The sequence below is a fragment of the Pseudomonas sp. SDO5271_S396 genome, assembly GCF_054071795.1.
The window spans coordinates 1-57,671 of the sequence record NZ_JBSVWB010000004.1; the positions used below are offsets into that span (position 1 = coordinate 1).

General features: G+C 61.6%; 46 protein-coding genes and 1 pseudogene. 23 read left to right on the top strand and 24 right to left on the bottom strand.

Going from position 1 to position 57,671, the window contains the following annotated elements; genetic code table 11:
* A partial coding sequence (locus ACW9IN_RS04515; protein WP_235369420.1) for a hypothetical protein occupies positions 1-119 on the top strand: 119 nt, incomplete at its 5' end.
* Between the two features lie 66 nt (positions 120-185).
* Here the strand turns inward: ACW9IN_RS04515 and ACW9IN_RS04520 are convergent.
* The 6 genes from ACW9IN_RS04520 to ACW9IN_RS04545 all read right to left on the bottom strand — a co-directional run bounded on the left by ACW9IN_RS04520 (position 186) and on the right by ACW9IN_RS04545 (position 8,588).
* Positions 186-1,649, bottom strand: coding sequence for an MFS transporter (locus ACW9IN_RS04520; protein WP_457364750.1), 1,464 nt, complete (start codon positions 1,647-1,649; stop codon positions 186-188).
* A 53-nt stretch (positions 1,650-1,702) separates the two neighbouring features.
* Positions 1,703-2,503, bottom strand: coding sequence for a hypothetical protein (locus tag ACW9IN_RS04525; protein ID WP_457364751.1), 801 nt, complete (start codon positions 2,501-2,503; stop codon positions 1,703-1,705).
* Positions 2,504-2,517: 14 nt separating this feature from the next.
* Entirely contained in the window at positions 2,518-3,666 is a 1,149-nt protein-coding gene (locus ACW9IN_RS04530; RefSeq protein ID WP_457364752.1) for an MFS transporter, read from the bottom strand.
* Between the two features lie 88 nt (positions 3,667-3,754).
* Entirely contained in the window at positions 3,755-4,552 is a 798-nt protein-coding gene (locus tag ACW9IN_RS04535; protein ID WP_457364753.1) for a hypothetical protein, read from the bottom strand.
* Positions 4,552-6,000 carry a radical SAM protein gene (locus ACW9IN_RS04540; RefSeq protein WP_457364754.1) on the bottom strand — a complete coding sequence of 483 codons (1,449 nt, stop codon included), beginning with the start codon at positions 5,998-6,000 and terminating at the stop codon, positions 4,552-4,554. Before ACW9IN_RS04540 ends, ACW9IN_RS04535 begins: the two co-directional genes overlap by 1 nt.
* Positions 6,000-8,588, bottom strand: a complete 2,589-nt coding sequence (locus ACW9IN_RS04545; protein ID WP_457364755.1) for a glycosyltransferase — start codon at positions 8,586-8,588, stop codon at positions 6,000-6,002. Before ACW9IN_RS04545 ends, ACW9IN_RS04540 begins: the two co-directional genes overlap by 1 nt.
* Before the next feature lie 730 nt (positions 8,589-9,318).
* On the opposite strand from ACW9IN_RS04545, the gene ACW9IN_RS04550 reads away from it, so the two are divergent.
* A complete protein-coding gene (locus tag ACW9IN_RS04550) occupies positions 9,319-9,807 on the top strand; it encodes a DUF1289 domain-containing protein (protein ID WP_457364756.1) in 489 nt (162 codons plus the stop codon).
* A 125-nt stretch (positions 9,808-9,932) separates the two neighbouring features.
* Here ACW9IN_RS04550 and mdeB read toward each other — a convergent pair whose 3' ends face one another.
* Positions 9,933-12,611: an alpha-ketoglutarate dehydrogenase gene (gene mdeB / locus ACW9IN_RS04555; protein WP_457364757.1), complete on the bottom strand. Its 2,679-nt coding sequence runs from the start codon at positions 12,609-12,611 to the stop codon at positions 9,933-9,935.
* A gap of 192 nt (positions 12,612-12,803) precedes the next feature.
* Here mdeB and ACW9IN_RS04560 point away from each other — a divergent pair, with 192 nt between their 5' ends.
* The 3 genes from ACW9IN_RS04560 (at position 12,804) to ACW9IN_RS04570 (ending at position 15,497) form a co-directional block, all read left to right on the top strand.
* The gene (locus tag ACW9IN_RS04560) at positions 12,804-13,718 is read left to right on the top strand and encodes a class I SAM-dependent methyltransferase (RefSeq protein WP_457364758.1); all 915 of its coding nucleotides are present in this window, start codon (positions 12,804-12,806) and stop codon (positions 13,716-13,718) included.
* Between the two features lie 149 nt (positions 13,719-13,867).
* Positions 13,868-14,587 (top strand): phosphatidylcholine synthase, encoded by a 720-nt coding sequence (pcsA, locus tag ACW9IN_RS04565; RefSeq protein ID WP_457364759.1) that lies wholly within the window; start codon positions 13,868-13,870, stop codon positions 14,585-14,587.
* A gap of 130 nt (positions 14,588-14,717) precedes the next feature.
* Entirely contained in the window at positions 14,718-15,497 is a 780-nt protein-coding gene (locus ACW9IN_RS04570) for a TSUP family transporter (RefSeq protein ID WP_457364760.1), read from the top strand.
* Here ACW9IN_RS04570 and nudC read toward each other — a convergent pair.
* Together nudC and ACW9IN_RS04580 are read right to left on the bottom strand one after the other, a co-directional pair.
* Positions 15,465-16,298, bottom strand: coding sequence for an NAD(+) diphosphatase (gene nudC / locus ACW9IN_RS04575; protein ID WP_457364761.1), 834 nt, complete (start codon positions 16,296-16,298; stop codon positions 15,465-15,467). The genes ACW9IN_RS04570 and nudC overlap by 33 nt on opposite strands.
* 5 nt (positions 16,299-16,303) lie before the next feature.
* Complete coding sequence (locus tag ACW9IN_RS04580; protein ID WP_457364762.1) at positions 16,304-17,116, bottom strand: crotonase/enoyl-CoA hydratase family protein; 813 nt, start codon at positions 17,114-17,116, stop codon at positions 16,304-16,306.
* A 193-nt stretch (positions 17,117-17,309) separates the two neighbouring features.
* On the opposite strand from ACW9IN_RS04580, the gene ACW9IN_RS04585 reads away from it, so the two are divergent.
* The 4 genes from ACW9IN_RS04585 to ACW9IN_RS04600 all read left to right on the top strand — a co-directional run bounded on the left by ACW9IN_RS04585 (position 17,310) and on the right by ACW9IN_RS04600 (position 21,082).
* Entirely contained in the window at positions 17,310-18,566 is a 1,257-nt protein-coding gene (locus ACW9IN_RS04585) for a chloride channel protein (RefSeq protein ID WP_457364763.1), read from the top strand.
* Between the two features lie 74 nt (positions 18,567-18,640).
* The gene (locus ACW9IN_RS04590) at positions 18,641-19,195 is read left to right on the top strand and encodes a UPF0149 family protein (protein ID WP_457364764.1); all 555 of its coding nucleotides are present in this window, start codon (positions 18,641-18,643) and stop codon (positions 19,193-19,195) included.
* A 208-nt stretch (positions 19,196-19,403) separates the two neighbouring features.
* Complete coding sequence (gene aroA / locus ACW9IN_RS04595) at positions 19,404-20,660, top strand: 3-phosphoshikimate 1-carboxyvinyltransferase (RefSeq protein ID WP_457364765.1); 1,257 nt, start codon at positions 19,404-19,406, stop codon at positions 20,658-20,660.
* A gap of 32 nt (positions 20,661-20,692) precedes the next feature.
* Positions 20,693-21,082, top strand: coding sequence for a hypothetical protein (locus ACW9IN_RS04600; protein WP_457364766.1), 390 nt, complete (start codon positions 20,693-20,695; stop codon positions 21,080-21,082).
* Position 21,083: 1 nt separating this feature from the next.
* Here ACW9IN_RS04600 and ACW9IN_RS04605 read toward each other — a convergent pair whose 3' ends face one another.
* Positions 21,084-21,683, bottom strand: coding sequence for an NAD(P)H-dependent oxidoreductase (locus tag ACW9IN_RS04605; protein WP_457364767.1), 600 nt, complete (start codon positions 21,681-21,683; stop codon positions 21,084-21,086).
* Positions 21,684-21,766: 83 nt separating this feature from the next.
* Between ACW9IN_RS04605 and ACW9IN_RS04610 the strand changes: the two genes are divergently transcribed.
* Together ACW9IN_RS04610 and ACW9IN_RS04615 are read left to right on the top strand one after the other, a co-directional pair.
* Entirely contained in the window at positions 21,767-22,369 is a 603-nt protein-coding gene (locus ACW9IN_RS04610) for a TetR/AcrR family transcriptional regulator (RefSeq protein ID WP_457364768.1), read from the top strand.
* A gap of 112 nt (positions 22,370-22,481) precedes the next feature.
* Complete coding sequence (locus ACW9IN_RS04615; protein WP_457364769.1) at positions 22,482-22,859, top strand: COG4315 family predicted lipoprotein; 378 nt, start codon at positions 22,482-22,484, stop codon at positions 22,857-22,859.
* Between the two features lie 76 nt (positions 22,860-22,935).
* On the opposite strand, the gene ACW9IN_RS04620 is transcribed toward ACW9IN_RS04615, so the two are convergent.
* Together ACW9IN_RS04620 and ACW9IN_RS04625 are read right to left on the bottom strand one after the other, a co-directional pair.
* Positions 22,936-23,613, bottom strand: coding sequence for a GNAT family N-acetyltransferase (locus ACW9IN_RS04620; RefSeq protein ID WP_457364770.1), 678 nt, complete (start codon positions 23,611-23,613; stop codon positions 22,936-22,938).
* 56 nt (positions 23,614-23,669) lie between these two features.
* Positions 23,670-24,554, bottom strand: coding sequence for a LysR family transcriptional regulator (locus ACW9IN_RS04625; RefSeq protein WP_457364771.1), 885 nt, complete (start codon positions 24,552-24,554; stop codon positions 23,670-23,672).
* Between the two features lie 114 nt (positions 24,555-24,668).
* Between ACW9IN_RS04625 and ACW9IN_RS04630 the strand changes: the two genes are divergently transcribed.
* From ACW9IN_RS04630 to ACW9IN_RS04640, 3 genes are all read left to right on the top strand, one after another.
* Positions 24,669-25,883, top strand: coding sequence for an MFS transporter (locus ACW9IN_RS04630; RefSeq protein ID WP_457364772.1), 1,215 nt, complete (start codon positions 24,669-24,671; stop codon positions 25,881-25,883).
* An 81-nt stretch (positions 25,884-25,964) separates the two neighbouring features.
* Positions 25,965-26,816 (top strand): CAP domain-containing protein, encoded by an 852-nt coding sequence (locus tag ACW9IN_RS04635; RefSeq protein ID WP_457364773.1) that lies wholly within the window; start codon positions 25,965-25,967, stop codon positions 26,814-26,816.
* A gap of 141 nt (positions 26,817-26,957) precedes the next feature.
* The gene (locus ACW9IN_RS04640; protein WP_457364774.1) at positions 26,958-29,144 is read left to right on the top strand and encodes a GAF domain-containing protein; all 2,187 of its coding nucleotides are present in this window, start codon (positions 26,958-26,960) and stop codon (positions 29,142-29,144) included.
* 8 nt (positions 29,145-29,152) lie between these two features.
* Here ACW9IN_RS04640 and ACW9IN_RS04645 read toward each other — a convergent pair whose 3' ends face one another.
* The 5 genes from ACW9IN_RS04645 to ACW9IN_RS04665 form a co-directional block, all read right to left on the bottom strand.
* Positions 29,153-30,319 (bottom strand): diguanylate cyclase, encoded by a 1,167-nt coding sequence (locus tag ACW9IN_RS04645; RefSeq protein WP_457364775.1) that lies wholly within the window; start codon positions 30,317-30,319, stop codon positions 29,153-29,155.
* Between the two features lie 103 nt (positions 30,320-30,422).
* Complete coding sequence (locus ACW9IN_RS04650) at positions 30,423-34,583, bottom strand: hypothetical protein (protein ID WP_457364776.1); 4,161 nt, start codon at positions 34,581-34,583, stop codon at positions 30,423-30,425.
* 225 nt (positions 34,584-34,808) lie between these two features.
* Positions 34,809-37,040 (bottom strand): 1,4-alpha-glucan branching protein GlgB, encoded by a 2,232-nt coding sequence (gene glgB, locus ACW9IN_RS04655; RefSeq protein ID WP_457364777.1) that lies wholly within the window; start codon positions 37,038-37,040, stop codon positions 34,809-34,811.
* Positions 37,037-40,384 (bottom strand): maltose alpha-D-glucosyltransferase, encoded by a 3,348-nt coding sequence (gene treS, locus ACW9IN_RS04660; RefSeq protein ID WP_457364778.1) that lies wholly within the window; start codon positions 40,382-40,384, stop codon positions 37,037-37,039. Before treS ends, glgB begins: the two co-directional genes overlap by 4 nt.
* A 164-nt stretch (positions 40,385-40,548) precedes the next feature.
* Entirely contained in the window at positions 40,549-42,537 is a 1,989-nt protein-coding gene (locus ACW9IN_RS04665) for an alpha-1,4-glucan--maltose-1-phosphate maltosyltransferase (protein WP_457364779.1), read from the bottom strand.
* 203 nt (positions 42,538-42,740) lie between these two features.
* Between ACW9IN_RS04665 and ACW9IN_RS04670 the strand changes: the two genes are divergently transcribed.
* Complete coding sequence (locus tag ACW9IN_RS04670) at positions 42,741-42,899, top strand: hypothetical protein (protein ID WP_457364780.1); 159 nt, start codon at positions 42,741-42,743, stop codon at positions 42,897-42,899.
* Positions 42,900-43,221: 322 nt separating this feature from the next.
* Entirely contained in the window at positions 43,222-44,064 is an 843-nt protein-coding gene (locus ACW9IN_RS04675; RefSeq protein ID WP_457364781.1) for a M10 family metallopeptidase C-terminal domain-containing protein, read from the top strand.
* Here ACW9IN_RS04675 and ACW9IN_RS04680 read toward each other — a convergent pair whose 3' ends face one another.
* Positions 44,065-44,559: an MgtC/SapB family protein gene (locus tag ACW9IN_RS04680; RefSeq protein ID WP_457364782.1), complete on the bottom strand. Its 495-nt coding sequence runs from the start codon at positions 44,557-44,559 to the stop codon at positions 44,065-44,067.
* Positions 44,560-44,683: 124 nt separating this feature from the next.
* On the opposite strand from ACW9IN_RS04680, the gene ACW9IN_RS04685 reads away from it, so the two are divergent.
* From ACW9IN_RS04685 to ACW9IN_RS04700, 4 genes are all read left to right on the top strand, one after another.
* Positions 44,684-44,923: a DUF3203 family protein gene (locus ACW9IN_RS04685; RefSeq protein WP_457364783.1), complete on the top strand. Its 240-nt coding sequence runs from the start codon at positions 44,684-44,686 to the stop codon at positions 44,921-44,923.
* A gap of 184 nt (positions 44,924-45,107) precedes the next feature.
* Positions 45,108-46,523: a cytochrome c oxidase accessory protein CcoG gene (gene ccoG, locus ACW9IN_RS04690; protein WP_457364784.1), complete on the top strand. Its 1,416-nt coding sequence runs from the start codon at positions 45,108-45,110 to the stop codon at positions 46,521-46,523.
* 159 nt (positions 46,524-46,682) lie between these two features.
* Positions 46,683-48,092, top strand: coding sequence for a GntR family transcriptional regulator MpaR (mapR, locus tag ACW9IN_RS04695; RefSeq protein ID WP_457364785.1), 1,410 nt, complete (start codon positions 46,683-46,685; stop codon positions 48,090-48,092).
* A gap of 74 nt (positions 48,093-48,166) precedes the next feature.
* Positions 48,167-48,607 carry a hypothetical protein gene (locus ACW9IN_RS04700; protein WP_457364786.1) on the top strand — a complete coding sequence of 147 codons (441 nt, stop codon included), beginning with the start codon at positions 48,167-48,169 and terminating at the stop codon, positions 48,605-48,607.
* Between the two features lie 11 nt (positions 48,608-48,618).
* Here the strand turns inward: ACW9IN_RS04700 and ACW9IN_RS04705 are convergent, their stop codons facing one another.
* The 4 genes from ACW9IN_RS04705 to ACW9IN_RS04720 all read right to left on the bottom strand — a co-directional run bounded on the left by ACW9IN_RS04705 (position 48,619) and on the right by ACW9IN_RS04720 (position 53,218).
* The gene (locus tag ACW9IN_RS04705; RefSeq protein WP_457364787.1) at positions 48,619-49,365 is read right to left on the bottom strand and encodes an SDR family oxidoreductase; all 747 of its coding nucleotides are present in this window, start codon (positions 49,363-49,365) and stop codon (positions 48,619-48,621) included.
* Positions 49,366-49,419: 54 nt separating this feature from the next.
* Entirely contained in the window at positions 49,420-51,516 is a 2,097-nt protein-coding gene (locus tag ACW9IN_RS04710; protein ID WP_457364788.1) for a putative bifunctional diguanylate cyclase/phosphodiesterase, read from the bottom strand.
* A gap of 248 nt (positions 51,517-51,764) precedes the next feature.
* Complete coding sequence (gene ubiA / locus ACW9IN_RS04715) at positions 51,765-52,655, bottom strand: 4-hydroxybenzoate octaprenyltransferase (protein WP_457364789.1); 891 nt, start codon at positions 52,653-52,655, stop codon at positions 51,765-51,767.
* Positions 52,655-53,218, bottom strand: a complete 564-nt coding sequence (locus tag ACW9IN_RS04720; protein WP_457364790.1) for a chorismate--pyruvate lyase family protein — start codon at positions 53,216-53,218, stop codon at positions 52,655-52,657. Before ACW9IN_RS04720 ends, ubiA begins: the two co-directional genes overlap by 1 nt.
* Before the next feature lie 196 nt (positions 53,219-53,414).
* On the opposite strand from ACW9IN_RS04720, the gene ACW9IN_RS04725 reads away from it, so the two are divergent.
* The 3 genes from ACW9IN_RS04725 to ACW9IN_RS04735 all read left to right on the top strand — a co-directional run bounded on the left by ACW9IN_RS04725 (position 53,415) and on the right by ACW9IN_RS04735 (position 55,235).
* Positions 53,415-53,582: a rubredoxin gene (locus ACW9IN_RS04725; RefSeq protein WP_457364791.1), complete on the top strand. Its 168-nt coding sequence runs from the start codon at positions 53,415-53,417 to the stop codon at positions 53,580-53,582.
* Between the two features lie 37 nt (positions 53,583-53,619).
* Positions 53,620-54,768 (top strand): NAD(P)/FAD-dependent oxidoreductase, encoded by a 1,149-nt coding sequence (locus tag ACW9IN_RS04730; RefSeq protein ID WP_457364792.1) that lies wholly within the window; start codon positions 53,620-53,622, stop codon positions 54,766-54,768.
* Positions 54,769-54,959: 191 nt separating this feature from the next.
* On the top strand, positions 54,960-55,235 hold the full coding sequence (locus ACW9IN_RS04735; protein WP_003213368.1) for an HU family DNA-binding protein: 276 nt from the start codon (positions 54,960-54,962) through the stop codon (positions 55,233-55,235).
* A 118-nt stretch (positions 55,236-55,353) separates the two neighbouring features.
* Here ACW9IN_RS04735 and ACW9IN_RS04740 read toward each other — a convergent pair whose 3' ends face one another.
* Both ACW9IN_RS04740 and ACW9IN_RS04745 read right to left on the bottom strand, forming a co-directional pair.
* Positions 55,354-55,830 carry a hypothetical protein gene (locus tag ACW9IN_RS04740; RefSeq protein ID WP_457364793.1) on the bottom strand — a complete coding sequence of 159 codons (477 nt, stop codon included), beginning with the start codon at positions 55,828-55,830 and terminating at the stop codon, positions 55,354-55,356.
* A gap of 310 nt (positions 55,831-56,140) precedes the next feature.
* Positions 56,141-56,964 (bottom strand): annotated as a pseudogene (locus ACW9IN_RS04745) (RHS repeat domain-containing protein); the annotation flags it as partial.
* Between the last annotated feature and the right edge of the window lie 707 nt (positions 56,965-57,671).

The window sequence follows — 57,671 nt, forward strand, 5'->3', positions numbered from 1 at the left end:
CAGGGACCACCAACCCGTTCCCGTGGATGAGCGAGATCATGGACTTGAAGAAAGAAAAGAACTTCTTCGAAACCCGTGTGATCGAGTACCAGACCGGTGGTGCGCTGAGCTGGGATTGATTCCTGAGCGACGCAACATAAAAAAAGCCCCGACACGTTCGGGGCTTTTTTTGCATCAACGTCGGCTCACGCCGTATCGGCGGCCTGGGACAGCGGCCTGGCCACATGTTCCAGCGACTTGCCCTCCGCTGCGACGCCCCAGATCGCTTGCACCACCGCCGCCACGACCATCATCGCCGCGCCGATCAGGTAGCCGATGAACAGGCTGCTGCGCTCCTGGCTCTGGATCAATTGGCCGAACAGGGTCGGGCCGATGATGCCACCCAGGCCGGTCCCCAGGGCGTAGAACACCGCGATGGCCAGCGCGCGGATTTCCAGCGGGAAAGTCTCCGCCACCGTCAGGTAAGCGGAGCTGGCGGCGGCGGAGGCGAAGAAGAAAATCACCATCCACGACGCCGCCTGCTGAGTGACGCTCAGCCAGCCTTGCTCGAAAGCATACCCGCTGATCACCAGCAGCACCCCGGAGATCGCATAGGTGGCGCTGATCATGATGCGCCGCCCGACCACGTCGAACAGGCGCCCCAGCAAGAGCGGGCCGCAAAAATTGCCCAGGGCCAGCGGCAACACATACCAGCCAACGCTTTCGGAGGGCACGTCATAGAAGTCGGTCAGCACCAACGCGTAAGTGAAGAAAATCGCGTTGTAGAAAAAAGCCTGGGCGGTCAGGAGGGTCATGCCGACCAGGGCGCGACGGCGGAAACTGACGAACAGGGTGTGAAAGATTTCCCCCAGCGGCGTGTGATCCCGCGCGTGCAGGCGCAGCGGCTTGCCGGTCACCGCCGAAAGCGTGTGCCCTTGCTGGCGCAGCTTCTCTTCGATGCCTTCGACGATACGCCGCGCCTCGTCATGCCGCCCATGGATCAACAGCCAGCGCGGGCTCTCCGGCAGCCACAGGCGCATCACCAGAATCACCAGGCCCAGTGCGGCGCCGATGCCGAAACACACACGCCAGCCGAGGTCGCCGCCCAGTACGTCCGGGTCCAGCAACACAATCGCCCCGCCCGCCCCCAGCGCCGCGCCAAGCCAGAACGTGCCGTTGATGGTCAGGTCGACCCAGCCGCGATAGCGGGCCGGGGTGAATTCCTGGATGGTCGAATTGATCGCCGTGTATTCGCCACCGATGCCCATGCCGGTCAGGAAGCGAAACAGCAGGAATGATTCGAGATTGAAGGAAAACCCCGTGGCCGCCGTGGCACCGATGTACAGCCACAGGGTGATGAAGAACAGCTTGCGACGCCCCAGGCGGTCGGTCAGCCAGCCGAACAGCAAGGCGCCGATCACCGCGCCTGCAATGTACACGCCGCCGGCCAGGCCAATGTCGAAGTTGCTCATGTGCAGCTCAGGGCTGCTCTTGAGCGCGCCGGACACCGAGCCGGCCAGGGTGACTTCCAGGCCATCGAGCAGCCAGGTAATGCCCAGCGCGAACACCATCAAGGAGTGGAAACGGCCCCACGGTAATCGATCCAGGCGTGCCGGCAGATCGGTTTCAAACACTTCTGCGCGTACGCGGTCATGCCCTTGGAGCGTCATCGGCACATCCTTTTCGGAACATCGTGACAGGCCCCCTACAAGGGCCCGAGAAGTTACTCCCCGCTTCCTGCAATGGTGATGTAGTCGGTGTAGATCTGCGGTGCACCGGAAAACGACGCCAGCTCGCGCCATTCTGCGTACATGCGCTCGCTTTCCTGGTGCTCGCGCACGAACGTCAGGGCTTTCAGGGTCGACACATCCAGCTCGGGGTGGAACGAGTTCAACGACTCCAGGCTTTCGATTTCCAGCATGACTGCGTACTGGTCCAGGCGGCTGCCGCCCAGGCCCTTGAGCATGTGGAATTTCCAGCCCGGGTAATCGTCTATGCGGTGGACATTGTCAGTGATGAAGCGTTCAAAGGTTTCCGGGGCCACACCCGAACGCAGCGCCAGGTTGTGGATCCCCACCAGCCGCGCCACGGGCACTTGGCCCGGCGCCGCGGCCCGGTAGTTGGGGCCTTCGGGCAAGGAGCTGCGGGTGTTTTCGGCGACCAGGCCGTAGTACGAATAAATCGTTGGACGCTCGGCATAGGTCGAGTAAGTCTTCCATTCTTCGATCAGCGCCTGGGCCTGCTGGTGCTCGTGCCAGAACACCTGGGCGTGGGCGGTCGGGTCGCCGTTGTGATCGATGTAGCGTGCGTAATCTTCGGCACTGGGCGCTTCGAACAGCATGAGGTATTGGTCCACCCGTTCACCGCGCAGGCCCTTGAGCAAGGTCCACTGCCACCCCGGGTACGCCGGAATGCCCACGCCTTTTTCACGCACGAAGTTTTCGAAGTCTTGGGCTGTCACGCCTTTTTTCAAGTTGAGGCCAATGTAGTTCAGGCTGAACACCGGACCGGATAATTGACTCATAAAAACTCCTTGGGTTAAGCGCCGTAACGCGCAATGCGTCGGGCGCAGGAAGCCACCAGCAACATGATCACCACACCGGCGCCAAACACGGCGGTGAGGCTTGAGTGATGCGCGATGAAGCCGATCAGCGCCGGCCCGCTCAGCAGGCCGGTGTAGCCAATCAGCGTGACCGCCGGCAGGGAGAAATTCGACGGCACACCGGGCTGATTGCCGGCGGCGGTAAACAGGATCGGCACGATGTTGGACAAACCCGCCCCTGCCAGGATGAACCCGCCGAGCGCCACGCCCGTGTGGTCGACACTGACCAGCAACAGCACGCCGGCCGCCGCGCACAGGCTGCCGAGCACCAGCACGCGTTGGCGGCCCACGGCGTTGACCAGGCGATCGCCATACAAGCGGCCCAGCGCGACGGCAATGGAATACAACGTGAAGCCGAACCCGGCATGGCTCTTGTCCATGCTGCGTTCGGTGTGCAGGAACACGGCGGACCAGTCGAGCATTGCGCCTTCGATCATGAAGATGAAAAAACACAACGCGGCCAGAAACAGCACGCCCGGATGGGCCAGGGCCTGGAGCGTACCGCCCGACTCACCGGGCTCCACCGGCCGCTTGGCCAATAAATGCGGCGCGGCCCGGGACACCACCAGCGCGATCAACAACGCCACCAGTGAAATCGCCGGCAACGGCATCAAGCCCGCCCACAGCAACACGCTCACGCCCCCTGCCCCGGCCACGCCGCCGATGCTGTAGAAGCCGTGAAAACCGGACATCCGTGCCTGCCCGCTTTCGCGTTCGACAATCACCGCCTGGGCATTCATCGACACGTCCAGCAGCCCATTCACCGCGCCGAACACCAGCAAGGCTGCGCCAATCGCCAGGGGAGACGTGGCGTACATCATGAACGGCAGCACCAGGCAGAACACCACCGAGCAGGCCAGGATCAGCGCCCTGCAACCGAACCGGGCAATGGCGCGACCGGTAAACGGCATGACCAGCATCGATCCGGCGGCAATGCAAAACAGCAGCAGCCCGAGGGTGCCGTCGTTCACGTCGAGCCGGGTTTTGACAAACGGAATCAGCGGCGCCCAGGACGCCATGCCCAGCCCCGCGATGAAAAAAATGCTGCGTGTGGCACGTTGCTGGCGGACATTTGAATCAAGCACTACGGCAGAAACATTCACAGAGCGTTCACCTTCTTGAGCACAGACCTCAGGGACCGACGCGCCGTGCGGGCCGCGCCGGTACACCGGGTCAGTTCAGACTTTGCGCCACCGCCAGATAGTCGGTGTAGATCTGCGGCGAGCCGGAAAACGACGCCAGTTGTTTCCACTCTTCGTACATCTGCTTGGTGTCGCGGTGCGCCCGGGCAAAAATCGCTGCCTGGTCGGTGGCGATGTCCGGCTCGGGATAAAACACATCCAGCGCAGCCTGGCTCGCGATCTCCATGAACACCACGTATTGGTCCAGACGGTTGCCCCGCTCGCCCTTGAGCAAGCGAAACTTCCAGTCCGGGTAATCCTCGATGCGGTGGTGGTTTTGCGCGATGAAGGTTTCGAAGGTGTGCGGCTGCACATCGGCGCGCAGCGCGAGGTTGTGCAGGCCGATCACCCGCGCCACCGGCTCCTTGCCGGGCCGGTCTTCATAACGTGGGCCGTAAGGCACGGTGCTTTTGGTGTTCTCGGCGAGCAACCGGTAGTCGGTGAACAGCGTGGGCAGTTCGCTGTAAGTGCCGTAGCGTTTCCACTCGCCAAGGATATCCAGCGCCTCGGGATGGTCACGCCAGAACTGGCGAGCCAGTTCGGTCTTGTTGCCGTCGGCGCCCACGTAGCGGTCCCGCTGCTCGGCGCTGTCGATCTCGAACAGCATCAGAAACTGCCCGGCCCGCTCGCCACGCAAGCCGCGCAGCAATGTCCAGCGCCAGCCGGGATAGCACGGAATGTGCACGCCTTTGTGCCGCACGAACTGCTCGAATTGTTCCGGCGTCACCCCGGCTTCATGGTCGATGGCCACGTAGTGCAGGCTGAACACCGGGGCTGTGGATGGGCTCATCAGTGGCCTCCAGCGGCTTGGGTATCGAACTGGGTGTTGATCACCGCTTCCACCAACGTCACCCCATTGGTGGTCAGGCGCACGAGATCGCCCTCGACGGTCACCAGTGCTTTCTCCACCAGCTTGTCGAGCGTACGGCTGATCACCGGGTTGTCGAAAAAGCTGTTGCCGCCAAAGCGCTGCTTGAACACTGCGTCATCCACGGGAACCAGGGTGGACAAGGCCATCTTGAACGCGTTGACTTCCCGCGCCAGCGCCGACATGCCCCGGCTGTTATCGATGGGCAGGCGGTTTTCGTCCAGCGCCTGCTTGTACTTGGCGTAGCCGGTGATGTTGATCGCTTCGGCGCGGGTGCACTTGGAACTGCCGCCCAGGCCAATCGCAACTTCCGGGTACTGTTTGTCGAGGTCGGTGATCAGGCCTTTCCACTTCTCCGCCTCCCGCCCGTTCTGGTGGAAGTACATGGTGGGGTGTTCGCCGTACTCGGCGTTCAGGTGCTGCTCCACCACTTCGCGCATCTGGTACTGCTTGCCCAGGCCCGGGAAGGTCATGTTGTTGATGTTGATCAGGCCCTTGCGCTGCCAGTGGCTCTGTTTCTCGCCCGACACGCCGGTGCGGCTTTTCATGAACTCTTCCATGTGCAGCTTGGCGATCACCACGTGGGACAGTTCCAGCTCCAGGGTGCGCTGCATGTCGTATTTCACGTCATCCACACTCTGGCCGAGCATGCCGTAGATGAGGTCGACACTGACCCAGTCCAGGCCCAGTTCGCGGGCGTAATAGATGGTATCCACGCACTCTTCAGCCGAGTGCATGCGCCCGCAGGCGGTGATGATGCGGTCATCGAACGACTGGGCGCCAAAGCTGATCTTGGTGAACCCCAGCTCCTTGAGCAGCAGCAGGTATTCCTTGTTCAAGGTGCCCGGCTCACCCTCGAAGCGCATGGTGGCGACGGAAAAGTTGAAGTGGCTGCGGTAGAACGCCATCAGCCGGCGCAACTCGGGGTCCGGCAGCAGCGAAGGTGTGCCGCCGAAGATGTTGAACTCGCCGACCTCGGCCTGCGCCAGGCTCGGGACTTTTTCGAGCCACATCGTGGCTTCCTTGATGTTGTAATCCACCAGGTCCTTGAACACCACCTGGGACGACGCGGCCTTGGGATTCAGGATCACCGTGGGGTATTGGCAGAAATGGCAGCGATAACGGCAGGTGGGAATATAGGCCCACAGGTGAATCTGCCTGGCTTGGCGGATCTCGCTGTCCATGTCCTGGAAAAACGACGGCAGCGGGTAATCGGGAATATCGCCGGGAAATACGTGGCAGCCGAACGGGTCGTTGTACACGTACTCCAGGAACGCGCTGTTGTCCGGATCCGCAAGGAACTCATAGACCCGCGGCGTCGGGTAGTTCGGGTCGATGTCATTGAGTGATACAAGCGCTTCGCTGGTCATCAGAACACCCCGCCGTTGGCAAAATAGTTGTGGGCTTCACCCGACTCGCGGTCTTCGGCGAAGTAGTACACAAAGCGCTCGAAGTCCTCGGGCTTGACGGTCTCGAAGCACTCGGGCAACGGCGGCGGGAAGCCGATGTCTTCACCCACGGCGCGGCGCAAGGCGCTGAAGATCTCTTCGCGGAACTCGAAGTACAGGCGGTAGCTGGGGGTCTTGTAGGCATGGATCGGCTTGAAGTCGATCACCCGCGAGCTGTGCTTGATTTCATGAATGCGCTGGTACATGCGGTCAGCCACCGGGCCGCCGAAGAAGTCCCGCACCGCCGGGTTTTCCAGCAGGATCTGCGGGTTGAGCAGTGCCGGCAGCGCGATGTTTTTCGGCACGAAATCCTTGATCGAGTAATGCCAGGCCTGTACCGACTGCGCCGGCGTGGTGTCGCTCAGGGTGGGGATCTGTTGCTCCACGTCCGGGCGCACGTCCTTCATGATGATGATGCCGTCCTGGCCGTAGGCATTGCCGGTGATCACCTCGTCGAGAATGGTGTCCACGCGGCGGCTGTTGATCTCGATACGCGATTTGTGGGCGTAGACCGGTTTACCGCCCCAGGCGATTACACGGATGCCAAAGTCCCAGTCGTCGGACAAATGCTCGACGAAACGGCCCTTGTCCAACTGGTAGAAAATCTCGATCCCACCGACCTTGTCGTACAAGCCGCGCTCCACCGCGAAGCCCTTGCCGTCCGGAAAACCGCCGAACAGCGAGAAGGACACTTCACGGCAGCGCAGGGTTTTCTGGATTTCGTTGTACAGGTTCGGACGCTTTTCGAAGGCGGCTTCGTTGTAGTAGTAATTGCAGGTGCCGAGGTCGCCGTCCTCTTCGATCATTTTCAGGATCAAGGCATGCAGCCAGTACGGGTCGACGGTGCAGTCGGCATCCGCCGAAACGATGTAGTGCTTGTTCTCTTCGCCAATGCGGATATCGCGGTTCCTGGACCGCACGGAGGCGTAATCCATGCCGCGTTTACGTGCCGATGAAACGCCTTGGGTGGTTTCTTCGATCACATAAATATCAAGCGAGGGGTTATTGGCCTTGAACGCATTGATTTTCTTGATGGAATCGTCTGTCGAGTTATTGTCGACAAAGATCAGTTCATAGGTGGCGTGGGTAATCAGCCCCCCTTCTGTTTTCTGATTGAACAAAGAGTCCAGAACGCTATCAATGCGGTCGCTTTCGTTATAAAGCGGCAGCACCACCGAGACAAATACGGAATCACGCATACTTTCTCCAGAAGAATTCAAGTCCAACATGCTCATTACGTTATTGGCGAGTGCCCGCCGCCCAATCGAGAAGTTGCGTCGAGCCACCCTCTCCATCTGCAGCCGGTTATTCAACAGCTGGTAAACCTCATTAATGAATGCCTCGTCCGGCAGCCCGTCCTGCTCTTCGGTAATCGCCATGACGGGGGCTTCGAATCCGTGCTGGCCATACACCTCTTGATAATATTCATAGCTCGTTGCGATATAGCAGCGCCGACTGCTGATGGCTTCGCCCACCGGGTTGCCATAACTGTCGTAACCCCATGAGGTTAAAAAAGAAACCAGATCGCAGGAGTAATACAGGTCTTCAATACTGATGTCCGACTTGTTCGAACGCATCACGTCATGGGACAACGAGCCAATGAACTTTACATAGGCTTCAACTTGCAACTCCTTGACCAGATTATTCAGCGTATTGAAAAACCCGGGATGTTCTTGCGGATCGCCCGCTACCGCCAGGTACACCCGGCGCGGGCTGCCGCTGTCGGCGAACCGCTGGTTCAATTGCTGCACCAGGTAGATATCGCGGTCCTGGCGTTTTTGCGGAATGATCCGGGTGGTCCGGGCAATCAGAATGTCGGTATCACGAATGTCCAGACGCTCCTTGATGTTGGCGTACTGGCTTTGCCCGCTGAAATCGTAAGTGTTTTTACGTACCTTGACCTCGACCTCGTGGTTGCACCACGCCTCCAGCCGGTTTTTCAGGTCGTTGTTCAGGGTCACATAGGAAATATGCCGCGAGCGCACGGGTTTGACCGCGTGGGTGTAGGGCTCTGGCCCGTACTTCATCGCGCTTTTTTCGCTGCTCCACATCAGGTCGTGGTCACGCCAGATCACGAAATTACCCAGGTCGTGCTGGTTGCCGTAAGCCTCGATCGCCAGGTAAAGCGCCTGGGTGTAGATGATGTTTTCGGGCAGCGTGCCGTTTTCGACGATAACGTAGCGGATGTTCAATGCGTCCCACTGCTGGACGATGCGCTGGGCCAAGGCCTGGGCCGACACCTGAACGGCACTGACAAGGCGGCCTTTTTCCTCGGGGGATGCCGGTATTTTCTCGGCGATCAGGACCCCATGGGAGTGTTCGATGAAGTCGACGTTGTAATGGGGGATGGTGTCGATAGCGTCGACGCGCACCAAGGTGAAGATATCTTTGTAGAGATGGGTTTCATAACTATAAGGTTTGTTGAAGTTGCCCTTGTCGACCTTGATGTCATAGCCCAGGTCCAGATAAAGCTTGACGCCCTTTTGATCGAAACCCTTGGCGATCTTCAAGGCCTCAACAGTGATTCCCGATACCGCGACGGCATCAAATGATATAAATATCGCTCCGGCAGGCATAGCAATACTCTCCAAACCAATAAAGATGCATGGATGATTACGTACTCATAACGACTATTTGGAATAACGCTGGAGCTTTAACTGAACATGACACTGTTAAAAAAGCATCGACGCCCCGCACTTTCGCACGGAAATTTATACTTTTTTTGCAGATGAAGACGCGCAAGCATGTACTTACGTATCAGATTAAAAGAAGGCACCTGGCCAGTCTTTCAACTTCATACTGTCATGTGGCGATGGATGCGTTTGATCTTTTCATAATTATTGTTAGAAGCTTCCTGCGTAATATGCTGTAGGAAAAAATACTCGTCTGTACGAGTGAAATCAAGGCTCTTGTAGGACAAGTTTTTATTTTTTTTGGGGATCCAATTTTAAGGGCGGCATTTGCGACAGTTCCTGCACTTATGCCCTTAACTTGGTAGCTACAGGCCATTAATGGCATAGCGCCTTACATCGTGACCGATATACATAAAGTGCGGCTTCCAGCCACGCCGGTGTTCTCCGCGCGCCTCATACCTGTCAAGCATTCTTTCTGTACAAAATCATGCGCATACGGGTGACACGGGGGTCCAAAAAACCTCAGACTATGCGCCGCGGGAAATCGTTAATGCCTGCGAAACGCCCTCTGCCGAGGCCGTGCTGTTTCACCTGACGACGTTTTTTTATGCCCAATCACACCATCAAGACCCCCTGCATCGGCCTGTGCTCCACCGTCTACGGTGACCTGGTCTGCCGGGGTTGCAAGCGCTATCACCACGAAGTGATCCAGTGGAACGGCTACAGCTTTGAGGAGAAACAGGCGGTGTGGCTGCGCCTGGAGCAATTGTTGGTGCAAGTGATGGCCAGCAAGCTGGAAGTGTTCGACGCACAGTTGCTGCGCCAGCAACTGGAAAACCGCAAGATCCGCTTCATGCCGCACCAGTCGCCCTACTGCTGGGCGTATCAGTTGATTGCTCGGGGCGCGCGGGTGATTTCCAAGCTGGAGGCCTATGGGCTGGGGTTGTTGCCGGAGTTCCGCGAACGCAGCCTGGCGGACTTGCGCGACGCGGTCGACCGCGAGTTTTTCCTGCTGTCCGAGGCGCATTACGAGCGGTATATCGCCCCGGGCTTTCTGCAGGAAGCCTTTGGGCCGGCGCTGATCGCCACCCTCTAAACCCATCGCAAAACCGATGTGGGAGCGGGCTTGCTCGCGAAGGCAGTGTGTCAGTCAACACATTCGTCAACTGTCAGACCGTATTCGCGGGCAAGCCCGCTCCCACATTTTTTGATTTGCGCCCGTCAAGAGATCCAGGACGCGGCACGCTCCGATTGCATGCCATACCGCTCGATCGCCTGCTGACACACACTCGCGGCCAGTTCCCCCTGCACCACCAACGCCGTCAGTGCAGCCAGCACAAGGTGATGGCGGTCCACTTCGAAGAAATCGCGCAACGCCGCCCGGGTATCACTGCGCCCGAACCCGTCAGTGCCCAGAACCGTGTAAGGAGAGTCCATATAGGAACCGATCATCTGCGGCACCGCCCGTACATAGTCGGACACCGCAATCACTGGCGCGCCTTTGGGCAGGCAGGCGCTCACATGGCTCACTCGCGCTACGGCCTGCGGGTGCAAGCGATTCCAGCGTTCCACCTCCCGCGCATCCCGCGCCAGCTCGCTGAAGCTGGTCACGCTGAATACCTCGCTAGCCACTTGCCAGTCGTCGGCCAATAACTGCGCTGCGGCCTGGGCCTCGCGCACCAGTGTGCCGGCGCCGAGCAGGCGCACCCGGGCGTTCGGCGCGCCTTCGAGACGGTACATGCCCTTGATGATCGCCGCTTCCACCCCTTGTGGGAGACTGGGCTGCGGGTAGTTTTCATTCATCAGGGTCACGTAGTAGAACTCGTCCACCGCCTGTTCCAGCATCTGGCGCATGCCGTGGTCGAGAATCACCGCGAACTCCCCGGCAAACGCCGGATCGTAGGCACGGCAGTTCGGCACGGTGGCGGCGGTGAGGTGGCTGCTGCCGTCCTGGTGTTGCAGACCTTCACCGCCCAAGGTGGTGCGCCCGGCGGTGGCGCCGAGCAAAAAGCCCCGGGCGCGCTGGTCGGCGGCGGCCCAGATCAGGTCGCCGATGCGCTGGAAGCCGAACATCGAGTAATAGATGTAGAACGGCAACATGCGCAAACCGTGCACCGAGTAACTGGTGGCCGCCGCGACCCAGGAACTGATGGCGCTGGCCTCGCTGATGCCCTCCTCCAGAATCTGCCCATCGGTGGCCTCGCGATAGCTGAGGATCGAGCCGATGTCTTCCGGCTCGTAGCGCTGGCCGACGCTGGAATAGATGCCGATCTGCTTGAACAGGTTGGCCATGCCGAAGGTGCGCGCCTCGTCCGCGACGATGGGCACGATGCGCGGGCCGAGGGCCTTGTCCTTGAGCAGGTTGCTGAGCATGCGCACGAAGGCCATGGTGGTGGACATTTCCTTGCCTTCGGCCAGGGTGGCAAAACCGGCATAGCCTGCAATCGGCGGCACCTCGACGGTGGGTGCAATCTGGCTGCGGCTCGGCACAAAACCGCCGAGGGCGTTGCGCCGTTGGTGCAGGTAACGCAATTCCAGGCTGTCCTCGCCCGGTTTGAAGAAGCTCAGGGATTCGGTTTGTTCGTCGGTCAGGGGCAACTGGAAGCGATTGCGGAAGGCGATCAGCGCGTCGCGATCAAGCTTCTTCTGCTGGTGGGTGGTCATCTTGCCTTGCCCCGCCTCGCCCATGCCGAAACCTTTCTTGGTCTGGGCGAGAATCACCGTGGGCTTGCCCTTGACCCGTCGCGCCGCAGAATAGGCGGCGTGAATCTTGACCATGTCATGGCCGCCACGCTTGAGGCGGTCGATCTGTTCGTCGCTCATACCGGCAACCAGCGCTTTAAGGGCGTCGCTCTGGCCAAAGAAGTGTTCGCGGTTGTAGGCACCGTCCTTGGCGGCAAAGGTCTGGAACTGCCCATCGACGGTGGTGGACAAGGTGTTGACCAGAGAGCCATCGGCATCCTTGGCGAGCAAGGCGTCCCAGTCCGAGCCCCACACCAGCTTGATCACGTTCCAGCCGGCGCCGGCGAACAAGCCTTCGAGCTCATCGATGATCCGGCCATTGCCGCGCACTGGCCCGTCGAGGCGTTGCAGGTTGCAGTTGACCACCCAGGTCAGGTTGTCCAGGCCTTCGCGGGCCGCCAGGGTCAGGGCCGACATGCTTTCCGGCTCATCCATTTCTCCATCGCCGAACACGCCCCATACATGGCGGTCGGTGGTGTCCTGTAAGCCGCGATGGTGCAGGTAACGCATGAACCGCGCCTGGAAAATCGAACTGATAGGGCCGATGCCCATGGAGCCGGTGGGAAACTGCCAGAAGTCCGGCATCAACCATGGATGCGGATAGCTCGACAACCCGCGCGCACCGGCCTGGGGGCCGCCGATTTCCTGGCGATAGTGGGCCAGGTCGCTTTCGCTCAGGCGCCCTTCCAGAAAGGCCCGGGCATAAATGCCGGGCGCGGAATGGGGTTGGTAGAACACCAGGTCACCGCCAAAGCGGTCGTTGCGCGCACGAAAAAAATGGTTGAAGCCCACTTCGAACAAATCCGCCGCACTGGCGTAACTGGCGATATGGCCGCCCAGTTCGCCATAGGCCTGGTTGGCCCGCACCACCATGGCCAAAGCGTTCCAGCGCACCAGGGAAGCCAGGCGCTCTTCGGTGGCGAGGTCGCCGGGGAATGCCGGCTGCTGCTCCACGCTGATGCTGTTGACGTAAGGCGTGCCGTGGCGCGGTTTCCAGTCGATGTGCGGGGCACTGGCATCGCCGGCCAGCAGGTCGAGGATCTGCCGCGCCCGCGCCGGGCCGGCATTGGCCACCAGAGACGCCAGAGCGTCGCGCCATTCGTCCAGCTCTTGCTGGTCCATTGCTGTGTCGTTCACTGCATTTGCGAAACCGTTCATGGGCACCTCCAGGCGTTTTTTTCCAGTTTATGGCGGCGCCAAAGGATTTTTTGCCTGTTATCAGGCGCACTTTTCAATATTTTGAGCATGATTCACTGCCAATCAAGGTTTTCCCAGCACGATATGCTCAAGCACCCCAAGACCTCGCAATTATGTTTAAAATGCCGCCCGCTCAACGACCGACGCTCAACGATGACCCCAGACGCACTCGCCACCCTGCACACTCACCTGCTCAACGCCCTGGCCACTCCGCCGGCGGAAACCCGTCGTCTGTTCCATGGCCGGGGCCGGTGCTGGCCGGGCCTGGAGCAACTGACCGTGGACTGGCTGCAGGGCGTGATACTGGTCGCGTTGTTCAAGGAGCCTGAAGCTGCGCAGCTGGAGGCCCTGAAACAGCTGCTACGCGCGCAACTCAGTGCATACACCGTGGCCCTGCAACATCGCTACCTGCCGCAAAGCACCACCGAATGGCTGGTGGGCAACCCGGTCGACGAGCTGACCATCACCGAAGGCGGGCTGCGCTACCTGATCGACCTGGGCAAAAAGCAGAATAGCGGGCTGTTCCTCGACATGCGCTACGGCCGCAACTGGGTGCGCGAACAAGCCAAGGGCCAGCGCGTGCTTAACCTGTTTGCCTATACCTGCGGGTTTTCCGTGGCGGCCATCGAAGGCGGCGCTGACCACGTGGTGAACCTGGACATGGCCCGTGGTGCCCTGAGCCGTGGGCGTGACAACCACCGCCTGAACGGGCATGACCTGAACAAAGTGAGCTTCCTGGGCCACGACCTGTTCAAATCCTGGGCCAAGGTCACCAACAGCGGGCCCTATGACTTGGTGATCATCGATCCGCCGTCGTTCCAGAAAGGCAGTTTTCTGCTGACCAAGGACTACCAGCGTGTGCTGCGACGCCTGCCGGATCTGCTCACGCCCGACGGCACGGTGCTGGCGTGCATGAACGACCCGGCCTTTGGCGAAGACTTCCTGATCGATGGCGTCACGCGCGAGGCGCCGGGCCTGCGCTTTATCGAACGGCTGCAAAACCCGCCGGAATTTCCTGATATTGATGCCCAAAGCGGCCTCAAGGCGCTGGTGTTCCGCCAGGGCTGATGCCGAAATGCCGGACCCTTGCTACGCTAAGTGATACGCCGGGGCGGTGAACCTTATCCCCCCCTTCCCGGTCGATACCTGCATTCCCTGGCCAGACTCGACGGCGTCGCGCTGTCGGCTGCCCCGTTTCACCTTTCGGAGAACCGCCCGTGATATCGACCCTGCATGTAGCCAGACTCAAAGCCTGGGGCGCCCACGGCTTTACCGCCACCGGTGTGGTACTGGCCTTTCTGGCCACCCTGGCGCTGCTGGAAAACTCACCGAAGGCCTGTTTGCTGTGGCTGGGCCTGGCGCTGGTGGTCGATGGCGTCGACGGCTCCCTGGCGCGACGGGTCAATGTGAGTACGGTACTGCCCAGCTTCGACGGCTCGGTCCTGGACCTGGTGATCGATTACCTGACCTATGTGTTCATCCCGGCGTTGTTCATCTACCGCTACATCGACCTGCCGGACTTCACCCACCTGTTCACCGTGTCGGTGATCCTGGTGTCGTCGCTGTTCTGCTTCTGCAACGTGAACATGAAGAGCAAGGACAACTACTTCGTCGGTTTCCCCGCCGCCTGGAACGTGGTGGCGCTGTGCGTCTATATCATTCAGCCGGAAGCCTGGGTGACCCTCGCGACCGTGATCGGCCTGGCGCTGTTGACCGTGACGCCGATGAAATTCCTGCACCCGTTCCGCGTCAAGCGCTTCATGCCGATCAATATCGCCGTGACCACGATCTGGTTGCTGTGCAGCTTCTTGATGGTGGTGGACTACCCCAACACCAACCCGTGGACGTTTGGGCTGTGGTCGCTGATGTCGGCGTATTTCCTGGGGATTTGTGTGTGGCGTACGGCGCTGGAGTGGCTCGAAACACACAGGTCCTAAGCGGGCACCGTAAAAATGTGGGAACTGGCTTGCCTGCTCCCACATTGGAACTCCCTACATCCGGCAGGTAAGATGCAGGCCTTTGGCGCAGCCCCTTCGCTGCGCACCCTGCCAGCCATAAGCCCTGCCCATGCCCTTCGAACTCAGCGTTGACCTCACCACCCTCGCCATCCTGGCGCTTGTCGCCTTTATCGCCGGTTTCATCGATGCGATCGCCGGCGGCGGCGGCCTGCTTACCACGCCCGCCTTGCTCACAGCCGGCATGCCGCCGCACCTGGTGCTGGGCACCAACAAGCTCAGTTCCACCTTCGGCTCGGCCACCGCCAGCTTCACCTTCTACCGCCGCAAGCTGTTCCACCCGCGCCAGTGGGTACATGCCATCGTCGGCACGCTGGTCGGGGCGCTCAGCGGCGCGGTGGTTGCGCACTACCTGCCTGCCGAAACCCTGAACAAAATGCTGCCGGTGATTGTGTTCGCCTGCGGCGTGTACCTGCTGTTCGGCGGCACGCCCAAGGCGCCGCTGGACGCCGATGCGCCGATCAAGAAGAAATGGCAATCCACCCAGGGCTTCGGTCTGGGCTTCTACGACGGCGTGGCCGGCCCGGGTACCGGGGCGTTCTGGACCGTGAGCACTATGCTGTTGCACCCCATCGACCTGGTGAAAGCCAGCGGCGTGGCGCGCAGCATGAACTTTGTCAGCAACGCAGGCGCGCTGACGGTGTTTATCATCAATGGGTCGGTGGACTGGATCGTTGGCCTGGCCATGGGCGTTTCGGTGATGTGTGGCGCGTTCTTTGGCGCCCGCAGTGCCATCAGCGGCGGCGCCAAATTCATTCGCCCGGTGTTCATCACCGTGGTCCTCGGCCTGACGGTACGCCTAGCCTGGCAGCACTGGTTCAGCGTGACCTAAACGGCGGGCCAGGTAGAGGTCGATGAGGTAACGCGCAATCGAACGCGACGCCGGCAATGGCGGCAGGTCGTGGATATTGAACCATTGCGCGTCCTCGATTTCGTCGGCCTGGGGCACGATATCGCCGCCGGCGTACTCGGCATGGAAACCCAGCATCATCGAGTGCGGGAACGGCCAGCATTGGCTGCCCATGTACTGGATGTTCTTGACCTCCACCTGCACTTCTTCGCGCACTTCGCGGATCAGGCAGTCTTCGGCCGACTCCCCGGGCTCGGCGAACCCGGCCAGGGTGCTGTAGACCCCGGTCACAAAGCGCGGCGAACGCGCCAGCAGGATCTCGTCGCCACGGGTCACCAGCACGATCATGCTCGGAGAAATCCGTGGGTAGCTGCGCAGGTCGCAGGCCGCACAATGCATCGCCCGCTCCCGCGGCACCTGGACCATGGCCTGGCCGCAACTGCCGCAAAACCGGTGCTCCCGCGCCCAGGTGCCGATCTGCGCGGCGTAGCCCAGTACTTTGTACAGGGTGTGATCGCCTTGCAGCATGAAGCCGCGCAGCCCTTGCCAACTGCAACCTGGCACCTCACCGGCAGCGTCCAGCTCCAGCAGGTACACCGGTTCGCCGTCGAGGTGGCCGATGCCGTGTTCGGCGAACACGGCCAGGTCCTGGCGCTTGAGCCATTCCCGGGGGAACAGCGGACCGTTGGTGTCATGCAAAAAGCCGTCGCGGCTGCGGGCGACGGCCCAGCCGCCAGGGGTGTCGTTATCCAGCAGCGTTGTGGTAATCCAGCCTGGGGTCATGTCAGTCAATCCACGAATTCGGGTTTCTGCTTACTCATGTGGGCCGCGATGGCCACGCGCAGGTCGTTGGATTGCAACATAGCCGAGTTCCAGGTGGCAACGTATTCCAGGCCATCATTGACCGCGTGGTCACGCATGTAGCTGATCATCGCCTTGGTGCCGGCCACGGCAATCGGCGACTTGGCGGCGATTTCATGGGCAATCTCCATCACCCCGGCCAACAGGCTGTCCTGATCGGGATAGACCCGATTGACCAGGCCGATGCTGCGCGCTTCCTCGGCGCCGAACTGACGCCCCGTGTAGGCCAGCTCACGCAACATGCCGTCGCCGATGATGCGCGGCAGGCGTTGCAGGGTGCCGACATCGGCGGCCATGCCGATGTCGATTTCCTTGATCGAGAACTGCGCGCCTTCGGCGGCGTAGCGCATGTCGCAGGCGCTGATCAGGTCGATCGCGCCACCGATGCAATAACCCTGGATCGCCGCCAGCACCGGCTTGCGGCAGTTGTCGACAGCGTTGAACGAGGCTTGCAGCTCCAGGATCTTGCGGCGCAGTAGACGCGCGTTGCGGCCCACGTCCTTGCCGAACTCGTTGGCCACCGAGGCCAGCATCATCAGATCGATACCCGATGAAAAATGTTTGCCGGCACCGCTGAGCACCACGGCGCGCACGGCGTCGGTGTCTTCGACCCACTGGAAGATATCGATGATTTCGCTCCAGAACGCGGCGTTCATCGCATTGATCTTTTCCGGGCGGTTGATCTGCACATGGGCAACGTTGCCGGTGAGTTCGACGACGAAAGCTTGGTATTCGGACATGGCAGTGATCCCTGACTGGCGAGTGATAAGGCCCGAACTATAACAAGGCTGCAGGACGGCGCATCTGCCAAAAACGGGACGGCAAAACGTAATGGAATGTTGTGGATGCAGGCCTGCATGCGCCACCGATACATTTCACCCGGGGCCATCGATTTATCGGCTATACAATCAGGGCCACTGCCCGGAGCCGCCCATGCCGACGACCTTTCGCTCATCCTTGATCCTCGCCCTGGTGGTGGTACTGACCGGAATCGGCGCCGGATTGGGCGGGATGTTGCTGGCCCTGTTGCTACACGGTATCCAGCACCTGGCCTACGGCTACAGCCTCGACAACCTGGTCAGCCACGAAACCTTTCTATGGGGCGTGACCACCGCCACGCCCGAACGACGCTTGAGCGTGTTGGTGATCTGCGGGCTGGTCGCGGGGTTCGGCTGGTGGGCGGTGTACCGCTATGGCCGCCCATTGGTGAGCATCAAGCAGGCCGTCTCGGAACAGATGCCGGACATGCCGCCCAAAACCACCCTCGCCCACGCAGTGCTGCAAATCATCACCGTGGCCCTGGGCTCGCCGCTGGGGCGCGAAGTAGCGCCGCGCGAAGTCGGCGCCCTGGCCGGTAGTTGGTTGTCGCGGAGGGCGCGCCTGGCGCCGCAGCTGCATCGGCTGATCGTTGCCTGCGGCGCCGGTGCCGGCCTGGCTGCGGTGTACAACGTGCCCTTGGGTGGCGCGGTGTTTGTGCTGGAAGTGCTGGTGGGCGCCTTCAGTTGGCCGGCAGCGATCATTGCGCTGGCCACCTCGGCGATTGGCGCGGCGGTGGCCTGGATCGGGCTGGGGGCGGAGTCGCAGTATGTCGTGCCGCACTTTGCATTGAGCCCAGCGTTGATCAGCTGGGCCGTGGTGTGCGGGCCGGTGTTCGGCCTGGCGGCATACGGCTTCACCCGCCTGACCGGCACGGCACGGGCCCATGCCGCCCGTGGCTGGCGCCTGCCGGTATTGGCATTGCTCAACTTCACGATCATCGGCGTGCTGGCCATGTGGCTGCCTCACATCCTCGGCAACGGCAAAGGCCCGGCACAACTGGGTTTCGACAATGAGCTGAGCATCGGCCTGGCCTCGCTGTTGCTGCTGGTCAAGGTGCTGATCACCACCAGCAGTCTGCGCGCCGGCGCCGAAGGCGGCCTGCTCACGCCGGGCCTGGCCAATGGCGCGCTGCTGGCGATCATCCTCGGCGGCGCCTGGAGCCTGGCGTGGCCCGGCGTGCCCTTGGGCGCCTTCGCGATCATCGGCGCGGCCGCCTTCCTGGCCGCCAGCATGAACATGCCGCTGACGGCGATTGTGCTGGTGGCGGAATTCACCCGCATCGACCATGACTTTCTGGTGCCGATCATCCTCGCTGTGGTGGGCTCGGTGTGCGTGAGCAAGCTGTGCCAACGTCTGGAAAACGCTGGATAAATGCCGACGCACAGGCCATCCTTCGCGCTTTGAGCCGCCTCGCGCGCGGCGTTCGACGTTGAAAGGATATGCCCATGCACGCCCAACCCCTCACCCACGCCGAATTCGAAGCCCTCGAAGAGACCCTGCTCAAGTACGGCGACGACCACTCGGTGCTGAACCTGGCCGAACTCGACGGCTACTTCACCGCCCTGGTGTCCGGCCCGACACCGGTGGACGTGAGCGAATGGTTCCCGGCGATCTGGGGTGGCGAGAACCCCGACTGGGAAAGCGTCGAAGAAGCCCAGCACTTCCTGGCACTGTGCGTGCGCCACCTCAACACCCTGGCCGAACAACTGGCAACCGACGCCAGCGCCTTCAACGCCCGCTTCGACGACACCGAGCATCAGGGCCACACCGTGACACTCGCCGAGGAATGGTGCTTCGGCTACATCCGCGGCGCCGCCATCGGCAACTGGCCGGAACTGCCAGCCGCCCAGGCAGCCGAGTTGGAAAAGATCTCCTGGTGCGCCGAACAGGACAACTTCGAACTGCCGGCGGACCTGGACGTAACCGCCCACCAGCAACGTGTCAGCGAAATCGAACCCGCTGCGCGGGCGCTGCATGATTACTGGCTGGCCAAGCGATAAGGTGAAAGCCGGCTTGTCGAGCCGGAGAAGACGGCGGCACTGCCAATGGAGCGGCAGCCTGACCCACCGCTTTCGCAGGCGAGCCAGCTCCCGCGGGAATTGATGCACACCCGGTAAATACCTGCACCCAAGCTCGACAACCACCGCCCCAATACCCGATTATTCGACTCCGCCCGCCGCCCTTGCCTTGAAACAGGAGCCCTGTACCTTGAGTTCGCAGAAAACCGTGACCGTGACACCGCCCGATTTCCCCCTCACTGGCAAGGTCGCACCCCCCGGCTCCAAATCCATCACCAACCGCGCCCTGCTGCTGGCGGCGCTGGCCAAGGGCACCAGCCGCCTGAGCGGCGCACTCAAAAGCGACGACACCCGCCATATGTCGGTGGCCCTGCGCCAGATGGGCGTGACCATCGACGAACCGGACGACACCACCTTCGTCGTCACCAGTACCGGCAAACTGCAATTGCCCGCCCAACCCTTGTTCCTCGGCAACGCCGGCACCGCGATGCGCTTTCTCACCGCCGCCGTGGCCACCGTCGAGGGCACAGTCGTGCTGGACGGCGACGAGTACATGCAAAAACGCCCGATTGGCCCCCTGCTGGCCACCCTCGGCCAAAACGGTATCCGCGTTGACAGCCCCACCGGCTGCCCGCCGGTCACCGTGCACGGCGTGGGCAACGTGCAGGCCAAGCGCTTCGAGATCGACGGCGGCCTGTCCAGCCAGTACGTGTCGGCACTGCTGATGCTGGCAGCCTGCGGCGAAGCGCCGATTGAAGTCGCCCTCACCGGCAAGGACATCGGTGCCCGTGGTTATGTGGACCTGACCCTGGACTGCATGCGTGCCTTTGGTGCGCAAGTGAGCGAAGTCAACGACACCACCTGGCGCGTCGCGCCTACCGGCTACACCGCCCACGATTACTTGATCGAACCCGACGCCTCCGCCGCGACCTACCTGTGGGCTGCCGAGGTACTGACCGGCGGGCGCATCGATATCGGTGTGGCCGCCCAAGACTTCACCCAGCCGGACGCCAAGGCCCAGGCCGTGATCGCCCAGTTCCCGAACATGCAGGCCACCGTGGTCGGCTCGCAGATGCAGGACGCCATCCCGACCCTCGCCGTGCTGGCCGCGTTCAACAACACACCGGTGCGCTTCACCGAGCTGGCCAATTTGCGCGTCAAGGAATGTGACCGCGTGCAGGCGCTGCATGACGGCCTCAACGAAATTCGCCCGGGCCTGGCAACCATCGAGGGCGACGACCTGCTGGTGGCCAGCGATCCGGCCCTGGCCGGAACCTCGTGCCAGGCCTTGATCGACACCCACGCCGACCATCGCATCGCCATGTGCTTTGCCCTGGCCGGCTTGAAGGTCGCGGGCATTCGCATCCAGGACCCGGACTGCGTCGGCAAGACCTATCCTGAGTACTGGAAGGCCCTGGGCAGCCTCGGGGTTCAACTGAGCTATTAAGAGGTTCGCGTCGGAATGGGGAGGCAATGCACATGACAATTCGCCAGCCCTGCCCACCCGGCGCCTGCGTGTGTGACCGCGAACAGTTGCTGGATGCCCCGGGCGCCGACCTGCGTATCCTGCAACTGACACGCCAGCAGGAAAAAATCCTGCTCGACCGCCTCGAAGATCTCAAGAGCCTGCAAGACCTGGAGCGCATGCAACAGCTGATGTACCAGCAACTGGGCATCCGCGTGCATGTCGCGCCGGGGCATACCGAGGTCAAGAGCATGCGCGGCATTCAGATCGAGATCGACGAACTCCCGGGGCTGTGCCGCAAAACCCGGCAATCGATTCCCGCCGCCATTCGCCGGGGCATGGAAAAACGCCCGGAAATCGCCTACCGCCTGCTCGACGCCAACGACCTGTTTCGCGACCTGTGAGTCAGCCGGCGACGGCCTCGGTTTCGAACAGCGCTTGACCCAGCGCCCGGGCTTTCTTCAGATGCAGCTGCGCCCCGCCACTTTCCGAATCCAGCAACAGCGCGGACGTCACCACCCTCGCCCCGCAGTAATCGAAAATCCCGTAGTCGATCTGGGTGCGCATCGCCTTGGCATAGCCGTGTCGATCGAACGCGTCGTCATCCGCCGCGCCCAACGCCAACAGATGCACCTGCAGATGCCGCAGTTTTTTCACCACCGGGGTATCCGGCCCGTAGTCGATAGCCCAACCGTTGACGAATACCCGGTCGATCCAGCCCTTGAGCAAGCCGGGCATGGACCACCAGTAGATGGGGAATGCCAGCACCAACGCGTCGGCGCGGTCGATGCGCGCCTGCTCGGCCAGCACATCGGCGGGTGGCGTGGCGCGGGTGCGGTGTACGCGGTGGTCGGCGGCGCTGTAGCGCGGGTCGAAGCCTTCGGCGGCAAGATCGGCGACTTCACTGCTGTGACCGCAGGCGGCCAGGCCGGCGGCGACCTCGGCCGCTAGGCTGTGGGTGAGGGATTGCGGGTCGTGATGGGCAACAACGATCAGTGCGTGCATGACATTGACTCCCTTTCGGTTTAGGCTGGGAACAAGCTACTTTTGGTAAGTTAACGCGATCAAGTTACTTTTGGTATATAAGCATGTCAAGTGTTGAATCCCCTGCGCCACGTCGTCGCCTGCCCCGCGAGGAGCGCCTGCGCCAATTACTGGAAGTGGCCTGGCAACTGGTGCGCGATGAAGGCACCGAGGCCCTGACGCTGGGCCGTCTAGCGGAACTGGCGGGCGTCACCAAACCGGTGGTCTATGACCATTTCGTCACCCGGGCCGGGTTGCTGGCGGCGCTGTATGTAGACTTCGACGGGCGCCAGGACCAGGTGTTCAGCCAGGCCATCGAGGCCAGCAACGCGACCCTGGAGGACCGGGCCTGGGTGATCGCCTCGTCCTATGTCGACTGTGTGTTGTTGCAGGGTCGGGAAATTCCGGGGGTGATCGCCGCGCTGAGCAGCTCGCCGCAACTGGAAACCCTCAAGCGCCAGTACGAGGCGGTCTTCCTCGACAAGTGCCGCGCGGCCCTGGCGCCCTTCGCCCCGGACGGCACGCTGGCCCAGGCAGGCTTACGCGCCATGCTGGGAGCGGCGGAAGCCTTGTCCCACGCCGCCGCCAGCGGTGAAATCAGCCGTGAAGACGCGCAGCAGGAGTTGCTGGCAACCATCCTGGCGATGGTCCGGCGCAGTCGCGGTTAAATAATTATTCAGCAGGGAGGAATAAAGCGGCGTGACGGGTGTTTACCTGAGTACGGCTTGTGAATACAGCACAAGGCCAGTACCCCAACTAGAAAAGACCCAGGAGTTTGTCATGCTGAAAAAATTCTCCCTCGCTGCTGCTGTGATGCTCGCGTGTGCTTCCTCCATGGCCTTCGCCGCCCCCGCCAAAGTCGCGGACAGCGCCAAAGGCAAAGTGCTGGTGGACAGCAAAGGCATGACCCTCTACACCTTCGCCAAAGACACCGCCGGCAAATCGGTGTGCAGCGGCCAGTGCCTGGCGAACTGGCCAGCCTTCACCGCGTCGGCCACCGCGAAAGACGCCGACGGCTACACCGTGATCACCCGTGACGATGGCAGCAAGCAATGGGCCTACAAGGGCCAGGCGCTGTACACCTGGGTCAAGGACAGCAAGCCGGGCGACATCACCGGTGACGGCGTTGGCGGCAACTGGAACCTGGCCAAGCCATAAGACACGCGCTGGCAGCGGTAGTGGGGGGGGGGGGGGGGGGGGGGGGTGTTTTTCCCCCCCCCACCCCAAGCCTGCTTCAGCGCTGCTCATTCACAAAGCGTTGCACCTTGCGCGCCAGCTGGTCCAGATGCCGATCACGCTGTTTCTCCGCGTCCACCATCGCGCGCTTGCCGTGCTTTTGCAGCAGGTAGGTATGGATCTGGCGCACCTCCAGCGAGCGGTAGATCGCGTCCACCTCCAGTACGCCCATCAAGCCTTCCGTGCCGTAATCACGTGTGTTCATCAGCACCTGGGTTGCGCGCGCACCGCGCACTTGAAAGCCCAGGGCCTCGAATGCCGGTACTTTTTCCACCGCACACGCCAGTTCGGCGTGGGGATAGCGCCCGAGCACTTCGCCCATCATGGCGCGCGCCACGCCCTGGCGACGAAAGCCCGCCTGCACGGCCATGAAGGGGATGCCGCAGGCGTCGGAGTCGTCCTTCACCGGCAGGCACAATAGAAAGCCGATGACCTTGTCCGGGTCTTGCGCCTCTGTTGCCACGATCAGTTCGACCGCAATCCCCTTCGCCCCATTCAGCGCCTCCAGGTACAGGTGCACCTCGAAGCCAATCGCATATTGATAGATGTTGTACAGCAGGTTGCTCGGCGGCAGCGCCACGCTGCTGATGTCGGTGAGGTTGTCCACCACCAGTTGCAGGATCTGGCCATTGATAGGCTCGGGGCACGGCGTGGTGTAACGGGTAAGGCTGAACATGCAGATTCCTGGGGTTTCACGTCAAGGCAGCGGCGATTGTACCTGTTGCGGCCCCGTCAGTACCCGCACACCTCGCGCAGGCAGCTGCGCAACCAGCGATGGGCCAGGTCAGCATCCAATCGGGGGTGCCAGAGCATGGCCACGGTGAACGTCGGCAGCGTGACGGGCAGCGCAAAGCAATGCAGCCCATTGCGTTGGTGCGCGGTGTAGCGCTCGGGCACGCTGGCGATCAGGTCGGTATCGCGGGCCAGGGCGATGGCCGTGGCAAAGCCGGCAACGATGGTTGTGATGTGACGGCTGAGGCCCTGGGCCTCGAGGGCGTCATCGATCTGGCCACGATCCTGCCCTCGCCGCGACACATACACATGCTGCCCCTCGGCAAAACGCCGAACACTCACCTCACCCCGGCTCAAAGGGTGGCCGCTGCGCACCACGCCGATCAAGCGGTCGCGAAACAGCGCCTGGGTCAGCACTTCCGGGCTGGCGGTGGGGTCGACCACGCCGGTTTCCAGGTCGACACTGCCTTCACGCAGCAACGCACTGTCCTTGTCGGTCTTGTGCACGAAGCGCAGGCGCACGCCAGGGGCTTCCCGGGCGATGCGTGCCAGCAGCGCCGGGCCGAAATTCTCGACGAACTCTTCGCTGGCACGCAGGGTGAAGGTGCGCTTGACCTCGGCCATGTCCAGCGCTTGCGCCGGACGCAGCACCGCTTGGGCATCCTGTACCAGGCGGCTGACCTGTTCGCGTAACTCGACCGCACGGGGGGTCGGCACCAGGCCACGCCCTGCACGTACCAGTAACGGGTCGCCTGTGGTTTCACGCAGGCGCGCCAGGGCACGGCTCATGGCGGACGGGCTCAGGCGCAGGCGCTGGGCGGCACGGGCGACACTGCCTTCGGCGAGCAATACGTCCAGGGTGATCAATAAATTCAGGTCAGGCATCGGCACTCCTCACATGGCGTCATATGCAGCTATTTATTGCAAACCATGCGTCTTCCGCCATGTTAGGCCAGGCCGTAGATTTGTGACAGTTGCGTTCACTCAAGGAGTCGTCCCATGCGCCCGTCCTCTCGCGGCAGTCTCGTCAGTCTGTCCCTGTCCATCTTGCTGGCCTCCCTGGGTACCAGCATCGCCAATGTCGGCCTGCCCAGCCTGGCGCAGGCGTTCGACGCGTCCTTTGCTGCGGTGCAATGGGTGGTCCTGGCGTATCTGCTGGCCATCACCGCCGTGATCGTCACCGCCGGTCGTCTCGGGGATCGACTGGGACGCCGCCGTTTGCTGCTCGCCGGTTTGCTGCTGTTCGCGTTTGCCTGTGCCCTGTGTGGCGCGGCCTCATCCCTGGCATGGCTGGTGGGCGCGCGCGCCCTTCAGGGCCTAGGCGCGGCGAGCATGATGGCCATGGCCCTCGGCATGGTCGGCGACACCGTCACCAAAGAGCGCACCGGTCGCGCAATGGGCCTGCTCGCGACCATGTCGGCCATGGGCACCGCCATGGGTCCCAGCGTCGGGGGATTGTTGCTGGGGCTGTGGGGTTGGCGGGCGCTGTTTCTGGTCGGTGCGCCCCTGGGCGTGCTCACCGCCCTCTTCGCCTGGCGCTGCTTGCCGGTGGATCGTCGCCCTGCAGCGCCCACGGCGGCTACGACCTTTGCCCAAGCCTTGCAGGACGGATCACTGCGCGCCGGGCTGGCGATGAGCGCGCTGGTATCAGCGGTGATCACGGCTACCTTCGTGGTGGGTCCCTTCTATCTGTCCCGTGGCTTGGGCCTGAGCCCCGAGTGGATGGGCCTGACTATGGCCGTCGGGCCTTGTGTCGCGGCCCTTGCCGGCGTGCCCGCTGGCCGGCTCACCGAGCGCTTGGGCAGCCGGCGCACCACGCTGGCAGGGCTCGGCGTTTTGCTGTGCGGCGCGCTGCTGTTGTCGCAAGCCTCGGGACTGATCGCCTATCTCGGCGCGCTGGTCATACTCACCCTTGGCTACAGCCTGTTCCAGGCTGCCAACAACACCGCCGTGATGAGGGATGTCGAGCCCGCGCGCCGTGGCACGATCTCGGGCCTGCTCAACCTGTCGCGCAACCTGGGCCTGCTGTTCGGTGCCTCGGCCCTCGGCGCGGTATTTGCCTGGGCCGCACCCGATGTGACCCGGGCAGCGCCGCAGACCGTAGCAAATGGCCTGCACGCCACCTTCACAGTGGCACTTGGCCTCATCCTTCTGGCCGGGTTGTTTGCCTGGGGCCGTCATGGCGCCGTGAATGCGTTGCGAAACGCCCGTTAAGGCAAAAAAACAAAAAAGGCGTTGCGCCAGACCGGGTTACATCGCGCATCATGGGCACTTTCAAGCTCAAGGGTAACGTCCATGCGCGTTCTGTCATTGATGATGGGTCTTACGACGCTGGCCGCCAACATGGCGTTCTGCGCCAGCGCGTTGGCGAATGAAGAAAGTCAGTTGGTGCAACAGATCAACCAGTATCGCAGCCAGGTGCAACGCTGCGGCGACCAGGGTTCCCAGGAACTGCCGCCATTGGCCAGCGACACGCGCCTGGTGCTGCCGGCCACCAATGTCGGCGACTTGCAACAGGCCCTGGCCCGCGCCGCCTACCCCATGGTGAATGTGCAAGCCATCAGTCTGTCCGGTCCCCGGGATGCCCAGGCCGCGATGAAGGCGGTGCGCGAGAGTTTCTGTCGTGTAGTGCTGGACCCGCAATTCGTCGACATCGGTGTGAGCAACAGTGGCCAGGACTGGCGCATCGTGCTTGCGCGCCCGTTGCTGTCCAGTGGCCTGGGCGACTGGCAGACCGAAGGCAAGCAACTGCTGAGCCTGATCAACACCGCCCGTCAACAGCCACGCCAGTGCGGCACCCAGGCGTTTGCCGCGACCACGCCCCTGTCGTGGAACGATGACCTGGCGGGCGCCGCCAACAGTCACACCCGCAACATGGCCAACGGCAACTTCTTCGACCATCTGGACCACGACGGCCGCACCCCGGGCGACCGTGCCGAACTGGCCGGGTACATCGCGAAGAACATCGGCGAAAACATCGCCGCCGGCCTGGACACTCCACGCAAAGTGGTGGACGGCTGGCTCGCCAGCCCAGGGCATTGCGCCAACCTGATGAACCCGCAATTTCGCGACCTGGGTGCAGCCTATGCCATGGACCCGAAGAGCGATGCGGGCATTTACTGGACCGGGGTTTTCGGTTCCCAATAGTCGACAGGCTGGCCGGGGTCGATGACGAGAGCATCAAATTGCCACCTGTTGCGAACTGGCGCCGGCTCTGCCGGTCTAGTAGCGTGATAGCCTGATCTTCCAGGTGACTGAGACGAGCGTGGCCAACAAGGTGTTCTCCCAATGATGAATTGGCTGCAAAGCAGCAGCGACATGGCCGAACGGGTTCGTCAGCATGATTGGTCCAACACGCCCCTCGGGCCGCTGGAACAATGGCCCGATGTACTCAAGACCACCGTGGCCCTGTGCTTTGCCTCGAGCTTCCCCCAATCCATCGTCTGGGGGCCGCAACTGACCATGCTGTACAACGACGCGTTCATTCCGATCCTGGGCGATAAACCTTATGCCCTGGGCCGCCCCTTCAGCGAAGTGTGGCGTGAGGTCTGGGCCGACGTCAGCCCCATTGCCCAGGCCGCGTTCGAAGGGCATGCCACCTATATCGAGAACTTTCCGCTGCTGATCGAGCGCGGTGCCGGTCCCGAGCAGGCGTACTTCACCTTCTGCTACAGCCCGATCCGCGACCCCCAGGGCAAGGTCGTGGGCATGCTGGACACCGTCACCGAAACCACCGCCACCGTGTTCCTCGCGCGCCGCCTGGCGGTGCTCGACGCCGTCGGCAGCGCGGTGGCCAACGCCACCGACGCCGAAGCCATCATGACCACCACCACCCGGTTGCTGGCCGAGCACCTGCAGGTGTCCAACTGTGCCTATGCCGATATGGATGCCGATGAAGATGGCTTCACCATTCGCGGCAATTGGGCCGCGCCAGGTTCGCCGAGCATCGTGGGACGCTACAGCCTGGCCTCGTTCGGCGCGCGGGCGGTGCAACGCCTGAACGACGGCGAGCCGCTGGTGGTGCAGGACAACCGGATCGAGTTTGCGCCGGAAGAAGCCGCCAGCTATCAAGCCCTCGGCGCCCTTGCCACGGTCTGTTTCCCGCTGATCAAGGATGGCCGCCTGACGGCGCTGATGGCGGTGCATCACAAGGCGGCGCGGGTCTGGTCGCCCTACGACCTGGCGCTGGTGGGGGAAGTCACCGAGCGCTCCTGGGCGCATATCGAGCGGGTTCGCGCCGATGCCGCCGTGCGCGAGGGCCTGGCGGCCTTTACCGAATTGAACGCGACGCTGGAACAACGGGTGGAAGAACGCACCACCGCACTGACCCAGGCCGAAGCCGCGCTGCACCAGTCGCAGAAGCTGGAGGCCATCGGCCAATTGACCGGCGGTGTGGCCCATGACTTCAACAACCTGCTGACCATCATTCGTTCCTCCGTGGACTTCCTGCGCCAACCGGGCCTGTCCGAAGAGCGGCGTCAGCGCTATATGGGCGCGGTTTCCGACACGGTGGAGCGCGCCAGCAAACTCACCAGCCAATTGCTCGCGTTCGCGCGACGCCAGCCGCTGAACCCGGAAGTCTTCGATGTGGGGCAGCGGGTACGCAACATCGGCGAAATGCTCGAAAGCCTGACCGGCACACACATTCGCGTACAACTGGAGTTACCCGAAGATCCCTGCCATGTGCATGCCGACTCCAGCCAGTTCGAAACCGCACTGATCAACATGGCGCTCAACGCCCGGGATGCCATGGACGGCCAGGGTACCTTGACCCTGCGTGTGGCCAAGGTGCCGGTGCTGCCACGCATCCGGGGCGATGCCGACACGCCCCGGCCCTTTGTCAGCGTGGCCCTGACCGACACCGGCAGCGGCATTCCCGATGGCACCTTCGAGCGCATTTTCGAGCCCTTCTTCACCACCAAGGCCGTCGGCAAGGGCACCGGGCTGGGGCTGTCTCAGGTGTTCGGCTTTGCCAAGCAGTCCGGCGGCAATGTCGATGTGGTCAGCACCCTGGGCCAAGGCAGCGTGTTTACCCTGTATTTGCCCGAAGTGGCCCCGGCAAACACCCCGAGCGTCGCCGTTCAGCCCCCCCAGACGGCCATACCCGACCCCGCCCTGCGCCACATTCTGATCGTTGAGGACAACCTGGAGGTCGGCCGCTTCGCCAATCAGATCCTCCAGGACCTGGGCTACCAGACCACCTGGGCCACCGATGCCGAACAGGCGCTGGCGCTGGCCGGACCGGAGGCCATGGCCTTCGACGGGATCTTCTCGGATGTGGTGATGCCGGGCATCACCGGCGTGGCCATGGCCAAAGTACTGCGACAACGCCGACCGGACCTGCCGGTGGTGCTCACCTCGGGCTACAGCGAAGAACTGGCCGACAGTGGTTACGAGGGCTTCGAATTCCTGGCCAAGCCCTACTCCGCCGACCAGGTCGCGCGGGCGCTGGCCAGGGCCATGCACAAGGACTGAGCCGCGCCCTACTCGGCTACCGCCACCTGATTACGCCCCATGGCCTTGGCCCGGTACAACGCCTTGTCGGCGGTGTTCATCAGGCTGTGCAGGTCCTGGTCATGGGCGTGGGTTGAAGCAACGCCCAGGCTGGCGGTCAGCCCGTGCACCGGTTCGGAGGCCAGGCCCGAGATCGCCTTGATCAATTGCTCGGCGATGTCCCGCGCGGTTTCCAGCGACGTATTGGGCAGCAGCACCGCGAACTCTTCACCGCCCAGCCGGCCATACACATCGGCTTGACGGAACGAGGCACTGATCACCCCGCCAATCTGGCGCAGCACCTGATCGCCGGCCTGGTGGCCGTAGGTATCATTGATGTCCTTGAAGTGGTCCATGTCCATCATCAGCGCGCACAACGGCTGATGGTTGTGGCGGCACTGGGCGTACAACACCTGGGCATGTTCGAAAAAGGCCCGGCGGTTCATCAGGCCGGTGAGTTCATCGGTCTGGGCAGCGCGGGTGGAGATATTGTGCGCGCGCTCCATCTGCCGGGTCAGGCGGAAGGCTTTTTCCAGGGCATCGGAGAGCTTGCGCGTGGCGCTGACCACGAAGGAGGAGAACACCAGCACCGCAATCGCCACCCCCACTTGCATCGGCGACGGCTGGAACAGCAGCCACAGGGTGCACGGCAGCAGCACCAGCCCCATGGACACCAGCGTCATATAGCGATATGCCGAGTAACAGGAGACCGCACTGACCGACATGCCCACGGTAAACAGCATGACCAGCACCTGGGACAGCCGGTCGTCGGTCGGCATCACCGCCAGTGCCCCCAGGCCCCAGACCCCGGCCGAGAGCATCAGCGTGATCCAGTAACGCCGCTCCCAGCGCTCGGGTGTGCGCTCGGCGTTGGGGCAGCGGAACCACTCCATGAACATCTTGATGCGCAACAGCGACGTCGCCGCCAGCACCACCAGCCAGACCAGAATCACCTCATGGTCAAAACGGTCCCAACACAGCCAGCACAGCATGACAGCGCCCAGATAGCTGCCGAAAATCGCAGCAAATGACTGGCGAAACAGTTGGTGCAAACGGTCTGTCCGCACCTGCTCTTCGATAAAGCCATCCTGGTCTTGCCCACGCCCAAGGCCCTTCATGAAATCCGCCCGATCCGACTGCCATGACAAAGGCGCCATTGTGGCACCCTGCCAGCAGCGTGGACAACTGAATCACGCCAGATAGAGGCATTGTCGGGCCCTGTCCGACTGAAATACCCCGCTACAGGCTGATCGCCCGCTCTCAGAATACCTGAGCCTCCCCGTTGACCGTCGCATCGATCCAGCTTGGCGTCATGGGATCACTCCAGACCGACTGCGCGGGTGTCTTCCCGTCACTGATCAGGATCCGCCGGCCCGATTGACTCCATTCCTGCATTCGTTGCTTAAACCGGGCCGGGTAGTCCCTGGCCGGGCAGGCGATGCCCGCCCAGGGATCCACCACCCAGGCGTCTGCCCATTCCGTTCCGGCAAACCCCCGGCTGCGCGGGTGTCCGGGTGGGCCGCCCACGACAGCGAATGTATGCCCCGGCACCTGCGCGATACGGGCATGACCGCCACTGACGTTGATGGTATCGACGGCCACCTTGGCCATTTGATCGCAGTTACCAGCCCCCGTCTTGAGGACAATTTCGGAGTAATTGGGCGCGTTCGTTCGCGTATACAGCCACCCTACCGTCTCAGAAGCGCTCTGATTACGCAGATGCTCACCCGGTAGCCCTGGCACCTGCTGATTAGCGGAGCGGATGCCCGTGGCGTCGAATTGATCATCTACCGTCTTCTTGCCGCCTTGCGCATACACGCCATTCTGCTGTTCAGGCGTCAGTTGAGCGAAGTCCGCAGGCTTCTTGATGGGCTCGAGCCGAATCGGTTTTGCCGCGACCACCACTTTCCCCGGGTTGCTGCCGCTCGCGTAGACACTCATCAAAACCTCACGGCGTTTTTCGACAGGAAGCCCGCTCAACACCTTGATCAAATGGTCGATTTCCGCGGGTGACATGGGGTTCTCCGCCAGGATTTTGTTGATCAGCGTTTCGATGCTCGGCAGGACCACCAACTGATTATTGGGTGTACCTTGCGCCACATGGCCGTGGAGGTCCTTGTATTGATCGTGCTGGCGGATGAAATCCAGGTCGACCGGGTCGTTACGGGTCAGCCGATGGAAATCGAGAGGGCCGGAGCCCGTGAGTTCGGCGTAATAGTGAACGCCCGTGTCGCCCTCCACTACCACGTACTGCCTGCCGCCGTGGTCGACCTTGAAGCCCCTCACAACGCGCTGGTCATGGCTCAAGTCGCTGATCGCATCCAGTTTCACCACCACCGTGTCCCGGTTGAGTGCCCGGGGCTGCCCAAAGTCGTCAAAGCCAAAATCCGGCTCGTTCACCAGCTCGCCGCTCGTTTGGCGCTTGTAGGTGATGGGCTGGCGCGTCGCAATCGGCAAGAGTTCCTGGCTGCCGGCTTCGTTGACTCGGTACAAGCGGTGTTCATGCACCACGGTACGCGGCCCGTTGCCTTGCCCGGCCAGGGGAATCAATCGGCGATGCTCGAGGGCCTGGGCATCCTGGAAGACCGGCGTACCACCAGGCTCAATGTGTTTGGTGTAGCACAGGTCGGTGAGGTCACGCTTCGAGCGCTTGCCCGGCGCTCCACACGTCAGCGCGAAGCCATCGAGCGGACCGGTATGCTCCGCGCCACCCAGTTTGATCATTTTGTCGGGGTTACGCGGGTCAAACCGAAAAACGTCGTCACCGACCACCACGTCAGTGTGCGTTTGCCTTTTCAGCACGCGCACTTGATCGCTGGAGATGCCTTCGGGAACTCTTACGACACCGCCTTCGGGCAGTGTCCTGGCGGTGAGCGGCAGGCCCGAGGTGATCTCATAACGCCCTTTGCCAGGCAGTTTGAACGGTAAAGACTGCTTGAACTGGGCAGCACCTGCCTTGATTCTGGCGATGCTCGCGGCGTTGAATTTGAGCGATTTTGTACCTTTGAAGCCAATGCCTGGCAATACAGGGTCCAGTGGGTTCAGGTTGCGGCCCACGGACACACCGAACTCCTTCACCAAAGGTGCGAACTTGGGCAGAAGCCCTCGCAGGGAGATCCGCCCTGCGCCGGACAACAGGCGTACAGAACCCGACGCCAACCGGCCGGCCGGACCGGCGAAGGTCAATAATCCGTCTGCCACCAGGCTCAGAATGCCCTCTTTGGTGCGACCATTGACCAAGTCCTCGATCCCGCCCCAGAACGGAATGAAGAACTGCCCCACGCCTTTGATGCGCTCCCAGAACGCTTCGTCATTTTTCTGCGCCGCACTTTCCCGCGCGGGATCCGACGCCGCCCATTCCTGCAAATGGTCTTCATCGACGTAGAACAGGCCACGGCTGATAGCCACGGCGATTTCTTCAGACCGGTTGGACGTCAAGGTCTTGGGGACCGGGGTCTTGGATGGGTTGGCCGGGGCAGGAAAGTGCGCCAGTTGCTGCGGCACCACGATGCTGAAGCTTTTCGGTCGCGGCCCCTTGCCGGCCTTGAAGTCATTCCATTCCTGCTTGAACTCCGCCCTGCCCGCGCGACTGTTGCGTACGACGATCGACTCGGACGGAACGCCATCGGTCGAGTGGTCAATGGAAATAAAGTCTTTTGTGTAGCTTTTTTCGGCCGGGTCGTACGACTCCAGGACCGGCTTCAGGTCATCTCGGCGCCGGGCGATACCTTTCACCGGGTTCATTTCGTAGTAGTGGGTCTGCCCTTCATGCTCCGCCTTGATGATGAACCCCGGCCGAGTCACAGCGGCCTTCTTGTCATCTTCGGTCTCCTTGTCAGAGTCAGGTTTGACCCTCAGGGCATACAGCGTGACCTCACCTTGTTCGATCGCCACCCGGTCCTTGAGCGGAAGCTGGGACAAATGACTGGACACCACTCTGGCATAGCCTGCCTTGGCCTGGGTCAGGTAGCGCTCGAACTCGGTCTTGAAGCGGTCCTCATCGTAAACCGGGTATTCGTAGCTCACATCCGAAGGCGCAAGCTTCTCGCCATTAAGGTGTCGATACAGCGCAAAGAACGGGCTGATCAGCGACAGCACTTCAGTGCGGGAAGTACCCTTCTCCATCCGCTCGAAATAATGCTTGCGCAGGGGCACATCCACAGCCAGTTGGGTGGTGGCCTCTACGATGTCACTCACATGCTCGTCAAATACCGAGACAGCCTTGTGGATTTCATCCTGGGAATACGCGTCTTTTTGCGGGATGACGCCCTGCACCGTTGCCCATTCCAGAACGGCTGGAATGCGCGTCGCGGCGATAACCGAGCGCTGTTCGTCCGTGGTCGCCTGCTCGCTCAGCCTGCCAGGCAAGTCGACCAGCTCCTGAAAGCTCATGCGGCGTGCGGAGCCTGGCTCGATCATTTCGGCCAGCGCAACACCGTGCTTGAAATTCACCCAGACAGCGCTTCCCTGATACGGCAGGGCCTCGGGGATATCCGCGACAGCGAACTCTGCCGGAAAACCGGGTTTCAGAATGTAAGAAGCCAGCTGCGCTTCGAGAGGAGACAGCTTCTTCGCATCCACCAGATGCTGCTGAAAGCTCGCGGTAATCGACGCATAACTTTGCCCCCAATGCTCACGCGAGGTCAGGTCGAACCCCGCTACGTGCCCGTCCTGACGTGCAGGCAATGGGTCCAGGCTCAGGGCAATGGCTTTCATCACCAGCCGGACCTTGACGGCTGGGGAAATGACCTGATTCAACGGGTACTCGGCACCGCCCAGTTTTTCCAGCAACGTCTGAAGCAATTGCTCGGCATTGGGTGACTTGAGTATCAAGGCCAACAGCACGGCGGGTGTGGCTTTGGCTTTTTCGAGCGCATGCGCGGGAATGCCTTCGGTCAGGTAACTGAGCAAGGGTTTCTTGCGCGTGGTTTCTTGCGCGCTGACCACCTCGGCAATAGCGCCCTCGTTGCGCTCCTGCAACAGCGCATCGACTTGCGCTGTGTTGTCATCCAGCCCCAGGGATATTTCACTGCGGGTATTTTCCACCGCATCAATCGCCGCTTGCACCTCGGCGGGTGTGCGTGGGTTCGATGGAACGATGCCGTAGAACCTGAGCAGGTTGTCCAACTGGTGGGTGCCCGGCGCGGTTTCACCGCTGGACGGTATGAGTGGGGATTGCTTGCCAAGCACCACATGGACTTTTTGGGCATTCGGGTCGTCCTTGCGCGTCTTCAGCTCGCGCAACCCCTTCAACACCTGGTCAAGATCAGCGAGCTTGGCACTCACGGCGTCGGGTTGGGCCGGGTTATCCATGGCCGCCGAAGGCTGGTCTTTTGCGGGGCGTGCCGCAGTTTTTTCAGAAAGCAGGGGGCCGGGAACGGCCAAGGGCTTGCCGGTGGGTTTTAACTGGACTGGCGTCATGGTGTCTCGTCTTCTCTGGGTTGGCGTTCTTAAACCCAACGGAAAGGCGAGTTGAACTGAAAGAACCGCGCCTCATCGCTGAAGTCCCTGTGTGGAAGCCACGTAGGAAAATGTTCCAGAGATATTTGTGACAAGCCGCGTCAACATTCGGTGACGCCAAACGACAACGGGCCGTGCAGCGCGATATAACCGCTGCACGGCCCGTTGAGTGCCTGTTGATTGCTCCTATTCGGGCCGCAGAATCAACACCCCCAGCGGCGGCAAATTCAACGACAACGATACTGGCTGCCCGTGCTGCGGTTCGTCCTGGGTGAAGACATCCCCGCCATTGCCGAAATTCGATCCGGCGTAGGTATCCGCGTCGCTGTTGATCACCTCGCTCCAACGCCCGGCGAACGGCACGCCGACCTTATAGGCTTCACGGGGCACCGGGGTGAAGTTGGCCACCACCAGCACCGGCCTGCCCTCCTGGCTCCAGCGCAGCCAGGCGTAGACGCTGTTGATCGCATCGTCGCCGATCAACCACTGGAAGCCCTGGGGCGCGTGGTCCTGGTCATGCAGGGCAGGCTCTTCGCGGTACAGGCGGTTCAAGTCGCCGACCAGTTTCTGCACACCTTTGTGCTCGGCGTATTGCAGCAGGTACCAGTCCAGTTGTTGGTCGTGGTTCCACTCGCGCCACTGGCCGAACTCGCAGCCCATGAACAGCAGTTTCTTGCCCGGATGCGTCCACATGAATGTCAGATAGGCACGCAGGTTGGCGAACTTCTGCCAGCGGTCGCCGGGCATCTTGTCGATCAGCGAATGTTTGCCGTGCACCACTTCGTCGTGGGAGATCGGCAGGATGAACCGCTCGGACCACGCATACACCAGACCGAAGCTCAGCTCATTGTGATGATGGGCGCGGTACACCGGATCCTGCTGGATGTAATGCAGCGAATCGTGCATCCAGCCCATGTTCCACTTGTAGTTGAAACCCAGACCGCCCTGCTGGGTCGGTTGGCTGACCCCCGGCCAGGCAGTGGATTCCTCGGCGATCACCAATGCGCCCGGCGCCTCCAGCGCAACCACATCGTTGAGATGGCGCAGGAAATCGATGGCTTCCAGGTTCTCGCGACCTCCGTGGCGGTTGGGCACCCACTCGCCGGCCTTGCGCGAATAGTCGCGATAGAGCATCGAGGCCACGGCATCCACACGCAGGCCGTCGACGTGAAAGTGTTTGAGCCAGTGCAGCGCCGAAGCCAGCATGAAACCGTGCACTTCGGTGCGACCCAGGTTGTAGATCAGGGTGTCCCAATCCTGGTGAAAGCCTTCCAGCGGGTTGGCGTATTCGTACAGCGCCGTGCCATCGAAATTCGCCAGACCGTGGGTATCGGTGGGGAAATGCGCCGGTACCCAATCGAGAATGACGCCGATATCAGCCTGATGCAGGGCATTGACGAAGTAAGCGAAATCCTCGGGCGAGCCGAAGCGCGCCGTGGGCGCAAATTGTGACAGCGCCTGGTAACCCCAGGAGCCGCCAAAGGGGTGTTCCATGACGGGCATCAGCTCGACATGGGTGAAGCCCAACTGCTGCACATAGGGGATCAGGCGTTCGGCCAGCTCGCGCCAGTGGTACTGGCGGGACACTTCACCAGCCTCGTCCAGCTCGCATTGCCAGGAGCCCACATGCAGTTCGTAGATCGACAGCGGCGCAGTACTCTTCTGTTTTTCGACCCGCGCCTGCATCCACGCATGGTCCTGCCAGTCCACCTGTAACGGCGCCGCGACCTTCGACGCGGTGTCGGGCGGCAACTGGGTAGCGAGCGCCACCGGGTCGGCTTTGAGCGGCAAAATCCCATGGGCGCCCAGAATCTCGTACTTGTAGGCCGCGCCCGGTTGCAAGCGTGGGATAAATATCTCCCATACGCCGGAAGGATGGCGCAGACGCATGGGGTGCCGGCGGCCGTCCCAGACGTTGAAGTCACCCACCACCGACACCCGCCGTGCATTCGGTGCCCACACGGCAAAGCGCACACCCTGCACGCCGTCGATGTTCACCACCTGGGCGCCCAGGCAACTGCTGAGGTCACGGTGGTTGCCTTCGGCAAACAGGTACAAGTCCATTTCACCCAGCAACAACTGGCTGAAACTGTAGGGATCTTCGGTGATCTGCTCGCCGCCGGCCCACTGGATCTTGAGCAGGTAGGGCTGGCGGTGGTCGAGGTGCCCGACGAACAATCCCGGCACCTGGCTTGCGTCCAGATTGCCCAGCGATTCGCCGCCCTCCCGCGCCAGCACCTGCACGCTCAGCGCTTCCGGCAAATACGCGCGGATAAACTGGCCGCCCTGCTCATCATCATGGGGCCCGAGAATCGAAAACGGGTCCTGGTGTTCGGCGCGTACCAGCGCCTCGACGTCCCGGGACGCCGGCAATGCAGTCAACTTCGGCTGCAGCGGTTCTTTGTGCGTAAAGCTCATGACGTCTCCCCACCGCGTGCAGTTTTCGATATAGGTGCCAACCCGCTCAGCAACCCGTGCAACCCCTGGAGGGGCACCGGCAGCCAGCCCGGGCGGTTTTCCGCTTCATAAGCCACTTCGTACGCGGCTTTCTCCAGGCTGAACAACGTCAGCGCGGCGTCCTGGCCTTTGGCATCCTGCCAGTCATGCGCCAGTGTAGACGTAGCCGCCTGATAAGCCTGGATAAATGCCTGGCGCGCTTCCTTCAGGTAACGCTCGGTCACGCGTTTGCGCGCCTGGTCGGCTTCGGGCGACTGATCCACCCCCTGCCCGTTCAAGGCCATGGCGGCCGCGTAATCGAAGGAGCGCAACACACCGCTCACATCTTTATACGGGCTGTGCCTGCCGCGCCGCTCGTGCAGCGCACGTGCCGGCTCGCCCTCGAAGTCGATCAAATAGGCATCACCTTTCACCACCAGTACCTGGCCCAGGTGCAAATCCCCATGTACGCGAATTCGCAGTCCGCCCAGGGTAGCTTTCGCCAATGCCTGGACGTGGCCGGCGATGGCTTTTTTCCGCGCCAGCAAGTCACTGACCAACGCCTGATCAGCAGGGTTCAACTGAGTTTGATGAAGTTTGAGCAATTGCAGCGCGCGATCGATCTGCGCACCCACGTCCCTGGCCCATGCCTGAGTGTCCTTGACCGTGGTGACTTCGGGCTTGAAATCCTTGTTGGCGGTCTTGGCGCCCAGCACCTGGTGCATTTCACCGAGGCGCTGACCCAACAACCCGGCAAAATCCTTCAGCTCGCCGAGGGCGTTGTAGTGCTGTTCCTGTTCGGAGATGGCTTCGGCCAGTTCATCGCGAATCGCTCGCTCCAGGCTGTTTTGCGTCCAGGCCCAGGCATCCCCCTGGTTGCTCAAATAGCCTTGGGCGATCATCAGCAGATTATCGTCCCCTGTTTCGTCGCGGCGGATCACCGAGCCCAGCAAGGGCGAGATGTTGGGATAGCCAGCCGCGGTCAGGTACGCGCTCATTTCCAGTTCAGGGTGCACGCCGCTTGCCACTTTGCGGATCAACTTGAGCACCAGGCTCTCGCCCACCACCACCGAGCTGTTGGACTGTTCGGCAGAGAGGTAGCGCACCGGCGACTCATCGTTGAGCTGCAATGGAGCCAAGTGCGGCGTCGCTTCGAAACGCAACTCACCGTCGCTGGATGGCAAGCGAGTGCCCGCCTGCAAACCATGGATCACCGCGCGAATAAACGGCTCGAGGCTGAACGCGTCGGTCACCAGGCCCACCTGGCGGTTGCGGCGTACCCGGGCCAGGGCCAGTTGTTGTGGCAAGGCACTGGTGAACTGGTCTTCGCCCAGGAAACCGAATGGCAATTGGTAGCGGCTGACCTGCCCGGCGCTGGTCACCTCGATTTCGCTGAGCAGGACCGGGTGCTCCGAGTCACCAAACCGTACGCCGTAGACGATGTGCACCGCGTCGATGGCGCTGTCTTTGCCGGCAAACCAGCGGCGCTTGCCCAGCCAGGCCGGCAATGAGGTCCGCTCCAGGGTCGCGCGACAAGGTTCTTCCAGCAGCTCTTCCATGCTTTTTTTCAGGACCAGGGTGGTGAAGTCCGGCATGCCATGCGCCGGTTCCACATGCCAGCTGGGCATCTGATTTTCCGCCGCCAGCACAAACCAATAGAAACCATACGGCGCCAGGGTCAGCAGAAAATTCAGCTGGCCGATGGGTGGAAAGGCATTCCCGCCGAGCATTTCCACCGGCACCATGCCGGCAAACGCCGACAGATCCAGTTCGGCAGCCTGGGCACTGCGCGACACGTTGGCCACGCACAAGATAATTTCCGTACGCCCGTCTTCGCCGGTGTATTCGCGGGTATAGGCCAGGATGCGGCGGTTGCTCGGCGAAAGCATCTTCAGGCTGCCCCGGCCAAACGCCTTGGACTGTTTACGGATCGCCAGCATGCGCCGCGTCCAATTCAGCAGCGAGTGCGGGTCCTGGGCCTGGGTTTCGACGTTGACCGATTGGTAGCCGTAGAGCGGGTCCATGATCGGCGGCAGCACCAGGCTGGCCGGATCGGCGCGGGAGAATCCGCCATTGCGGTCGATGGACCATTGCATCGGCGTGCGCACGCCATCGCGGTCGCCGAGGTAGATATTGTCGCCCATGCCGATTTCATCGCCGTAATACAAGGTCGGCGTGCCGGGCATCGACAGCAACAGGCTGTTGAGCAGCTCGACCCGGCGCCGGTCGCGCTCCATCAACGGCGCCAGGCGTCGGCGAATGCCCAGGTTGATGCGCGCGCGACGGTCGGCAGCGTAGTAGTTCCACAGGTAGTCGCGCTCTTTGTCGGTGACCATTTCCAGGGTCAGCTCATCGTGGTTGCGCAGGAAGATCGCCCATTGGCAATGGGCGGGAATTTCCGGGGTCTGGCGCAAAATATCGGTGATCGGGAAGCGATCTTCCTGGGCCAGCGCCATGTACATGCGGGGCATCAGCGGGAAGTGAAAGGCCATGTGGCACTCGTCGCCGTCGTCGCCCTTCTGCTCGCCGAAATACAGCTGGGTGTCCTCCGGCCACTGGTTGGCCTCGGCCAGCAGCATGCGGTCCGGGTAATGGGCGTCGATCTCGGCACGGATCTGCCTGAGCACCGCGTGGGTTTCCGGCAGGTTTTCGTTGTTCGTACCGTCGCGCTCGATCAGGTAGGGAATGGCGTCCAGGCGCAGGCCGTCGATGCCCATGTCCAGCCAGTAACGCATCACGCCCAGTACGGCCTTCATGACCTGCGGGTTGTCGAAATTGAGGTCCGGCTGGTGGGAATAGAAGCGGTGCCAGAAGTATTGGCCGGCCACCGGGTCCCAGGTCCAGTTGGACTTTTCGGTGTCGAGAAAGATGATGCGGGTGCCATCGTATTTCTGGTCGTCATCGGACCACACGTAGAAGTCCCGCGCCGCCGAACCGGGTTTGGCCTTGCGCGCACGCTGGAACCAGGGGTGCTGGTCGGAAGTGTGGTTGATCACCAGTTCCGTGATGACCCGCAGCCCGCGTTTGTGGGCCTCGGCGATAAAACGCTTGGCGTCGGCCAGGGTGCCGTAGTCGCTGTGCACGCCGCGGTATTCGGCGATGTCATAGCCGTCGTCGCGGCGTGGCGAAGGATAGAACGGCAGCAGCCAGATGGTGTTCACGCCCAGGTCGGCAATGTAGTCGAGCTTGGCGATCAGACCGGGAAAATCGCCGATGCCGTCGTTGTTGGCGTCGAAATAGGACTTGACGTGAACCTGGTAGATCACCGCGTCCTTGTACCAGAGCGGGTCCTTGATGAAAGTGGCTGGCTTGGGTTTCTTCGCCATTGGAAACTCCCGAAATGCTTTGAGATCTGCCTGATGGAACGCGGTCAATGTGGGAGCTGGCTTGCCTGCGATAGCGGTCTGTCAGAAGCGAGAATATTGACTGATAGATCGTTATCGCAGGCAAGCCAGCTCCCACAGGGGTAAGCCGCCCGTCTCAGAAAGTCTCAGGAATATGTAATACGCCAAATCCCGAACGGCATCTGCGGCTCCAGCCGCGTCCACTGGGTCTTGCCGTACCAAGTCCAGCGATGACCGTTCATCAGGTCTTCGCCCTGGGTCTGCGCATCGTCCGGCAGCCCCATTTCCCACAGCGGCAATTCGAAATGCGCCTCCTGGGCGTTGAAGGGATCGAGGTTGACCGCCACCAGAATGAAATTACTGCCATCCTCGCTGCGTTTGCCGAAATACAGGATGTGGTCGTTCCAGGCGTTGTAGAGCTTGAGCCCCAGGTGCGTCTGCAAGGCCGGGTTCTGCCGGCGGATACGGTTGAGCTGGGCGATCTCGGCAATGATGTTGCCGGGCGCGTTGAAATCCCGTGGACGAATCTCGTACTTCTCCGAGTCCAGGTATTCCTCCTTGCCCGGCACCGGAGCGGCTTCGCACAGCTCATAACCCGAGTACATGCCCCACAGGCCGGAGCCCATGGTGGCCAGCGCGGCGCGGATCAGAAAACCCGGGCGTCCCGATTCATGCAGGAAGCCGGGGTTGATATCCGGCGTATTGACGAAGAAGTTCGGGCGATAGCACTCACGCCACGGCGACGCGTTCAACTGCGTCAGGTACTCACTCAGCTCGGCCTTGGTGTTGCGCCAGGTGAAATAGGTGTAGCTCTGGGAATAACCGACCTTGCCCAGGCGCGCCATCATCGCGGGCGTGGTGAAGGCTTCGGCGAGGAAGATCACGTCGGGGTACTTGGCGCGCACATCGCTGATCAACCATTGCCAGAAGGGCAAGGGTTTGGTGTGGGGATTGTCGACGCGAAAGGTCTTCACGCCCTCTTCCACCCAGCCCACCACGATATCGCGCAGTTCGGTCCATAGACTGGGGATCGCATCGGCCGCATAAAAATCGACGTTGACGATGTCCTGGTATTTTTTCGGCGGGTTTTCCGCGTATTTGATCGTGCCGTCCGGGCGCCAGTTGAACCAGCCAGGGTGCTGCTTGAGCCACGGGTGATCCTGGGAACACTGGATTGCGAAGTCCAGCGCGATTTCCAGGCCATGCTCGGCGGCGGCCTTGACCAGGCGCCGGAAGTCATCGCGACTGCCCAACTGCGGGTGAATCGCCTCGTGGCCGCCGTCGGCACTGCCGATGGCGTACGGGCTGCCCGGGTCATCAGGGCCGGCGGTCAGGGAATTGTTGCGGCCTTTGCGGTGGCTGCGACCGATGGGGTGGATCGGCGGGAAATACAGCACGTCGAAGCCCATGTCATGGATCGTCGACAGCCGCGAATGCACGTCGTTGAAGGTGCCGTGGCGTGCAGGATCGTCGGTGATCGAACGCGGAAACAGTTCGTACCAGCTGGCAAATTGCGCGGCGTGGCGCTCGACATCGATTGGATAGACCGTGCCGATGCTCAGATAGGCACGATGATCGGCCTGGGTCATCAGATGTGCACTGTCTTCGTGCAGAAACTGCGCGACCTGCTCGGTTTCCAGCAGACCGGAGAGTTCGTGGTGCAGCAGCATCAGGCGATCGCGCAGCTCGTTATCGCTGCGCTCTGCAGCCTGCAACACGAGGCTGCGGCCTTCCTGCAATTCCAGGCTGACCGGCACGCCGGCGTCGTGTTTCTTGCGCAGCTCATAGCAGAAGCTGGCGTAGGTATCGATCCAGGCTTCGATGCAGTATTCGTGCGGCCCCTGGCGCGTCACGGTGAAGGCGCCTTCCCAGCCGTTATTGCCCACATCGGTCATGACCACGCTGTGCCAGCGCTCTTCCCCCAGCGGGCGCCAGCGCACCAGCACCACGAGTTTGTCATGACCGTCGGCAAACACCTTGCTGGTGACGTGGATCCGCTGGCCCACCACGGCCTTGACCGCAAAATCGCCGCCGTCGATGACCGGCGAAGTGCTTTCGATGGCGATCCTGGGCAACAGCAATGCCTGGGACAGCGGTAGCAAGGATTTGTCTGAAGCCAGTGTTTCAGTCGTCATCGAGCATCTTCCCCTTACGCCCCGTGGACGCTCTCCGCTTGATCCAAATTCTGAACCGGCACGCCCTCCCTGAGCCGCGCCGTCATAGGTCCGAGCCTGGGCGCCGGGCAAAAGTTCAGGTGGATGTGCGGCCATTGAGCGGGGAATCAAACCCGCGCACCGGTTGTCCACCGATACAGCAAAGCACAAAGGAGGCCATACCGATGAATATCCCGATTCCTGCCGAAACCCCGGACCCGAACATCGACAAACCCACCCTGCCGCCGACCGAGCCGGACCCGGTGCCCGAGAAGGAGCCACCAGAAAACCAACCGCCAGCGGTGGAAGAACCGCCGACGACCATGCCGCCGGTGATCGTTTGAATCTTCCGGGAATCAGGCCGGTGCGCATCGGCGAGCGCACCGGTTCAAGCGTCAAACCGTTTTAAAAGTAAAACTTCCCACAGGATCAAAAGGTTTGTCCTTGGCTGTCGCCAACCCCGTGTTTTTACACTGCGTGTCGCGCACGCGACGCCCAACCCCTGGGTGACCGCGTTGACTCCTGCGCGAGGACAGACTTATGTGGCCCATCGCCTCCCGACAGAATCATCCCGTTCTGCAACCTCAGTCCGCATCACCGCCTCCTGCGTCAGTGTTGACGCAGGAACACATCGCCGCCCTGTTGAGATCAGGACCGCAATGGTCCGTGCAACCCAAGACCGCTGAAGCGATAGCCTCTGCGCCTGCCCCATCCTCCGGCACCACCCAGGCGCTGAACGAGCTGAGTGCCCTGCTGACCCCGGCCAATCTCGGCCTGTTGTTGCGCTCGCCCAACGACAAAGGCGCCAAAGCCCTGCTGGAACAACTGCGCTCATTATTGAGCCCCGGGAATATTGCCAGCCTGTTACGCGGCCCGGACGCCGAAGCAAATGCCAAGGTCCTCAAGACCATTGGCAAGCAACTGAGCAAGGAGACGGTCAGCACTCAGCGAGACTCGGCGCTCGATGAAGTGGGAAAAAACTACAAACGCCAGGAAACACTGAACAACGTTGCCATGCTGCCGCAGTCATTCGACGGTGGCGGGCTCGAGAGTGACGTCTCGCAACAGAACAACATCCAAAAGCGCCTCTCCGGCCTGAAGCGCCAGCTCTCCGAAATCCAGACCGTCGGCAATGCGTTGATCGGAATCGGCGAATCATTGACCGCAGACAAGATTGATGCAGCGCGAGGCGCCAACGACGCCCCCCTATCCGCCAGCAACGGCCCGGCAACCTACCGCTATCGCTCGATCGAAGAGTCCACCCTGGGCACGCCCAGCGAAATCAGGAACTTCAATCGAAACGACAAACTGGACCTGTCCGATATTCAACGCCAAACGGGAAAACCGTTACACCTGGTCGAACACTTCTCCGGAGCGCCTGGCGAAATGCAGATCCACTATCTGCCCGGCACCCACACCAGCGTGATCGCCATCAACGGCAACCCCGGCCAGCCTCCCATGGTGATCAAGGTGTTTGGCGAGGTGCGGCACAGCAACCTGGTGCTGTGATCAGCGCTCCTTCTCCAGCAGCCTGACGATCCTGGGCATCACGCTGAACACCGCCAGGGCGAGCAAGGTGCTCAGGACCGCTGTCGATTCCCGGCCCAACCCGGCCGAGACCCCGATCGCAGCGGTCATCCACAAGCCGGCGGCAGTGGTCAGGCCCTTGACGTGCCCTTCTTCGTCATCCTTACCCTTGATGATGGTGCCCGCGCCCAGAAAGCCGATACCGGCAATCACACCCTGCACCACACGGCTCATGGCATCCGCCTGATTGCCCGACATCTGCGGCACCAACACGAACAACGCCGCGCCCAGCGCCACCAGCATATGGGTGCGCACGCCGGCCGCCTTGCCCTTGCTCTCGCGCTCGAAGCCCAGAATGCCGCCCAGCACGGCGGCGATCAGCAAGCGCACGGTAATCTGGGTCAGTTGCCTGGCGTCGCCGATATCGGCGAACTCGGCCAGCAGGGTTTGCCACACTTCATGCCACCAGGCGTCCATGGACCGCGCTCCATTATCGTTATCGGTAAAGGATGGACAGCGGCGACCGCCAGTCAGTTGCCTCGAACCATTGGCCCCCCGATTGCCCCTAACACGTACACCGATCCGGAAAAGGAAGATCGCCATGCCCGTACGCATCGAAAACCAGACGTGCTATTTCAAGGTCAATGACGACGGCCAGGAGCAGAGCCTGCCGGCCCGTAAGGTGACGGTCAGGACTGATATCCCCAAGGCCATGTCGTATGTCGAGCTCGGCACCCACCCGGTGTACATCACCGAGCAGGAAGCCGATGCGCTCACCGTCGCCGGAGCCGCCGATGAGCGGCAGCACAAGAAGGTCACCGAACCTGGTTCGGCGATTTGATTGATCTGCATCAGCCCATTTGCAATTGCGCTGTACCCCACGAGATATGGGGTGCAGCGCATTGTCGCAGGGGGCGTCTCACGGCTCATCTGATCCGCTTTTTATAGTCCTATCTGAATCTGTTATGAAAACAGTGCCACGGTCATAGTGCATCCGCCTGATGGAGGCTGATGAGCGAATGACCATGAGCGAAAGAATCCCCGTCCGATCCGTGGAGCTGTACACCCCGAGGCCCCCGAAGAAGGTGAAGGCCAACGCCAGCGACGCGCTGATCCATACCCGCAGTTTTACCGGCCTGTTCCGTACCTTGCGGATCTGCGGTGCCGGTGTTCTGTTCCTGGCGTTCTTCGGCACCGTCTGGCTGAACTGGGGCGGTCGCCAGGCGGTGCTATGGGATCTGGCGCAAAGCCAATTCCACATTTTTGGCGCGACCTTCTGGCCCCAGGACTTCATCCTGCTCTCGGCGCTGCTGATCATCTGCGCCTTCGGCCTGTTCGCCATCACCGTTTTCGCCGGCCGGGTGTGGTGCGGTTATACCTGCCCGCAAAGCACCTTCACCTGGCTGTTCATGTGGTGCGAAAAACTCACCGAAGGCGAGCGCAACCAGCGCATTCGACTGCAAGCAGCGCCGTGGAGCCTGGGCAAACTGGCGCGGCGCTCGGCCAAACATACGTTGTGGCTGGCGATCAGTGTGCTGACCGGGCTGACGTTTGTCGGTTACTTCACCCCCATTCGCCCGCTCACCACAGAACTGCTGACGCTGCAACTGGGCGGCGTGAGCCTGTTCTGGGTGCTGTTTTTCGCCGCTGCCACCTACCTCAACGCCGGCTGGCTGCGTGAAGCGGTGTGCATGCACATGTGCCCCTATGCACGGTTCCAGAGCGTGATGTTCGACAAAGACACCCTGACCATTGCCTACGACACCGCCCGGGGCGAACACCGTGGGCCGCGCAAGCGTGATGTGCAGCCGGCCAGCGTCGGCCTGGGCGACTGCATCGATTGCCAGCTTTGCGTACAGGTGTGTCCCACCGGCATCGACATCCGTGATGGCTTGCAAATGGAATGCATCGGCTGCGCGGCGTGCATTGATGCGTGCGATTCGATCATGGACAAGATGGGCTACCCCCGTGGCCTGGTGAGCTATACCAGCGAACATCAGTTGCAAGGCGGCAAAACCCACCTGCTCAGGCCACGGTTGATCGGCTACAGTGCCGTGTTGCTGGTGATGATCGCCGCCCTGGTGGTGGCGCTGATCGAACGGCCCATGGTGTCGCTGGATGTCACCAAGGACCGGGGCCTGTTCCGCGAGAACGCCCAGGGCCTGATCGAAAACATCTACAGCCTCAAAGTGATCAACAAGACCCAGCAGCGCCAGGATTACCGTCTGGAACTGGTGAATGCCGAGGGCTTCCAGTTGCAAGGCAAAACCCTGCTCAGCCTCGCCCCGGGAGAAATCAGCGATGTACCGGTGTCGGTGACGCTGCTGGCCGACAAGCCGACGAACAGTTCGCAGACATTGCGCTTCAAGGTCACGGACGTGGATGAACCCTGGATCTACACTGCCGCCGACAGCCGTTTCGTGGCGCCGCTGAACCGCTGAGATCCATGCCAAACCTGTAAAGCTCCACCTGTGAGAGCGGGCTTGCCCGCGATAGCGTCACGTCAGTCAACACTGTCGGCGGATCTGCCGCCGTCATCGCAGGCAAGCCAGCTCCCACATTTTGCCCTGCGTACATTTCAGCAAGTAAATTAGGCCCCCATGAAACGCTACGAAAAATTCGCCGATGACATCGCAGAACTGATCCGCTCCGGCGTGCTTGGCCCCGGTCAGCGCGTGCCCTCGGTGCGCTATGCCAGCCAGACCTACGGGGTGAGCCCGTCCACCGTGTTCCAGGCCTACTACCTGCTGGAACGTCGCGGGCTGATCCGCGCACGGCCGCGCTCGGGCTACTTCGTCAACACCCACGCGCCCAGCCCGTTTTCCGAGCCGGTGGTGAGCGAACAGGTGCACGAGTCCACCGAAGTCGATGTGAGCGAGCTGGTGTTCTCGGTGCTCGACTCGATCAAGGACCCGAATACCGTACCGTTCGGCTCGGCGTTCCCCAGTCCGACGCTGTTCCCGCTGCCGCGCCTGGCGCGCTCGCTGGCCAGCGCCGGTCGTGAGATGGACCCGCGCATGGTGGTCACCGATATGTCGCCGGGCAATCCGCAACTGCGCCGGCAAATCGCCCTGCGCTACATGGTCGGCGGCCTGATGCTGCCGATGGAAGAGCTGCTGATCACCAACGGCGCACTCGAGGCCCTGAACCTGTGCCTGCAGGCCGTGACCGAACCGGGCGACCTGGTGGCCATCGAGGCCCCGGCGTTCTATGCCTGCCTGCAAGTCCTCGAACGCTTGAAGCTCAAGGCCGTGGAAATTCCCGTTCATCCCCGCGATGGCATTGACCTCGGCGCTCTGGCGCAGACCCTGGAGCGCTACCCGATCAAGGCCTGCTGGACCATGACCAGCTTCCAGAACCCCATGGGTGCCACCGTGCCCGAAGCGAAAAAGCAGGCCCTGGTCGAACTGTTGCGCAGCCACCAGGTGCCGCTGATCGAGGACGATGTGTACGCCGAGCTGTATTACGGCCAGCAAGCACCGAAACCGGCCAAGGCCTTCGACACCGAGGGTCTGGTGATGCATTGCGGATCCTTCGCCAAAAGCCTCGCCCCTGGGTATCGCGTGGGCTGGGTGGCGGCCGGGCGTTTTGCGCAGAAGGTCGAACGCTTGAAGCTGATGACGTCGTTGTGCCCATCGATGCCGGCCCAGGCGGCGATTGCCGATTACCTGCAACACGGCGGCTACGACCGGCATCTGCGCAAACTGCGCTATGCCCTGGAGGAACAGCAAAGCGCCATGCTGGCGGCCATCGCCCGCTACTTCCCGGCACAGACCCGCGTCAGCCGGCCGACCGGCGGCTACTTCCTGTGGCTGGAACTGCCGGAGCAGACCGACTCGCTGAAGCTGTTCCAGATGGCCCTTGCGCAAGGCATCAGCATTGCACCGGGACCGATCTTTTCCGCCACCCGGCGCTTCAGGAACTGCATACGCCTGAACTACGGCAGCCCGTGGACCGAGGCGTCGGAGAAGGCAATGGAGACGTTGGGGCGGATTGTGCGGTCGTTTTAGGTTGCAGCAACGTCACTGGAACCTTCCCTCGCGAAGCGCCACTCAGTGACTTTCAACCTGATGCAGAGCCTTTCATGCACCTCAACGCCCCCAGTGTCATTCCCGGACTTCTTCCCGAACATAACTGGCTGTACGCCCCCACAGCCCCGGAACAGCGCCCCTCCGGCGACACGCGAACGGCCCGACAGATCATCGACACCAGCCCCGCCCTCAAACACCTGTTGCGGCGCCCCCACAGCTACATCATTACCGACGCACTCAAGCGCCAGCTGGGCGATTGGACAGCCACCCATCTCGGCAGGAAACGCCGTGCCGATACGGTCTACAGCCTTGCCCGGGTCGTAAACTTCATCGACAACCTGAATGATCGAAAGGTGGGCAACAGTAAGCGCGGCGACGATAAAATCAACGGCTTTCACAACGCGGGCTATGCCACCCGCAAAAACTCAGAAGCGCGTCTTCTGGTGGAATTTGCAGAAAAAGGTTACGACGCGCTACAGAATCTCGGGCACTGACTGGCCCACCGTCAACGCCCACCGCCCAGATCAAGAAAGGTTCCGGTGGCATAGGAAGCCTTGTCCGACAGCAACCACACAATCGCTTCCGCCACTTCGTCCGGGCGGCCGCCCCGGGCCATGGGAATACCGGACTCCAGCTTGCTGACCCGGTCCGGGTCGCCGCTCAGGGCGTGGAAATCGGTGAAGATGTAGCCTGGGCGCACTGCGTTGACGCGAATGCCCTCGCCGGCGACCTCCTTCGACAGGCCCAGGGTGAAGGTGTCGAGGGCGCCCTTGGAAGCGGCGTAGTCGACGTATTCACCCGGCGAACCCAGGCGCGCCGCCACCGAAGACACATTGACGATGCTGCCGCCCTGCCCACCATGGCGGGGCGACATGCGCAGCACCGCATGCTTGGCGCACAGGATCGGCCCCAGTACGTTGGTCTTCATGATCTTGAGAATGCGGAACTCGGACATTTCATCGACCCGCGATTTGTGGCCCACGGTGCCGGCATTGTTGACCAGCGCCGTGACCCGCCCCAGCTCGGCATCCACACGGTTGAACAGGCCGATCACCTCATCTTCGATACTCACGTCCGCCCGCACGGCAATCGCCTGGGCTCCCAGGCCGCGCACCTGCTCCAGAACACGGTGGGCCGCTTCCTCGTCGGATTGATAGTTAATGCAGATGCGGTAGCCCTGCCGCGCGGCCAGCAAGGCCGTCTCGGCGCCAATCCCGCGACTGCCCCCGGTGATGATGAGGACTTTGTCCATGCCTGCAGTCTCCTGATTCAACCTGATGTGTATGGCTGAACCAGAGAATAGCCGTCACGCACGGCTTTTGTCAGGCGCCACCGCGTCTTCGGCACGCTGGATATCGGCCATGAACCCCTCTGCCGGCAGCGGGTGGCCCAGCAGATACCCTTGCAGGGAATTGCAGCCCAGACGGGTCAGGAAGCTTTGCTGCACGTCGGTTTCCACGCCCTCGGCGACGATGCGCAGACCCAGGGCCTGGCCCAGCGCAACAATGGCCGAGACGATGGCGGCGTCATCGCTGTCGTGCTCCAGGTCCCGCACGAACCCGCGGTCGATCTTCAGTTCATTGGCCGGCAGGCGCTTGAGGTACATCAGGCTGGAGTAGCCGGTGCCGAAGTCATCGATGGACAGATCGACACCCATGTCCGACAACTGCTGCAACACCGTCATGCTCGCGTCGGCATCGCTCATGGCGGTGGTTTCGGTGATCTCCAGGGTCAGGTTATTCGCCGCCAACCGGTGCCGCTCCAGCGCCGTGGCCACACTCTTGACCAGCCCGGCATGACAGAACTGCAAGGCCGACAGGTTCACGGCAATCCGCCAATCCTCATACCCTTGGGCATACCAGAGCGCCATCTGGCGACACGCTTCGTTGAGCACCCACTCACCAATGGGGATGATCAGCCCGGTCTTTTCCGCCAGTTCGATAAACGTGGCAGGCAACAACAGGCCCTGTTGTGGGTGCTCCCAGCGCAGCAAGGCTTCGGCGCCGACAGCAATCCCGCTGACCGCGTCGAACTTGGGTTGGTAGTACAGGCGAAACTCCCCGTGCTCCAGGGCATTGCGCAGGTCCTGCAACAACTGCAACTGCTTGCGAGCATTGGTGTTCATCGACACATCAAAGAAGCTGTAGCCGTTCTTGCCCATGCCCTTGGCGTGGTACATGGCGGCGTCGGCGTTCATCAGCAATTCCTGGGGATTGCCGCCGTTGCCCGGGTACATGGCGATGCCGACACTGGCGGAAATCTTCAGCTCATGCTCGGCAACCGTGAACGCGCGATTGATCAGCACCACTTGGCGCTCGGCAAGGCGCAGGGCGTCATCCGGCTGGTTCAGTTGCACCAGCAGCACGAACTCGTCACCGCCGATACGCGCCAGGGTGTCCTGGCTACGCAAATCCTCCCGCAGGCGCAGGCCGACTTCGCGCAGCAACTGGTCGCCCATGTGATGGCCGAAGGCGTCGTTGACCGGCTTGAAACCGTCCAGGTCGATAAACATCAACGCAAAGCAACCGCCCTGCTCCTTGACCGCCTGCATGGCCTGTTGGATGCGGTCCGCGAGCAAGGTGCGATTGGGCAGACCGGTGAGCATGTCGTGCAAGGCAAGATGGGTCAGTTCCTGGTTGGCCAGGGTCAGGGAGTCGGCCAGCACGGCGGTACGAGCTTCCAGGCGCGCATCCAGCAGCGAGGTCAACAACGCGATGATCAACACCGCCAGGGATGTCACCAGCACCAGGTTGTCCAGGCCCTTGCCGCTCAAGCCGTTGAGCGCCGCGCCACAGAAACTCTCATCGGCAAACCGCGCGGCGGCCATGCCGGTGTAGTGCATGCCGACAATCGCAAAGCCCATTACCACCGCGGCACCTCCGCGTGCCAGACGCACGTAGGGCGTGTCCCGGCGCAGATGGAAAGCGATCCACAACGCCGCGCCGGAGGCTACCACGGCGATCAGCAACGAAGCGCCAAACAGCGTCGGGTCGTAATCGATGCCCGGAGTCATGCGCATCGCGGCCATGCCGGTGTAATGCATGCTGCTGATGCCCGCACCCATGATCAGCGCGCCAAACGCCAGTTGCCAGGCCGGCAGCCGGGGCTGGCTGACCAGCCACAAGGCGAACCCGCAGGACAGCACGGCAATCGCCAATGACAGTGCGGTAATCCCCAGGTCGAAGCCCAGGGCGAACGGCAAACGCAATGCGAGCATGCCGATGAAATGCATCGACCATACCCCCACGCCCATCGCCAGGGCACCGCCCGCCATCCAGAAATAAACCGCCCGGCCTTTGGCGGTCGCGAGGCGACCCGTCAGGTCCAGTGCGGTGTAGGAAGCCAGGATCGCGACGCACAGCGAGATCACGACCAGGGAGGGTGAATAACTACCGATAAGCATGGGACATCTCGTGACCGACGGGCTGGGAACGCCCGTATCCGGGGGCAAAGCGGCGGATTGTAGCGAGAATAATTCTCGGGTGGGGGATTAGTTATCAACGGGCCAGTATTGGGGTTTTGACGTCAAAGTACTGGCCCTTTCAGGAGGATTTCGGGGGTGTTTGCAGACCGGTTTCTGGAAGCCGGTCTCGGCTTCAAATGTGGGAGCGGGCTTGCTCGCGAAGGCGCCGGCCCAGCCACCACAAGATCTCAGCGAAACGCGTAATCCGCCACAATCCCCACGAATATCGCCAGTCCCGCCCAATGGTTATGCAGGAATGCCTTGAAGCACTTCATCCGGTCCTTGTCCCGGGTGTACCAGAACTCCCAGGCAAAACACCCCGCTGCCGTCAGCAAGCCCAGATGGAACCAGCCGCCGAGGTCGAAGCGGGCACCCGCCAGCAACAGGCACAGCAATGACAGCCCTTGCAGGGTCAGGATGATCATGCGGTCGGCATCGCCGAACAGGATTGCCGTGGATTTCACGCCGATCTTCAAGTCGTCGTCACGGTCGGTCATCGCGTAATAGGTGTCGTAGCCGACCGTCCACAACAGGTTGGCGATATACAACAGCCACGCGGTGGCAGGCAGATGGCCGGTCTCGGCGGTGAACGCCATCGGCATGCCCCAGGAAAACGCCGCGCCCAGTACCACCTGCGGGTAATAGGTGTAGCGCTTCATGAACGGGTAACTCGCCGCCAGAGCCAGGCCGCCCAGGGACAGCAGGATGGTGGTGGCGTTGGTCAGGAGCACCAGCAGGAAGCTGATCCCCATCAGCACGGCAAAGAACACCAGTGCCTCTTTCGAACTGATCTTGCCGCTCACCAGCGGCCGTTGCTCGGTACGCTTCACATGGCCATCGACCTTGCGGTCGGCCCAGTCATTGATGACGCAACCACCGGCCCGGGTCAGCACCACGCCCAGTACGAAAATGACGACATTGCCAATGGAAGGCGAGCCCTTGCCGGCAATCCACAGCGCCCACAAGGTCGGCCACAGCAGCAGGTAAATGCCGATAGGCTTGTCCATGCGCGTCAGTTGAATGAAATCCCAGGCCCTGGGGTTCAGATGGTTCAAGGACTTGAGCAGGCGTTGATACATCAGCAGTTCTCCGCAGGGTCATGCAAGGCATGCCAGAAGCTGGGCAGGAAGATTTCCGCCACCAGCACGCTCAGCGGGCCTCGGTCGAAGCGCGAGCGGCGGGCCCACAGGCCGTCGGTCCGATCGGCTTCCGGCAGCCACTGCCGTGGGTAGTGGCACACTTCGATCGGCTGACGGGTAAACGCGCGGTCGCAAAACAGCAACTCCCCCAGCGAGCGGCTGCCCAGTTCATCCATATGCAGGCCATCGCCTTGCAAGGCACTGCGCGCGGCCACGCTGCGCGCGAACACCCAGGGCTGGCCATGCCCGCGCAGATATACCTCGCGTACCCAGCCGACCGTGGCCGGAGCCAGGCCCAGGGCTGCGCATTCATCCTCGCGCAGCGGCTGCCAGCCTTCGAACAGTGGCGTCACGCTGAAACCGTCCCTGGAGAGCCACGTCAGCCGCCGCGTCAGCGAGTCTTCGTTGAACAGCCAATTGAGGGTCAAGGGCGCGGGCGTGGGGGCCAAACGGCTCTGGGTCAGCCATTGGCAAACATCGGGGAGGGCGATTGAGTGCGGCACGGTGAGTCAGTATTGGCGGCAAAAGAGGCGGCGAGCTTACCATGGCATCCTGATCTTTTGCCGGGCCGAACCGGCTCCTCGCGTCGAACGTGCTTGCATCTGCCGGCCCCGATCAGTACAAAACGCGCTGAGCCGCGCGGCAACGCTGCATCCATCGACCGCCGGCCAACACGCCTGGACCTTGAGGAAACACGCAATGAAGAAGTGGCAATGTATTGTCTGCGGCCTGATCTATGACGAGAAAGACGGCTGGCCGGATGACGGCATTCTGCCGGGCACCCGCTGGGAAGACGTCCCGGAAGACTGGCTTTGCCCGGACTGCGGCGTGGGCAAGTCGGATTTCGAAATGATCGAAATCGGCTGATCTGAATTTTCAAGAAACGTACTACAAGGAGAAAGGAATGAACGCACCTGTCGTGATCATCGGCACAGGATTGGCCGGTTACAACGTCGCCCGGGAGTTTCGCAAGCTCGACAGCGAGACCCCGTTGCTGCTGATCACTGCGGATGACGGACGCTCCTACTCCAAGCCCATGCTCTCCACCGGCTTTGGCAAGAACAAGGAAGCCGACGGCCTGAGCATGGCGGAACCGGGCGCCATGGCCGAGCAACTCAAGGCTGAAGTGCGCACCCACACCCGCGTCACCGGTATCGACCCGGGCCACAAGCGCCTGTGGCTGGGCGAAGAGGCGGTGGCCTACCGTGACCTGATCCTGGCCTGGGGCGCGGAAACTGTGCGTGTGCCGGTCGAAGGTGATGCGGCTGATCTGATTTTCCCGATCAACGACCTCGAAGACTATGCACGCTTTCGCACCGCCGCTGCCGGCAAACGCCGCGTTCTGCTGCTCGGCGCCGGCCTGATCGGCTGTGAATTCGCCAACGACCTGATCCTGGGCGGTTATGAAATCGACCTGGTGGCGCCCTGCGAGCAGGTCATGCCGACCCTGCTGCACCCAGCGGCGGCCGCAGCGGTCAAGGCCGGGCTGGAAGGCCTCGGTGCGCGTTTCCACCTGGGGCCGGTGCTCAATCGCTTGCAGCGTACAGCGGATGGCCTGGAAGCCCATCTGTCGGATGGTGAAGTCATCCCCTGCGACCTGGTGGTCTCGGCCATCGGCCTGCGCCCGCGCGTCGACCTGGCCGCAGCGGCGGGCCTGCAAATCAACCGTGGGATCATGGTGGACCGCCACCTCAAGACTTCCCACGCGAACATCTACGCCCTGGGCGACTGTGCCGAGGTCGACGGCCTGAACCTGCTGTACGTCATGCCGCTGATGAGCTGTGCCCGTGCGCTGGCCCAGACCCTGGCCGGCAATGCGACCGCCGTGAGCTACGGGCCGATGCCGATCACGGTGAAAACCCCGATTTGTCCGCTGGTGGTCTCGCCACCGCCTCGTGGAACCGAAGGCGCTTGGAGTGTCGAAGGCCAGGGCGCGGACATCAAGGCACTGTGCCGCGACGCCGAAGGGCGCTTGCTGGGCTATGCGCTGACCGGCACGGCGGTCATGGAAAAACTCGCTCTCAACAAAGAACTTCCGCCTTTGCTGGCGTAAATACGGGTCGTTCTGTCGGAATAACCCCGTTTTTCGCCCCAGAAAGGTCGTCGCGAGACTGGCGCGGCGTCCTGGGGCGTGCCATCCTCACTCCCGTCTGCCGCAGAGTAGAGCCTGCGGCGCTTTGGGCGCTGCTCCACAAGAGAGCAGCACGGACATAACAACAAAAAACCGTCAAAGAGGCTTCACATATGCGTAAACCAGAACTCGCAGCCGCCATCGCTGAAAAAGCGGATCTCACGAAAGAACAGGCCAACCGCGTCCTCAACGCCGTTCTCGAAGAAATCACCGGCGCCCTGCACCGCAAGGACAGCGTCACCCTGGTTGGCTTCGGTACTTTCCTGCAGCGTCATCGCGGTGCCCGCACCGGCAAAAACCCACAGACCGGTGAGCCGGTGAAAATCAAGGCAAGCAACACCGTTGCGTTCAAACCGGGCAAGTCGCTCAAAGACAGCGTCAACCCGTAAAAGCGTTACCGTCTGAAGGGAGGCGGAATAGTACGAAAAATGGGCACGCCGACGGAGTCGGGTGCCCATTTTTTGTGGGGGAAAGTTGGCTCTGGATGACGTCAGCCGGTTTAACCGCTTATCCCCTGACCAACTCATCCTGGTTATCAGCGGGTTCTTTCTCGACAAGTTTTTCGTAATTCGCAGGTTCTGAATTCAGGTCCCCCGGGATCCATTTTCCGTCCCGTTGAATGTAACTGCGGGCTCGATAAGGATGCAGGGCAACAATGTCTGTAATTTCTTTTTGCAGATTTTTCTCGTCATACCAGATGCTGCCGCATTCGCCGCAACCCCAGAAAGGACGCGTGTTTTCATCTATCAGATCGACCCAGCCTGCGCACTGCGTGATGGGGCATCGGTAATTCTGAGCGAAGTGGTGGTTCTCAACAGGTGCTTCGGCCTTGATGTATTGAGTGGAAGAACCGCAAGCCGGACACTCAATCATGATGAAGCGCTGGCCCTTCGCGACCATTGGCGCGATAAGCTTCTGCTGATGTGCGTCGAGCTCAAACGTTTTGTCACAGACCTGGCAGCGCGCGTTTTTAATTGAGTCCATATGGATTCTCCCCCTCTGGATACCAATGTAGAGCTTTGCTATTCGCTTTATGGTACGCCTTGTCCATGAGTACCAAGTTGCTTTGGCGGTTATTACCACCGCGGAATATCGGTTTTTTATGATGCACGTCAAAACCTTCCGGGACTTGACCTTTTTTCATTCGATCTACCCCAGCCTGCCCGTACTTTTGAAGGGAGTTGGGATCTTTGGCCATTTTTTTCAGGTATTTCTCTTTGGCACCGCCCTTCTTGTCAAAGTTGGCGCGGATTTTTTTGATTTCAGCCTTTGTTCGCTTGTGATAGCAGGTCTTGAGGCCCCAAGGGTCAATCCAGGTTAAGGAGTTGGGTGCATATTGATACAGGTTAAGGCCGCCCTCCAGATCAATCGGATCCGGCGTCGTAAACCGCCCCACATCCGGGTCATAAAACCTGAACGTATTGAAATGCAGCCCCGTCTCCCGATCCAGGTACTGCCCCTGAAACCGCAGGTTCTGCTCTTCGATGTAGTAAGGCTCGCGCACCTCTTCCAGCGTGTTGCCCCACACCCGATACGTGGCGTGCCAGACGCTGTGCCCATCCACTTCGGTGAGTTGTTCGGGCAACCCGTTCAGGTCGTTGTGGTAGTAGCGAATCTTCTGCAACGGGCCACTGCCGTCGACCCGGGCAAGGGGGTCGTAGCCATCATCGTCGTAGACATACAGGCTGGTCTGGCTGTGCTTCTGCTCCTGCAATAACCGCAAGCCATCCCACGCGAATCGAGTCTCGCCCAGCGGATACCCATCGCTGCCGTGCACGGTTTTTTCGATGCGACGGCCCAGTGGGTCGTACGTCATTCGCACGACGCTGCCGTCATCGTTGCGCACTTCGATCAAGCGGCTTTCGGCGTCATAGGCAAAGCGTTGCACGCCTCGCCTGGTACTGCGCTTTTCAATCGTGCGGCCAAAGGCGTCGTAGCGATAACGCTTGTCCTGATAGGTCAGCAGCTTGTTGTGCACCACCAGCCCTGCGCCGGTTTGCGGGCCATCCAACAATTGCTGGCCGAGTTTGCAGGTCAGGTTATCGGCGGGTCGTAGTCGAATTGTTTGTGCGCCACCGTCGGTAGCAGCGAAAGCTGGCTGGCGTGACGGCGGTGGCGTCAGACGTACCTTGTTCGACTTTAAGAGCCTTGGACCTGTCAGCAGCTTGTTATGCGTCAACAGCCCGCTATTCGCATTTTGGCCGTCCGGTAAGCCGGCGGCGGGGGTATCTATTAAATAGATCCCCTTCGGGATTTACCGTCTCGAAGGGGGAGAAATGTGCAGGTCGGCTGAGTAGGCGGGCTATTTTTTATTGGGCTTCAAATAATTCTTGCGCATGGAGTGCGGACTTGTTTACTCGCTCTGAGGCAGTAACGCTATCTATGCGTAAATCGTGGGGCAGGCGCTCATAGTCCATGGGCTCATCCTCCGTTAGTGCCCCACGCAGATGGGCAATTACTCGGAAGATAATGTGATTCATGCGCCAGCAAGTAGATGGTTCAATATTCGCCAATTGCTCCTCAGATGCTGGTTTGCTTACACCGCCAGTCCAGATTTCCGATCTCAAACGCGAATTGAATCCTGTCATACCCTGAGGAGGATTTTTTGTAGTCCGGATCACTGAAAAGAATCTTCCATCGAGGGATATCTGAAAAACGCATGCTGCAGAAAATCGGTCGAAACAGACGTTTTGAGGTGTCCACCTCTCCGATAGAGGTCGGTATTTGTGTGTGGAATTTCGCGAAAACCTCAATCAGATGTCCCAGTGCAGGAGGGATGAGCTCAATGTAGCGGGCAATCACAAACCCTGGCTCATCTGAATGGG

What these genes read in the sequence shown, in the direction of transcription:
- ACW9IN_RS04520 (WP_457364750.1), bottom strand. Translation starts at nt 1,649, where the DNA reads ATGACGCTCCAAGGGCATGACCGCGTACGCGCAGAAGTGTTTGAAACC.
- ACW9IN_RS04525 (WP_457364751.1), bottom strand. Translation starts at nt 2,503, where the DNA reads ATGAGTCAATTATCCGGTCCGGTGTTCAGCCTGAACTACATTGGCCTC.
- ACW9IN_RS04535 (WP_457364753.1), bottom strand. Translation starts at nt 4,552, where the DNA reads ATGAGCCCATCCACAGCCCCGGTGTTCAGCCTGCACTACGTGGCCATC.
- ACW9IN_RS04540 (WP_457364754.1), bottom strand. Translation starts at nt 6,000, where the DNA reads ATGACCAGCGAAGCGCTTGTATCACTCAATGACATCGACCCGAACTAC.
- ACW9IN_RS04550 (WP_457364756.1), top strand. Translation starts at nt 9,319, where the DNA reads ATGCCCAATCACACCATCAAGACCCCCTGCATCGGCCTGTGCTCCACC.
- mdeB (WP_457364757.1), bottom strand. Translation starts at nt 12,611, where the DNA reads ATGAACGGTTTCGCAAATGCAGTGAACGACACAGCAATGGACCAGCAA.
- ACW9IN_RS04560 (WP_457364758.1), top strand. Translation starts at nt 12,804, where the DNA reads ATGACCCCAGACGCACTCGCCACCCTGCACACTCACCTGCTCAACGCC.
- ACW9IN_RS04570 (WP_457364760.1), top strand. Translation starts at nt 14,718, where the DNA reads ATGCCCTTCGAACTCAGCGTTGACCTCACCACCCTCGCCATCCTGGCG.
- nudC (WP_457364761.1), bottom strand. Translation starts at nt 16,298, where the DNA reads ATGACCCCAGGCTGGATTACCACAACGCTGCTGGATAACGACACCCCT.
- ACW9IN_RS04580 (WP_457364762.1), bottom strand. Translation starts at nt 17,116, where the DNA reads ATGTCCGAATACCAAGCTTTCGTCGTCGAACTCACCGGCAACGTTGCC.
- ACW9IN_RS04585 (WP_457364763.1), top strand. Translation starts at nt 17,310, where the DNA reads ATGCCGACGACCTTTCGCTCATCCTTGATCCTCGCCCTGGTGGTGGTA.
- ACW9IN_RS04590 (WP_457364764.1), top strand. Translation starts at nt 18,641, where the DNA reads ATGCACGCCCAACCCCTCACCCACGCCGAATTCGAAGCCCTCGAAGAG.
- ACW9IN_RS04600 (WP_457364766.1), top strand. Translation starts at nt 20,693, where the DNA reads ATGACAATTCGCCAGCCCTGCCCACCCGGCGCCTGCGTGTGTGACCGC.
- ACW9IN_RS04605 (WP_457364767.1), bottom strand. Translation starts at nt 21,683, where the DNA reads ATGCACGCACTGATCGTTGTTGCCCATCACGACCCGCAATCCCTCACC.
- ACW9IN_RS04610 (WP_457364768.1), top strand. Translation starts at nt 21,767, where the DNA reads ATGTCAAGTGTTGAATCCCCTGCGCCACGTCGTCGCCTGCCCCGCGAG.
- ACW9IN_RS04615 (WP_457364769.1), top strand. Translation starts at nt 22,482, where the DNA reads ATGCTGAAAAAATTCTCCCTCGCTGCTGCTGTGATGCTCGCGTGTGCT.
- ACW9IN_RS04620 (WP_457364770.1), bottom strand. Translation starts at nt 23,613, where the DNA reads ATGTTCAGCCTTACCCGTTACACCACGCCGTGCCCCGAGCCTATCAAT.
- ACW9IN_RS04625 (WP_457364771.1), bottom strand. Translation starts at nt 24,554, where the DNA reads ATGCCTGACCTGAATTTATTGATCACCCTGGACGTATTGCTCGCCGAA.
- ACW9IN_RS04630 (WP_457364772.1), top strand. Translation starts at nt 24,669, where the DNA reads ATGCGCCCGTCCTCTCGCGGCAGTCTCGTCAGTCTGTCCCTGTCCATC.
- ACW9IN_RS04635 (WP_457364773.1), top strand. Translation starts at nt 25,965, where the DNA reads ATGCGCGTTCTGTCATTGATGATGGGTCTTACGACGCTGGCCGCCAAC.
- ACW9IN_RS04640 (WP_457364774.1), top strand. Translation starts at nt 26,958, where the DNA reads ATGATGAATTGGCTGCAAAGCAGCAGCGACATGGCCGAACGGGTTCGT.
- ACW9IN_RS04645 (WP_457364775.1), bottom strand. Translation starts at nt 30,319, where the DNA reads ATGGCGCCTTTGTCATGGCAGTCGGATCGGGCGGATTTCATGAAGGGC.
- ACW9IN_RS04650 (WP_457364776.1), bottom strand. Translation starts at nt 34,583, where the DNA reads ATGACGCCAGTCCAGTTAAAACCCACCGGCAAGCCCTTGGCCGTTCCC.
- glgB (WP_457364777.1), bottom strand. Translation starts at nt 37,040, where the DNA reads ATGAGCTTTACGCACAAAGAACCGCTGCAGCCGAAGTTGACTGCATTG.
- treS (WP_457364778.1), bottom strand. Translation starts at nt 40,384, where the DNA reads ATGGCGAAGAAACCCAAGCCAGCCACTTTCATCAAGGACCCGCTCTGG.
- ACW9IN_RS04665 (WP_457364779.1), bottom strand. Translation starts at nt 42,537, where the DNA reads ATGACGACTGAAACACTGGCTTCAGACAAATCCTTGCTACCGCTGTCC.
- ACW9IN_RS04670 (WP_457364780.1), top strand. Translation starts at nt 42,741, where the DNA reads ATGAATATCCCGATTCCTGCCGAAACCCCGGACCCGAACATCGACAAA.
- ACW9IN_RS04680 (WP_457364782.1), bottom strand. Translation starts at nt 44,559, where the DNA reads ATGGACGCCTGGTGGCATGAAGTGTGGCAAACCCTGCTGGCCGAGTTC.
- ACW9IN_RS04685 (WP_457364783.1), top strand. Translation starts at nt 44,684, where the DNA reads ATGCCCGTACGCATCGAAAACCAGACGTGCTATTTCAAGGTCAATGAC.
- ccoG (WP_457364784.1), top strand. Translation starts at nt 45,108, where the DNA reads ATGAGCGAAAGAATCCCCGTCCGATCCGTGGAGCTGTACACCCCGAGG.
- mapR (WP_457364785.1), top strand. Translation starts at nt 46,683, where the DNA reads ATGAAACGCTACGAAAAATTCGCCGATGACATCGCAGAACTGATCCGC.
- ACW9IN_RS04700 (WP_457364786.1), top strand. Translation starts at nt 48,167, where the DNA reads ATGCACCTCAACGCCCCCAGTGTCATTCCCGGACTTCTTCCCGAACAT.
- ACW9IN_RS04705 (WP_457364787.1), bottom strand. Translation starts at nt 49,365, where the DNA reads ATGGACAAAGTCCTCATCATCACCGGGGGCAGTCGCGGGATTGGCGCC.
- ACW9IN_RS04710 (WP_457364788.1), bottom strand. Translation starts at nt 51,516, where the DNA reads ATGCTTATCGGTAGTTATTCACCCTCCCTGGTCGTGATCTCGCTGTGC.
- ubiA (WP_457364789.1), bottom strand. Translation starts at nt 52,655, where the DNA reads ATGTATCAACGCCTGCTCAAGTCCTTGAACCATCTGAACCCCAGGGCC.
- ACW9IN_RS04725 (WP_457364791.1), top strand. Translation starts at nt 53,415, where the DNA reads ATGAAGAAGTGGCAATGTATTGTCTGCGGCCTGATCTATGACGAGAAA.
- ACW9IN_RS04730 (WP_457364792.1), top strand. Translation starts at nt 53,620, where the DNA reads ATGAACGCACCTGTCGTGATCATCGGCACAGGATTGGCCGGTTACAAC.
- ACW9IN_RS04735 (WP_003213368.1), top strand. Translation starts at nt 54,960, where the DNA reads ATGCGTAAACCAGAACTCGCAGCCGCCATCGCTGAAAAAGCGGATCTC.
- ACW9IN_RS04740 (WP_457364793.1), bottom strand. Translation starts at nt 55,830, where the DNA reads ATGGACTCAATTAAAAACGCGCGCTGCCAGGTCTGTGACAAAACGTTT.